This window comes from Tamaricihabitans halophyticus, assembly GCF_004340875.1.
GTDB lineage: Bacteria > Actinomycetota > Actinomycetes > Mycobacteriales > Pseudonocardiaceae > Tamaricihabitans > Tamaricihabitans halophyticus.
Window position 1 is genome coordinate 1 of sequence record NZ_SLXQ01000021.1, and the last position, 57,671, is coordinate 57,671.

Genomic DNA, 57,671 nt, shown 5'->3' on the forward strand with positions numbered 1-57,671 from the left:
CCGGTCCCATCCCGAACCCGGAAGCTAAGCCCTCCAGCGCCGATGGTACTGCACCCCACCGGGTGTGGGAGAGTAGGACACCGCCGAACACACATCACGAAACGGCCAGACCCCACCAGGGGCCTGGCCGTTTCGCATTTCTAGCCACTTATTTGTCGTTGATTTTTATTCGTCGACAAAGACCGCGAATAGCGGTTCTTGAAGGCATCCGACAACGCGATGGTTCGCGCAGGCTACCCTGGTCGCGTGAGTTCGCCGCGATTCCTCGTGCTACAGCCGAAGCCCGATCAGCAGACCCGCTTGCACGACTGGCTCACCGAACCCCGAGACGAGCAGGCAGCAGCGCTGTTGGACACCAGACCGGCCTTCGGCGACGAACTGCCCACCGAACTCGACGGATATCAGGCGCTCATCGTCCTCGGTGCCGAAGGCGAAGTTCCCGCCGACAATCCCGCCGACGGCGCGGCCGCGCTCGCGCCCCTACGCGCGCTGCTGTCCACCGCGGTCAGCACGAGTACACCGACACTCGCGATCAACCTCGGCGCCCAACAACTCGCGGTGGCCACCGGCGGCCGAATCCGTTCCGCCGACCGTGGCCCGGAGCTCGGGCCACGACTGGTTGCCAAGCGAGACTCCGCGACAAGGGACCCGCTGTTCGGGGATCTTCCGCTTACCCCGGATGTGCTCCAGTTCCACGAACAGGAGATCGAACCCCTACCGCCCACGGCGGAACTGCTCGCATCCGCGCCCAGATGCGCGAACCAAGCCTTCCGAGTGGGTCGCTACGCGTACGGGCTGCAATTCCACATCGAGACAACAACCAGCCAGTACCTCGCCTGGTTCGCCGAACGACCAGACCTCGCGGAGCGGATCCGGCCGGCGGCGCTGGACGCGGACCACCTCGACGAGGTCCACGAAGCGATCGCGGAAACCTGGCGCCCGTTCGTGCAGCGCTTCGCTGACCTCGCCACCGGTGGCCTGGAAGGCTCGACCACACCCCGCGAGTTACCGCTTGTATAGCCCACGCGCGAAATGTCGGTTAACGTCTCACCCTATCTGGGGAGGAGTTGGTGATACGTTAACGATGTACCGTCAGGCGAGCGCGTGAAGCAACCAGTTGCCAAGCCACACCGGAGGTAGCGGTGGACGTGTCGCTGCTGGTCGTAGTAGTCGTCACCACGGCACTGGTATTCGATTTCACGAACGGATTCCATGACGCCGCCAACGCGATGGCCACCACGATCGCGACCGGAGCACTGTCACCGCGAATCGCGGTCGCGTTATCCGCCGTACTGAACTTGATCGGCGCCTTCCTGTCGGTCGAAGTGGCCAAAACGATTTCCGGCGGCATGGTCGATGACGCCGCGATCGGCCCCGAGGTGATCTTCGGCGGACTGATCGGGGCCATTATCTGGAACCTGCTGACCTGGTACGTAGGCCTGCCTTCCAGTTCCTCGCATGCGTTGTTCGGCGGACTGATCGGTGCGGCATGGGTTGCCGCCGGCACGGGAGCCATTCACTTCGACAAGATCGTGGAAAAGGTGCTGCTCCCGGCGATCGCCTCACCGGTACTGGCTGGCCTGGTAGCGATGATCGCGACCTACCTGGTTTACCGGCTGGTCCGGCGCCGACGTTCCCGAGGTCGATCCGCTGGTTTCCGTGCCGGCCAGATCCTGTCCGCCTCGCTGGTGTCGCTGGCGCACGGCACCAACGATGCGCAGAAAACCATGGGTGTCATCACGCTCACCCTGGTCACCACCGGCATGCTCCCGACAGGCGCGGCTCCGCCGCTCTGGGTGATCGTGAGCGCCGCGCTGGCCATCGCGCTTGGCACCTACCTCGGCGGCTGGCGAATCATCTACACCATGGGCAAAGGCCTGACCGATCTGGAAGGCCCGCAGGGTTTCGCGGCGCAAACGAGTTCGGCGAGCGTCATCCTGGTCTCCTCGCAGCTCGGTCTGCCGTTGTCCACCACCCATGTCTGCTCCGGCGGAGTGATCGGCTCTGGCCTTGGCCGCAGGGAAGCGCCGGTGCGCTGGCGGGTAGCCGGCCGGATGTGCGTGGCCTGGCTGATCACCTTGCCCAGTGCTGCGGTCGTCGGCGCGATCGCCAGCATGATCACCTCGACGGGCACGGTCGGTACGGTCGCGGTCGCCATCGTTGGCCTGGCTGTTGGTGGCGGCCTGTACCTCGCGTCTCGGCGCCGACCGGTGGGGCCACGGCATGCGGCCGCGTCCTCGGATGGCGAATCGGACAGCGAACCGAGCCGGGTGGCCGCCTGATTCGCCTCCGGGCCGCTACTGTGGTGCGCGTGGTGATGCGCTGTCATGCCTGAGCGGACTCGGAACTCGCCGTCCGTGGCGCGCTACGGGCTCACGGGAGACCAGGCCGAAACGATGCTGGCCGAGGCGGGCTGGTGGGGGCCGGTCGGCCCAACACCCGGCAACGATGTCCTGCTCGCTGCCCTTTCCCGCAGCCCGGACCCGGACCTGGCGCTACGCGGGCTCGATCGGCTCCGCGAGGCACTCACCGACTGGACGGAGCTGCGGACCGAACTCGTCGCGGACAGCCCACTGCGGGCACGGCTATTCGGTGTTCTCGGCTCCTCCACGGCGCTGGCCGACCACCTGGTCGCCAACCCAGCGGAATGGCGGCGCCTCCTCGGGGCCGGCGGCCCTGGCACGGTTGGTAGCCCAAGGGAAGACGGCCCAAGGGAAGACGGCCCCGAACCAGCCGACCCGGAAACGACCGGTGAGGTGGTCGCCGACGGCGCGACGGGCGGGCGGATTCTGCGGCGCGGCACCCGGGTGCTGCTGGACGCGATCGGTGCCGATCCGGACGCGGATCCGGCGACCGCGCGTGCCGAGCTGACCGACGCGGCGGGCATCCAGGCACTCCGCGCGGCCTATCGGGGACTGCTGCTGGATATCGCCGCTGCCGACCTGGCACACCTCATCGAGCCGACCATGCCCGATCCGGGCTATGCCGAGATCGCCGGCGCGCTGACCGAACTCGCCGAGGCAGCCCTGATCGCCTCGCTGGCGGTGAGCCGCGCGACCGTGCTCCCGGATGCGTCAGCGGAGCAGCCCCGGCTTGCGGTGCTGGCCATGGGCAAATGCGGTGGACAGGAGCTCAACTACGTCAGCGATGTGGACGTGGTGTTCGTCGGCGAGGGAGATCTGGTGCTCGCCGCGCGCCTGGCGAGCACGATGATGCAGGTCGCCGGCAAAGCCTGCTTCGAGGTAGACGCGGCCCTGCGGCCCGAGGGCAAGGCGGGCGAGTTGGTTCGGTCGATGGACGGCTACGCCAGTTACTACCGGCGTTGGGCGCGCACGTGGGAGTTTCAAGCGCTGCTCAAGGCTCGGCCCATCGCAGGTGACCGTGAACTCGGCGCCAGGTATCTGACCGAGATCTGGCCACAGGTGTGGACGGCGGCGAACCGGGACAACCTCGTGGGCGATGTGCAACAGATGCGCCGCAAGGTTGAGCGACATCTGCCGAGCGATATCGCCGGCCGCGAGCTCAAACTCGGCCCCGGCGGGCTACGCGATGTCGAGTTCGCGGTACAACTCCTGCAGCTGGTACACGGACGTAATGACCCGCAACTGCGCGTGCGCGCCACCCTCGGCGCGCTGCGTGCGCTGGCCGCCGGTGGTTATGTGGGACGAGCTGATGCGACCGAACTATGCGAGTCGTACCAGTTTTTGCGCACCGTGGAGCACCGGTTACAGCTGCAGCGGCTCCGCCGCACCCATCTGTTGCCAGCCGAGGACGATGCCGCCGAGCTGCGCTGGCTTGCCCGCGCCAGCGGGGTCGTGGCCAGGCGCGGTCGATCGGCGGGCGCCGAACTACAGGCGGAGGTGCGCAGGCACGCGGGGCGGATCCGGCGACTGCACGAGAAGCTGTTCTACCGACCGCTGCTGGAAGCGGTATCCAGGGTGCCGAGCGAAGGGCTCCGGCTCACCACCGAGCAGGCTCTCGAGCGGCTGGCCGCGCTCGGCTACGCGGCGCCAGATGGCGCGCTGCACCACATCAAGGCGCTCACCGAGGGGATGAGCAGGCGCGCCTCGATCCAACGGACCCTGCTGCCGGTGCTGCTTGACCTGCTCGCGGAAACCCCTGATCCGGATCGCGGTCTGCTCGCGTATCGCCGGGTCTCCGAGGAGCTGGCGAACACCCCCTGGTACCTGCGGGTGCTGCGGGACGAAGGCGCCGTAGCGCAGAACCTGGCCACGGTGCTCGGCGCCGCTCGGTTCGTGCCCGATCTGCTGATCCGCGCGCCCGAAGTACTGCGGCTGCTCGGCCAACCAGATGAGCTGGCGCACCGCGATCCCAGCGAGGTGGCGCGGTCGTTGCGGCGCACCGTGGGCCGGCACCACGAACTGCGCGAGGCCGTTGCCTCGGCCCGATCCCTGCGGCGGCACGAACTGGCGAGGGTGTCCTGCGCGGATCTGCTCGGGCTGATGTCGGTACCCGAGGTGTGCCTTGCCCTGTCCAGCGTCTGGATCGCGGTGCTCGATTCGGCGCTGGAGGTGGCGACGAGGGTGACCGCGGCCCAGTGGGGCAGCCAGCCAGCGCGGATCGCGGTGCTCGGCATGGGGCGGCTCGGTGGTGGTGAACTCGGCTACGGCTCGGACGCCGACGTGTTGTTCGTCTGCGAACCAAGCGCTACCACCGGCGCGGACAGTGTGGGCAGTGCGGACAGTACCGAAGCGGTGCGGTTCGCCAGCGCCGTCGCCGAGCAGGTACGCAAGGCTCTTGGCGGGCCGAGTCAGGACCCCGCGTTGCAGGTGGATGCCGATCTTCGCCCGGAAGGTCGCAATGGGCCCCTGGTGCGCACCCTCGACTCGTACCTCAACTACTACCGGAAATGGGGCGATGTCTGGGAGCACCAGGCGCTGTTGCGAGCACGCTACGTTGCCGGCGACGCCGAACTCGCCCAGCGGTTCATCACGGCCATTGAGGAGTTCCGGTATCCGGCCGGTGGCGTGGACGAGGCGCGCGCACGGGAGGTCCGTCGGATCAAGGCGCGGGTCGACACCGAACGCCTGCCGAGGGGCGCGGACCCGAAAACGCACACCAAGCTCGGGCGCGGTGGTTTGGCCGACGTGGAGTGGACCATTCAGCTGCTCCAGCTGCAGCACGCGGATCAGGTGCCCGCACTGCGGACCACGTCGACCATCGACGGTTTGCGCGCCGCGGCCGAGGCCGACCTGCTCGACCGGCAGGACGCCGAAGCGCTCGAAACGGCCTGGCTGCTGGCGACCAGGGTGCGCAACGTGGCGACACTGGTGCGGGGCAAACCCACCGATCAAGTGCCGACCTCCGGGCGCGAGCTGGCCGCGGTCGCGTTGATCGTCGATCCGGACGCGGACGATCCCGGCGAGTTCCTGGACTCTTACCGGCGTACGACACGTCAGGCGCGAACGGTCGTCGAGCGAGTGTTCTACCAGTCATAACGGTCAGCGGACCGCGCGTCGTACAGTGACCGGCGTGACTGCTGCGACGCCTTTCAGCGTGCGGATGACCGTACGCAACTACGAACTCGACACCCTCGGGCACGTGAACCAGGCCGTGTACCACTCGTACGGCGAAGTGGCGCGGACCAGCTTGTTCGACGCGTCCGGTTGCCAGTTCGACAAACTGATGAACATGCGGCTCGGTGCCGTGCTGCTTCAGTCGACCATCAACTACCGCAGGGAGCTCCGCGCGAACGACGAGTTCGACGCCAGCGCGGATGTGCGGTTCGGCACCGGAAAGTCGTTTCACATCGACACCGTTCTGACCAAAGTAGACGGAACGGTATCCGCCGAGATCACCTGCGTTCTCGGCCTGATGGACTTGGACGCGCGCAGGCTCGTGACCGACCCGCGGGCGAGGTTCGCCGATGCGGGTGCGGATATCGCGCTGCTCACCGGCCGCCGGGCCTAGCCTTCGGCGTTGCCAATCTTGAGGCCGCCACCGCGAGCACGGCGCCGAGTGCGGCGCCCAGCGTATTGGCGAGCCAGTCATTGGTGGCGCAGCTTCTGCCAAGCACGGGGAGAAACGCCTGAATCACCTCGATGACCGCGGAAGCGCCACTCGCGACGAGCAGCATGGTGCCGGGACGGCCGGTCAGGATGCCAGCGAGTAGTACTGGCGGCACGAACAGCACCAGGTTCGCCATGAGTTCGACCGCGCCAAGAGTGGGCAGGGACCACGCCACGGTGCAGCCGACCACGAGGTCTCGATCCGCCGGCAGGAGGGTGAACAGCGCTACCGCCAAGATCGACAAAGTCAGCAGCGCACCGGTGATCCGCGATCGCGTGGTTAGCCAGGATCCCGCGAGCGGGCCAAGGATGAGCAGGGCGACGAGGGCGGCGGTGGTGAGCCACGGATACGTGACGACGATCGTGGAGAGCACCGTTGGACTTTAACGATCGTCGGTCGCGCGATCCCAGATCGCCGCGGTGGCCGCCATCGGGTCCGCCCGCACGACGGGTGGCAGTTGCCAGATCCGCGCCAGCCCGTCTCTTGGCTGGTACCGGGGCCAGCCGGGGTCCCCGGTTACGGCGAAGGCAACCCATGCCTCGCGGATCGCGCTGGACAGGGTGTCGAACCCGTCCGGAACCACCGGACCGAACAGGTCCGCGGCCACCGGGCCGTCCGGGACACCGAAGACGAACGGCACGTCGAGGCCGTGGCAGGCACCAAGAACAGGGTCGGCCGACCAGGCGAACTCATAGAGATACGTGTGGCCGCCGATACCGGCGTGCGCCTGCGCGCACCAGTGCGCGGGCAACCGGAACATCCCGTCCGAAGCCAGCACAGTGGACAGTTCCGCATCGCTGATCCCTGGGCGGGCCCGGCGGTAGTCCCGCACCGCCGCAGCGTCCAAACCCATGCTTCGCGCGGACCGTAGCGGATCAACCGCCGCCGGATCCGCGCCCACCGTGAAGACCCGAGCTTCGTCGGCCATCGCGCCGCAGATCAGCTCGATCGACCGGCCCGCCCCGGTGCGCCGCATCTCCGCCCACGGCTGCTCGTCGAGCAGCTCACCGTCCAGTGCCACCGCGTACGGGCTGTGCGGGTGGGTCCAGGCGCCTGGGTCCGCGGACATCACCACGACCGGGTTCCACTGCGCCGCGTGGATGGCCTCCGGCGCTACGCCGGCGAGCGCATCGGCGGTCGGCTCGATCCCCAGCTCGTCGGTGATCATTCTCGACACCGCGCGTGCCTCGTCGGTCGGTAGGAACACATTGCCGGGGCTCTGCGCGATCGCCCGGTGGAACAAGCCGTCCGCGGCTCCACTGGCGACCAGCGCGACGATCGAGGTCGCGCCCGCGGACTGCCCGAATACCGTCACCCTGTCTGGATTCCCGCAGAACTCGGCGATATTGTCCCGCACCCAGCGCAGCGCGGTGAGCTGGTCAAGTACGCCGCGGTTGGCGGGGGCGTCGGCGACCCAGCCGAAGCCTGGATAGCCGACCCGGTAGTTCATCGACACGAGTACGACACCGGCGCGGGCAAGCACAGTTCCGTCGAAATCCGGGCTGGTCGCGGAGCCGCCGACGAAACCACCGCCGTGCAGCCACACCATGACCGGCAAGTCGGCGGCGCCAGGCCGTGGTGTCCAGACATTCACGGTCAGGCATTCCGGATCGGTGCCCGCGCGCGGCGCCTGTGGGCGTTCCGGCTGGGGAACCGAAGCGCCGAACGACCGAGCGTCGCGCACGCCGTCCCATGAAGGCGCCGGCGAGGGTGCCAGATACCGCAGTGGGCCGTGTAGCGGTGCCGCGTAGGGGATCCCGCGAAACGACGTCACCCCGTTCGCCGACACCCCGCGTACCGCGCCGGATCTCGTGTGCACGATCTCGCCCATGCTGTCTCCGCCCCGCGTGTGGCTCTCCTGGGCCCAGCATGGCATGAGTCCGGGATGCCGCGCGCCCCGCTGTTCGGCTAACCCATCGCCATCTTGTCTGCTGGGGTTGACACCGAGTCTGCAGAACACCATTCTGCATAGAAGAAGTCGACGAGGCGAGGTGAGCGATGCCGCTCGGACTGTCGGTGGCAAGCCGCAGCGGCCTACCCGCGCGCCGGTTCGGCGAGCTGGCTGCCTATGCCGAGACCGCGGGGTTCGACAACTTCTTCGTCGCCGAGCGGGTCGCTGACTCGTTGGCGCTTTGCCAGGCGGCGCTCGCCGCCACCAGTACGATTACCGTCGGTACCGCGGTGGCCAATGCGCGACTGCGGCATCCCGCGCTCACCGCGATGACCGCGGCCACTATGGATGAACAGCACGGCGGCCGGTTCCTGTTAGGGCTGGGCGTGGCCAACCCTGCGCTCAATGAGGACTCGCTGGGGATACCGCCCGCCGCGCCGGTGCCGTTCATGCGGGACTACGTGGCTAGCCTGCGCGAGGTGCTTGCCGGTGGCCTTGGGCTGGACCGTCCCGCGCGGCGCGAAGTTCCGGTGTACCTCGCCGGGCTGCGGCCGCGAATGCTGCGGCTTGCCGCCGAGATCGGTGACGGCGTGCTGCTCAACCTCACGACGTCGCGCACGATTCCGGACGCCATTGCCCAGATACGCGCGGCGGGGCGGCAGCCAGCCGTCGGATGCGTGCTGCCGTGCGCGCTCGGCGTGGACCGCGCCGATGCCCGAGATGCTGGCGCTGAGCTGATCCTTGGCTACGCGCGGCATCCCGCGGCCGCGCGGATCTTCGCCGCCAGTGGCCACACGGACGAGCTCGCTCGCCTTGCCCGGCTGCTCGACGACGGCCGTCGCGCCGAAGCGCTCAGACAGGTCAGCGATGCGCTGGTGGACGATTTCCTGCTCTGGGGGGATGAACAGGAGGTCGCCGGTCGGTTGCGTACTTATCTGGCCGCCGGGGTGGATCTGCCGATCCTGTTCCCGATTGGCACGGCGGGTGACCAGCCCGATCGTTCCGGACTGTCCGAATGGGACACCGCAGTGCGCCGGACCGTCGAGGTCGCTGCCCGGATCCGACCACTGATCGACAGGGCCAACCACTGATCGAAAGGACAGCGCGGTATGAAAAGGCCAAGAGGACTCAATCACGTCGCCTACGTCACCACGGACACGGCCGCCACCAAGCGGTTCTACACCGAGATACTTGGTATGAAACTGGTTGGTCACGCCATCGACGACAGTGTCGGCAGCACCGGCGAGCAGACCAGGTTCCTGCACACGTTCTTCGAGATGGGCGACGGCAGCTGCATCGCGTTCTTTGAGATCGAAGGCCAGCTTCTCGACCACCACGACTCGCCATTGCCGCGCTGGGCGCCGCATCTGGCGCTGTCCGTAGGCAGCATGGACGAGCTGAACGCCGCTCATCAGCGGCTGCTCGGCGAGGGCATCAAAGTGCGTGGCGTGATCGACCACGAGGGAACCTGGAAGTCGATCTACTTCTTCGACCCCAACGGGGTGCGGCTCGAACTGACCTATCAGGTGCGTCAGCTCAACGACGACGATGCCGCCGCGGCCACCACGGCGGTAGCGCAGTGGATATCCGAGCACACCACGAGCACCAGCTGACGGCCGCTGGCGGAGCGCATGATCGAGCTGCTGCACATACCGATGGCCGGTGCCGCCGGTCAGATCGATGTCTACTCCGGAGTGTCCCGCATGGCCGGCAAGTTGTGGGGCTCGTTGCACCGCGCCGAAGGGGGGTCGAAGACGGCCGTTGTGGTAGTTCATCCATCGTCCAACTTTCTCGGTCACTACCTGCTGGCACCGTTGGCCGAGCGCGGTGTGGACGCGGTCGGCTTGACCACCCGATATCTCGGTAACGACAGCACGCTGCTGATGGAGAACTGCGTGCTGGACATTGGCGCGGCGGTAGCGTTCCTGCGTGAGCGCGGCTACGAGCGGATCGCGCTGGTCGGCAACTCCGGCGGCGGCGGTTTGGTCGCGCTCTACCAGAGCCAGGCGGAATCGCCGAGCGTCCGGCATACGCCAGCCGGTGACCCGCCGGATCTCACCGCGGCCACCCTGCCCCCGGTCGACGCGCTGATCGAGCTGATGGCCCATCCCGGCCGCGCCATCGTCTACACCGAATGGCTCGATCCAGCCATTGTGGATGAACATGATCCGTGGCGGCGGGATCCGTCGGTTGACCTGTTCGATGAGCGTAACGGTCCGCCGTACACTCCGGAGTTTCTCACCCGCTTCCGTACCGCGCAGCTCGACCGTAACCGCCGGATCACTGCCTGGGTCCGGGAAACGCTTGCTGGGCTGGCGGAGAATCCAGCCGGGGTGCGGGATCTGCCGTTCGTCGTACACGGAACCGGCGCGGAACCTCGGTTTCTCGACCTCACCATGGAACCGACCGGGCGGGCCCCAGGCACTATGTGGGGTCCTGCCGCGCAAGCCAACCTGATGCCGGCTTCGCTCGGTCACCACACCAGTCTGCGCTCTTGGCTGTCCCAGTGGAGCATCGACGAGTCCCACTGCGCCGGTCCGTACCACCTGGCTCGGACCAGCGTGCCCACCTTGGTGCTGTACGGGACCGCTGACCAGGCCTGTTTTCCCAGCCATGCGCGTTCGTTGTTCGACGCCGTGCCGCACGAGAACAAGGAGCTGCGCGCGGTCGAGGGTGGCACGCATTACCTGCAGGGCCAACCTGGGCTGGTGGCTCAGGTGGCCGACGCCGTTGTCGATTGGGTGCGGCCGGCGTAACCGCCGCGCCGGGATTGGGAGGTCTGATGACGGTACTCGACGACGTGCGGCGTGGCATGATCCCGGCGCATATCTACAACGACGAGGACATCTTCCGGCTGGAACGGGACCGCGTGTTCGGCCGCTCCTGGCAGTTCGTCGCGCACGAATCGGAGATTCCCTCGCCAGGTGACTATGTGGTACGCCGTGTGCTGGACGACTCGTTCATCGTGGTCCGCGACGAGCAGGGTGATGTCCGGGTGCTGTTCAACATGTGTCTGCACAGGGGCATGCAGGTGTGCCGGGCCGAGATCGGCAACGCCTCGCACTTTCGCTGCCCGTACCACGGTTGGTCGTATCGCAACGACGGTCGGCTGGTCGGACTGCCGTTCTACCGCGATGCCTACGGCGGCGAGTCAGGCTTCCGGCGTGCGGGCCAGACGCTGCTCCCCGCGCCCTCACTGGATATCTACAACGGACTGATATTCGTCAGTCTGGACGCCGATGCGCCACCACTGCGGGACTACCTCGGTGATTTCGCGTTCTATCTCGATTACTACACCCGGCAAAGCGATGCCGGCATCGAGCTGCGCGGGCCGCAACGCTGGCGGATCAAGGCAAACTGGAAGATCGGCGCGGAGAACTTCGCCGGCGATATGTACCACACCCCACACACCCATACGAGCGTGGTCGAGATCGGCCTGTTCCGGGAGCCCAAGGCGGAGAAACGCAAGGACGGCAGCACCTACTGGGCCGGCAATGGCGGCGGCACCACGTACAAGTTGCCGCCAGGAACCTTTGATGAGCGGCTGCGCTACGTCGGCTACCCGGACGAGATGATCGCGCGGATGAAGGAAACCTGGTCTGCCGCTCAGCAGAAGGTCATCGGGGAGAACGGTTTCATGATCTCCGCGGCCTCGTTGTTTCCCAATCTGAGTTTCGTGCACAACTGGCCCAAGGTGGCCGACAGCGACGACGTGTTGCCGTTCATGTCGCTGCGCCTGTGGCAACCGGTGAGCGCGGACGAAACCGAGGTACTTTCCTGGTTCGCCGTGGACAAGCAGGCACCGGAACAGTTCAAGCTGTTGTCGTACAAGGCATATCTGATGTGCTTCGGCAGCAGTGGGATGTTCGAGCAGGATGACGTGGAGAACTGGGTGTCCATGACAAGCACGGCGGCTGGTCAGATGGCGCGGCGGCTGCGGCTGAACAGCCGGATGGGCCTGCTTGCCGACGACACCACGGTCACCGAGGCGCTCGGCTCGGACGAGTTCGCCGGACCTGGCACCGCTTACGTCGGCTATGCCGAGCACAACCAGCGCGCGCTACTGCACAGGTGGGCCGACTACCTGGAGCAGCCAATCGCGGCTGCCGATCCTGTTGATATTGGCGCGCGGCCATGACGGCGCGCTCCGGGGCCAGCCTACCGTTCGACGACCAGCGTCACCTGCTCGCGCACCGATGGCTGGTGGACGAGACCTATCTGCTCGACGCGCAGAACTACGCCGCATGGCTGGAACTGCTCGCCGAGGACGTTCGCTACCTCATGCCGGTGCGGGCGACCACCGCGCTCGGTGCCGGGTTCGACACCGCCCCGGGGATGGCGCATTTCGACGAGGACAAGTACTCGCTCAGCCGGCGGGTGGCCAGATTCGCCACCGAGCACGCCTGGACGGAGGACCCACCGTCGCGGCTGCGGCACCACCTGAGCAATGTCCGTACCTTCGCGACCGACCGGGCGGACGAGTTGCTTGTGGACTCGGCCGTGCTGCTGTTCCGCAGCAGGGGTGATGTGCGCGAACCGGCGCTGGTTTCCTACGGCAGACAGGACCTGCTCCGATCCACTTCGGACGGATGGCTGCTTGCGCTTCGGTCGATCACGGTTGATGAGTCGGTATTGCGGATCCAGAACTTGGCAGTGTTCCTATAAGTGAGGCTGGTTCCTATGAGTGAGGCTGCTCCTATGCGTGAAGATGGGCCCGAACCATCGGCAGCGACCGAGGACATCGTGGTCGCCAACGAGTTCGCCGAGGTATGGGTGCGTAGGGTGGAGACCCGCAACGGTGCGCGACTGCTGATCGAGTCGCCACGCAGTGGCCAGTGGATCACCTTGTGCCCGCTCGAGTTGGAGGCGCTTACCTGGCAGACCCCGCAGACGTTCTCGGCGATGATCAGCAATCCGATGTCCCCGCTGATCGCGGGGGAATCGTGAACCGGCCGGCGAGGTGACGTCGTGACGGGATGGCTCGCCGGGCGGCGCGCGCTGGTGATCGGGGCTGGGTCTGGTATTGGCCGCGCGGTCGTCGAGGCCTACCTGGCCGAGGGGGCAAGGGTCGCTGTTCTCGAACGCGATCAGGCCAAATGCCAGGCGCTGACCGAGGCGCGACCCGATGTTCCGGTCGTCGCGGGCGATGCGACCACGGCTGCGGCCAACGAGGAAGCCGTGCGCGTCGCCGCCGAGGCGTTCGGTGGGCTGGATGTGCTGGTGCACTGTGCCGGGGTGTTCGACTTCTACCGAAAACTATCTGAATTGGATAGTCAGGCGCTCGATCCGGCGTTCGACGAGATCTTCGCGGTGAACGTGAAAAGCTGCCTGCACGCCGCGCGGGCGGCCGTTTCCGAGCTGTCCAACTCCGGTGGCGCGGTGATCCTCACCGAGTCCACTTCGGCCTACTATCCCGGCAGGGGCGGGGTGCTCTACGTGGCTTCGAAGTTCGCGGTGCGCGGGCTGGTCACCGCACTCGCCGCCGAACTGGCACCGGCGGTCCGGGTCAACGCGGTCGCACCGGGCGGCACGCTGGACACTGACCTGCGCGGTGCCTCCGCGCTGGGGCTGGCTGGGCGCCGGCTGGATTCACCGGATCGACCTGCCGAGCTGGCCGCGCGCACGCCGCTGAATGTGGCGCTTTCCGCCGCAGATCATGCGCGCAGTTACGTGTTCCTTGCTTCCGCGGGAGCCCGTGGGATCACCGGCGACGTACTGCACTCCGACGGTGGCATCGGAAGTCGAACCTGAGTGAGGTGGTGACGTGACACGGGAACTGGTGGCCGCCGCGTGCCGGGTACTGGCCGCCCGTGGGCTGACTGATGGCCTGCTCGGGCATGTCAGCTTGCGGGCGGATGCCGAGCGGTTGCTGGTGCGCTGCCGGGGTCCGCGCGAGCGCGGTCTGGCGGACACCGAGCCGAGCGATATCCGACTGGTCACCCTGGATGGCGCCGAGGGAGCGCCGGGAGAGTTGGACGGGTACGTGCCGCCGAACGAGCTGCCGCTGCACACCGAGGTACTGCGAGCACGGCCGGAGGTGCGGGCCGTGGTGCACGCGCATCCGCCGGCGACCGTGGCCGCGGACCTGGCCGGTCTCGCCATCCGCCCGATTATCGGGGCCTTCGATATTCCCGGCGCGCGGTTGGCGCGCGGCGGTGTGCCCGTCTACCCGCGCGGCGTGCTCATCCGCGACCGGTCGCTGGCTGCCGAGATGGTGTCCGCGATGGCCGAGTGCCCGGTGGTGCTGCTCCGTGGGCACGGGTTGACCAGCGCCGCTGACGGGGTCGAGCGGGCGGTGCTGCAGACCATCAGCGTGGACCGCATCGCCGCGCTCGCCCTCGCCGTGCGCGCGGCCGGTGGGCAGCTAACCGACCTGCCGGACGCCGATCTGGCCGAGCTGCCCGATCTCGGCGCGGGATTCAACGTCGACGTGGCGTGGCGGCATGAGCTCGCCCGACTCGGCGAACGTGGCCATCCGTCCTGGTTAGACTCCTCGCCATGAGCGCGGCTCGACGGGACGCGGACGGTCCCACTCCACCCCAGAATCCGCCGGTGTCCCAGAATCCGCCGGTACCCCAGTATCCGATCGAGTCAGTGGACAACGCGCTCAAGTTGCTGCTGCTGTTCGCGGAGCAGCCACGGATCCGGCTGACCGACGCGAGCAGTTATCTCGGGGTGGCGTCCTCGACCGCGCATCGCTTGTTGGCCATGCTGCAGTACCGGGGTTTTGTCCGGCAGGACACGGCATCCAGGGCCTACGAGCCAGGGGGCGCGCTGGCCACCGTCGCCACCGCCGTGCTCCGCCAGGTGGACGCCCGCGCTCGGGCGCGTCCCGTGCTGGAACGGCTGAACCTCGAGTTCGACGAGACGGTGCACCTCGGCCGGCTGGTCGGCAGCCAGGTCAACTTCCTCGATTCGATCGAGAGTGGTCGGGCGGTGCGGGTGGCTTCGCGGGTGGGCCGGTCGCTGCCGGCCCACTGCACGTCGACCGGCAAGGCGATGTTGTCCACGTTGAGCCAGACCGAGCTGCACCGGCTGTACCCGGAGGAGCAGCTGGCCGCGGTGACGGACAAGACGATCACCTCCCGTGCCGCCCTCGAGCGCGAGCTCGCCACCACCCGCAAACGCGGTTACGCGGCGAGCAAGCAGGAAAGTGAGGAGAGCGTCGCCTCCGTGGCGGTGGCCATCACCAGCCCGAGCGGGAGTCTTTACGCGGTCAACGTCTCCATGCCGACCACCCGCATCTCCGCCGCCGTCCGGAGCAGCGTGGCCGAGGCACTCATCGACGCGGCGAAGGAAATCGCCGAGCTACTGGTCTGACCCGCGAAGTCTCCGATGCGGGGAAGTGGCCACGGTGACATGATCGACGGCCATGGCAGTCGCCAAAGTGAGTGAACAGTCCGTGCGGGCGCTGGCAGACCCCCGTTCGTTCGAGCGAGGGCGCGCCTATTTCACGGCGGGCCGGGTGCGCCGGTTCACGGTCGACGGGACATCGGTGACCGCGACGGTGGCCGGTACGAGCGTCTACCAGGTGCGGCTGGACGTCGCACGGCGTGGGCTGGCGGCCCGGTGCTCCTGTCCGTACGGGAAGGAGGGTGTGTTCTGTAAGCACTGCGTCGCGACCGCACTTGCCTGGCTGGATGCCGGCGGTGAGGTCGACGAAGCCCGCGCGCAGCCGGTGCCGGACGAGCGGCTGCGCGAGTTCCTGCTCGATCAGGACAGGGCATGGCTGGTGGATGAACTCCTGGCCGCGGCACGAGCTGATCGGGCGTTGCGGGCGCGTCTGGATGTGGCGGCCGGGGCCGAGGCGCGGACCGCCTATGACGCCCGAGCGCTGCGGGCACGTCTGGAACGAGCGATCGAGATCGGTGACTTCGTGCACTACGGCTCCGCGCACTCCTATGTCCAGGGAGTCGACGATGCACTGGACGAGGTGGCTGGCCTGGTTGGCGCGGGCTTTCCCGACGCGGCGGTGAAGCTGGTCGAGTACGCGTTGGAATTGTTGGACGGTGCGGCCTGGCAGGTTGACGATTCCGACGGTGGCATCGGGGATGCCATCGGCCGCGCTGAGGAGATTCATCTGGCCGCTTGCGCGGCTGGCGAGCCCGATCCGGTCGCCTTGGCTGAGTCACTGGTCGCACGGGCGCTGGCCAGTGACTACGAGGTATTTCTGAATGTGCTGCCGGACTATGAGCCTATTCTGGGACCGACCGGCATGGCTCGCTACCGAGAGCTGATCGAGAGTACATGGCGGGACCTGCCGCCCGCGGAACCGCACGACTACAGCGGCCGCCGGTTCGTCGTCAACTATCTGATGGAACAGTTGGCCGAATCCACGGGTGGCGCCGATGCGCTCATCGAGGTGCTGTCCCGCAACGTGACCAGCGGCGCCGACGTGCTGCGCATCGCCGAACGGCTATGTGCGGACGGTCGTGACGGGGAGGCGCTGGACTGGCTGGAACGCGGTTTGGCGGAGTTCCCTCCCGATCAGCGGCTGCGGTCGCTCGCCGCAGACTGCCACCTCCGAGCAGGACGCCAGGCGGAGGCCGGCGAACTGCTGTGGGCGAACTTCGCTGAGCGGCCAACCCTGGATTGTTACGTCGCGCTGCGCGAGGCCACTGGGCAGCGGTTTCCGGCCTGGCGAGAGCGTGCTATCGAACTGTTGCGGGCACAACCGTCAGCATCAGCCCGGTTTAACCCGCTGCCCTACCCTCGCGGAGCAGGGCATTCCACCCTGGTGGAAGTGTTGCTGTGGGAAGGCGACAGTGACGCGGCCTGGCAAGCGGCCAAGGACGGCGGCTGCCGAGACGACCTGTGGCTACGCCTGGCGCGAGATCGCGCCAGCGCCCAGCCGGAGGATGCGATCCCGATCCTGCTCGCCGCTGCGGACCAGGCGATCGGCCACAAGAACCGCGACTTCTACCGCATCGCCGCGCGGCTGCTCTCGGAAGCTCGCCCGCTGTTCATTCGCTGTGATCGCGCGGCGGACTTTGAATCGCGTCTTGCCGAACTGCGTGCCGAGCATCGCGCCAAACGGGCGCTGCGCGAGGAGCTCGACAAGGCTGGGTTGTGAAACAGCACGGCCGGTCCCGCGGGATTCGCGGAACCGGCCGGCCAGATCAGGGCAAGCTGTCTGCTACACGTCGTAGTAGAGCGAGAACTCGTACGGGTGCGGGCGCAGCCGCAGCGGGTCGATCTCGTGCTCCCGCTTGAACTCGATCCAGGTCTCGATCACGTCCGGCGTGAACACGCCACCTTCGAGCAGGAACTCGTGGTCGGACTCCAGGGTGTCCAGCACCGTGCCCAGATCGGCGGGGACCTGCGCGACGTCCTTGAACTCCTCCGGCGGCAGTTCGTAAAGATCCTTGTCGATCGGCGCCGCCGGCTCGATCTTGTTCTTCACTCCGTCGATCCCGGCCATCAGCATCGCGGCGAATGCCAGGTAGGGGTTACCGGACGAGTCGGGGCAGCGGAACTCGATGCGCTTGGCCTTCGGGTTGTTGCCGGTGATCGGAATCCGTACACAGGCAGACCGGTTGCGCTGCGAGTACACCAGGCTGACCGGTGCCTCATAACCGGGCACCAACCGGTGGTAGGAGTTCACCGTGGGGTTGGTGAAGGCGAGCAAGCTCGGCGCGTGCGCCAGGATCCCACCGATGTAGTGCCGTGCGGTGTCCGAGAGGCCGGCATAGCCCGACTCGTCGTGGAACAGCGGGGCGCCGTCCTTCCACAGCGACTGGTGGCAGTGCATCCCCGAGCCGTTGTCTCCGAACAGCGGCTTCGGCATGAAGGTCGCCGTCTTGTCATCGGCCCACGCGGTGTTCTTGATGATGTACTTGAACAACTGCAGGTCATCGGCAGCGTGCAGCAGCGTGTTGAACTTGTAGTTGATCTCCGCCTGGCCCGCGGTGCCGACCTCGTGGTGCGCGCGCTCCACGGTGAAACCGGAGGATTCCAGGTTCAACACCATCTTGTCGCGCAGGTCGGCGAAGTGGTCGACCGGCGGAACCGGGAAGTAACCACCCTTGAACCGGGTCTTGTAACCCTTGTTGCCGCCCGGCTCGTCGGCGCCGGTGTTCCACCAGCCCTCCACCGAGTCGATCTCGTGGAAGGATGCGTTCTCCGAGTTGGCGAAGCGGATCGAATCGAAGGTGTAGAACTCGGCCTCCGGGCCAAAGTAGGCGAGGTCCGCGACACCCGATTCGGTGATGTACTGCTCGGCCTTGCGGGCGATGTTACGCGGGTCACGGCTGTACGGCTCGTGCGTGAACGGGTCATGCACGAAGAAGTTGATCATTAGGGTCTTTTCGATCCGGAACGGATCGAGCCGCGCCGTGTACGGGTCGGGCAACAGCAGCATGTCCGATTCGTGGATCGATTGGAAACCGCGTACCGAAGACCCGTCGAAGGCTAGTCCGCTGCGGAAGGCGTCCTCGTCGAAGGCGCTCGCCGGGACGGTGAAGTGCTGCATGACGCCCGGCAGGTCGCAGAACCGGATGTCGACGAACCGCACGTCCTCGTCCGCGATATACCGGAGGACTTCGTCGGGGGAGGAAAACACGCTCGTAGACTCCTTATCGTCGTGGCTGCGGCCAGGGGCAGTCGTGCCTTGACCGCAGACGCTATGCGTACGGTGTTGCCCGGTCATCACCCGAATGTTTCGCAGGCGTTAACTAGCCGCCCAAACCGCACGGCACGTTACCGACACTGGCCGGTGCCGGCCGGTTCTGCGGGAACGCATACCCTGGACGGGTGGCGATGAGTGGCTCCCTACGGGAAGGCGCCGTGAGCGAAACCGAAGGTACCGACGTACAGCGATCACCGAATTGGCCTGGCGAGGACCTCGGGCTGCCAAAAACGGGCGCGGGCTCCGTAGCGGGCGCTGGTCGTCGCTTGGGCGCCCTGCTGATCGATCTCGTGCTCGCCTCGCTGATCACCGCCCTGTTCGTGCGGCCAGAGGTGGCCGAAGCCGCGGTGATGCAGCAGTACAACTACCTGGCGCTGGCACTCTGGGTTGGCCACACCGTGCTCTCCGCCAGCTTGTTCGGCATGACGCCGGGGATGGCCGCGCTGGGCATCCGGGTGGCCAGGATGGATGGGGCCCGGATGGTCGGCCCGGTGCGCGCACTGATCCGGTGCGTGCTCACCTTCCTGATCATTCCCGTACTGATCCGTAATCACGACGGCCGTGGTTGGCACGACCGCGCCACCGGCACCATCGTCGTCCGGCTGCGCTAGACGTTCGCAATAACCTCGCTAACCTTAAAGAACGCGGTCACCGGGCGTGCGGGGACGCTAGCGGCGGCGGATGGTGCGCTGCACGTTGCGCATCTTCGCGCCCTGCGGGGTCGGGCCCTTCGGCATCGCCGAACCCCTGCTGGCGAGCGCGGACAGCTTTGCCTCCAGCGCGCCAACCTGTCCCTTGGCCAGGTTGCGGGGCAGCTTGGTCAGGCTGCTCTGCAGTTTGCGCAACGGCACCTGGCCCTCGTCGTGGCCGATGATGATGTCGTAGATCGGCGTATCGCCAATCAGCCGCGCGATCCGCTTCTTCTCCTGTGCGAGCAGACCCTTGACCCGGTGCGGCGCGCCCTCGGCGACCAGAATCACACCCGGTCGACCGAGCACCCGGTGAATCGCGTCCAACTGTGTCGTGCCGGCGACGGTCGGCGTGACCCGCCAGTTGCCGCGCAGGTTGTCCAGCGCCCATGCGGCCGCACCCGGCTGGCCGTCGGCCTTGCTGTACACGTTGCGCTGCACACGGCGACCGAACACGATCACCGCGCCAAGTAGGCCGAGCGCGATACCGACCGGCAGTAGCATCCATTGAATACCGAGCAGCCAGCCGATCCCGAACACGACGCCGGTGACCAGCAGGAACGTGGCGAGTAGCCACGGGATCAGGCCTTTGTCTTCCTTGCGCTGCATCTTGAACGCCTGGAAGATCTGCCCGCGCCTGGCCTTGCTCGCCGCCTTTTTCGCCTTCTTGGCAGCCTTGCGCTCTTCCTTGGTCATGGTCTGCTTGCCCGCCATGTCCCCAGGATACGGGCGGCAGGGGGGAGCGAGACAGCCGGATTGCAGGATGGGCGGATATGGGTACATCCAGGTCGCCTGTCGGCGGCTGCTGGCAGGATGCGGGACATGGTGGCCAGCACCCCGCACGAAACTGTTACGCGCCAGGACCAGCTCCTCGCCGGTCTTGATCCGGAACAGCTCGCGGCGGTGCGTGCCCCGCGCGGCCCAGTGTGCGTACTGGCCGGCGCCGGTACCGGCAAGACCCGAACGATCACCCACCGGATCGCCAACCTGGTGCGGACCGGGCACGTCGCCGCGGGCCAGGTACTCGCGGTCACCTTCACCGCCAGGGCCGCAGGGGAACTGCGCACCCGGCTGCGCGGGCTCGGCGTGGAGGGCGCCCAGGCGCGCACCTTTCACGCCGCCGCGCTGCGCCAGCTGCGCTACTTCTGGCCGCGTGTCGTCGGTGATCAGCAGTGGGAGCTGTTGGACGGCAAGATGCGGCTGGTCAGTCAGGCGGCACATCGCGCGGGAATGGACGTGGAGTCCGATGGGCTGCGCGATCTGGCCAGCGAGATCGAGTGGGCCAAGGCGGCACTCATCGGGCCGGACGACTACCCGTCCGCCGCGGCCAGGGCGCACCGGCAGATCGCCGAACCCGGGGTGCGGGTGGCCAGCGTCTACCGGCACTACGAGCGGCTGAAGACCGAGGCTCGCCAGCTCGACTTCGATGATCTGTTACTGCACACCGCGGCGGCGCTCGAGGAGCATGGCGCGGTCGCCGAAGAGTTCCGGGACCGGTACCGCTGCTTCGTGGTGGACGAGTACCAGGACATCACCCCGTTGCAGCAGCGCGTGTTGGATGCCTGGCTGGGGGAGCGCGACGACCTTACGGTGGTTGGCGACGCCAACCAGACGATCTATTCGTTCGCCGGCGCGTCGACTCGCCCGCTGCTCGAGTTCTCCCGGCGGTTTCCCTCGGCGACCGTGGTCCGGCTGGAACGCGACTACCGGTCCACGCCACAGGTTGTCGGCTTGGCGAACAAGGTGATCGCCGGGTCGCGGGATCGGCCGGCTGGTTCGCGGCTGAACCTGGTAGGCCAGCGACCGGATGGCCCACAGCCGAGGTTCGCGGAGTTCGACGACGAGAGCGCGGAGGCCGTGGCGGTCGCCGGCCGGATCAGGGAACTGCTCGACGGTGGAACCCCGGTCAGTGAGATCGCCGTGCTGTTCCGGGTGAACGCCCAATCCGAGGTGTACGAGCAGGCACTGTCCGAAATGGACATTCCGTATCTGGTGCGCGGTGGTGAGCGCTTCTTCACCCGTCCCGAAGTGCGCCAGGCGATGATGGCGCTGCGTGCCGCGGAGCCGGCAGACGGCGAGCTGGTCGAGCGAGTTCGCGCGCTCCTCGAGCCAATCGGCTATATACCGGAGCCGCCGCAGGGCGGGGCCGCACGGCAACGCTGGGAGTCGTTGCGCGCGCTGGTCGAACTGGCCGAGGAATTCGCCGCGAGCACCGAAGGCGGGGCCGCGACCGAGCTGCCCAGATTCGCCGGTGAACTGGAGCAGCGCGCGCAGGCCCAGCATCCACCTCAGCTGGACGGGGTCACGCTCGCCTCGTTGCACGCCGCCAAGGGTCTCGAATGGGACGCGGTGTTCTGTGTCGGGCTGGTGGAAGGCACGCTGCCGATCCAGTACGCGCTCGGCGACGGCGCCCCTGCTGGTTCACTCGATGAGGAACGCCGGCTGCTCTATGTCGGGGTGACCCGCGCCAGGGAACATCTGTGGTTGTCCTGGGCGCTGTCCCGCGCGCCCGGTGGCCGGCCGCGTCGCTGTAGCAGGTTCGTGTACCCGTTGCTCCCCGAACAGCACCCGGCCTCCCGCGCCGCGGCGGGAACCCGGCCGCAGCGCACTGGCGGCAGTGCGGCGCGGCCGCGCTGCCGGGTATGCGATTCGGCGCTGACCGGCACGCTGGCGATCAAGCTCGGCAGGTGCGCGGACTGCCCAGCTCAGCTGGACGAGGAACTGCTTGCGCGGCTGAAGGAATGGCGGATGGCACGTGCCACGGAACTTCGAGTGCCGTCCTTTGTGGTGTTCACCGACGCGACGCTGATCGCGATCGCCGAGCAGCGTCCAACGGATTCGCGGGCATTGGTGTCGATTTCCGGTATTGGCGCGACGAAGCTCGAGCGCTTCGGCGCCGAGGTCCTTTCGCTCATCCGGGGCGAACGGTAAGCGACACCCCAGCGCACCCGCCTCGACCAGCGTTGACGTAGTTCATACCCCCAGCGGGCGAATCTTCCGAAAAACCTGTTGCATGGTGCCGTTGATCCCCCATAGTCTGCTCGTACTGGGTGGAAGCGCGCTCGGTACAACTGGTAACTGGACAAACGCGACAGCGTCGGACAGTGTCGAACGCCGTCGCCGCGAGACCGAGAAGGAGGTGGCCGCTGTGAAGATCAAGATGAATCTTGACACCCGTGGCTACCCCTGCGCTGGGGTCGTTCGCATGTCTGAGGCGAAATTCGCTCGTACGCACACCTTCCTCTCCCAGGGGAATGTCGTTGGCGTGCGCGTTTTCGAGCCAGTTATTGCCGGACCGATCCCGGCCGGCCGCGATGGTGTCGCGCCGACCGTTGGTCAGCCGAATGCAGTTCCGTCGTCTCGCGTTGTGCGAGGAGGGTCAGATCCTTAGATCAAGACCCGTCGAGGCAGCCAAAAGGCCGCGGAACCGCAACTCGGTTCCGCGGCCTTTTTGTTTGTCAAATTCGATCCGAGTGACACCGCAATCACTAACGGAGATGAACAGGAGCACTGGAATGTCATTACCGACCGTTCCGCGACCTCGAGAGGCATGGACCGACCCGCAGCCGGCGGGTGTTGACCTCCTGACTGAACTCGCGAACGGACTGCCGGACGTCGATCTTGAGGTGCCATGCCGCACTGGCGACCCCGACCTGTGGTTCGCCGAGGCACCCAAAGATCTCGAGCGGGCAAAGGCACTGTGTGCCGACTGTCCGTTCCGGACTGAATGTCTCGCTGGTGCCATCGAGCGCCAGGAGCCCTGGGGTGTATGGGGCGGCGAGATCTTCGAGCGCGGGCGCATCGTCGCCCGCAAGCGTCCGAGGGGTCGGCCCCGCAAGGCGGACGTCGCCGCATCCGGCGCCGCTACCAAAGGAACCGGTAGCGGAAACCGGAAGGAAGCGGCATGACCCAGCACACGCGAGTCACGACGCGGTACCCGCGAGCACTGAACTCCATCGACCCGGACCGCATGGCTTACCGGCCAACGCGCGGTTCGCGGCAGGGAAAGGATCGGAACAAAATGTTGATCAATGAAGCTCTGGCACGAGCCCGAATACGGGAATCAGAGCATTTCGCCTCGACACGGCGCGAGGCGCACCGGCTGGCCAGCGGCCGCCGGTGGCGCCGGGTGGAACGGTGGGCCAACAGGCGCGCCCGCCGCTACGCCTAACCACGAGCGCGTCGAGGCTTACCGCGATCGGCAGCGGCACCGTTGGCCGGCTGACCGGGGGTCAGACCTATGGCCAGTGGAGCGCGCCGGCGCTGGTGTGTGGGGCGCGGGTTGCTACCGCCCGCGCTCCACACACCCCAACGTTGGCCAGAGCTGGCGGCGCTCGGCCCGCTCGGCGGGCGCCATACTGTGCCAAGCTGTGCTGATGGGCGCACACACGCATGACGACGTGGACTGGGCGGCGAAGCTGCCGATCTTCCAGCGGTCCGATCGCCTGCATATGCGGGCACATCGGGAGATCGCTGATCGTTTGCTGGAGAGTTTGGCGAGCGCGGCCCCGCGGGCACGACCGACCGTGCTCGATATCGGCTGCGGAGCGGGCGGGATGGCGGCCGCGCTCACCGCCCGCCTTGCCGACAGCGGTGGTGGCACGGTGGTGGTCGTCGATGCCGTGCCCGAGTTGCTTATCGAAGCGGAAAACGCGGTACGGGCAGCTGCCAAGGGGCACGTCGAGGTGCGCGCGGTGCGCGCGGACGTCGCCGACGACGCGCTCGCCGAGCTGGTCCCGGCTGCCGATCTGGTCTGGGCCTCGCGGGTAGTGCACCATCTGCCCGATCAGCAGGCCGGGCTGCGCCGGCTCGCTGGCCTGCTGCGCGAGGGTGGTCTGCTGGCGATCGGCGAAGGTGGACTGCCGCCGAGTTATCTGCCATGGGACGTCGGTGTGGGTGAACCCGGATTCCAGCAGCGCCTGGACGCGGCACGAGACCAGTGGTTTGGCCGGTTGCGCGCGGGTATCAGCGAGGTAGTGCGGATGCCCTACGGCTGGTCGGCGGCGCTCGGCAAAGCCGATCTGCGCGAGGTTTCCGCGTTCAGCGTGCTCACCGACCACCCGGCTCCCGCTGCGGCCGAAGTGCGCGACTGGGTGGTGGACCGGGTGTCCTGGCTCGCCGAATCCGGCCATGACTGGTTGACCGAGCAGGACAGGGCAACCGCCGCGCGGCTGACTGATCCCGCTGATTCGGCTTATCTCGGCGATCGGGACGACGTGTTCCTGCTCGTCGCCGACAGTGTCCATTACGGATGGAAATGACCGCCGTGCACTGCGTCCAGTGCGGGCGCGCCAAGGCAACCGATGACCAGCTGGTCGCGCTCGCCTGGGTACAGGAGCGGGATGGTGAACTCGTGCGTTGGCGGTGTCCGGGCTGCGCGCGTGCGCACGTCCGTGACATCGAGGGAAAGCTCCCCGACGAGTACTGGTGACGTGCCGGGAATGGTCCACGGTCAGCCCGTCGGCCGCTGGCGCACCGACTGCTCCGCATGGACCGCGGGTCGTCGGCGTTTGCTCGCCAGCAGGAAGGCGCGACTGAGCTTGCGAACCACGCCTTCCGGGTCCGCGTGCAGCTCGAATGGCGTGCTGTGTACCAGGAGTACCCCGGTGTTCCGAAGGGCTTGGAGCGCAGGATCCTCCCACACGCGGTGTTTGCTGATCGTCCACGCCATCGCGACCTCATCCCACCAGGAGTCCACTGTGGCTACCGGTTGCACTAGCCGGTCGTACACGGTGATGTTCCAGCGTGGTGCGGGAATCGGCGTTCGCGCGGCCAGCCGCATGGCGAAGGCATGCACGGCCGCGCGGTTTCCCTGGCCGAGGTTGGCCAACGCCGCGCGGGGCGCCGCGGAACCACGCTGGCTGCCATTGTCCAGCTCGGCCCGTAGTTCGGCGACGCTACACATGCCCTGCCGCACCGGGACGGACAGCAGCGCGTCCAGCTCGTCCTCGGGTGTATTGCAGCGGGCGGCGTCCAGCGTGGCGCGCGCCGGTGGCGCGTAGCGAAGCTCGTCCGGAAGTATCGAGCTGAACAACCGGGTAGTTCGTTCGATATGGACGGTCGCCAGATCGCGTAACCGCCTGCTCGCGGGGATCAGCAGGTGGATCGGGCCGGTCGGCTGCACCGGCGCGCCATGTGCGCGCAGCGCGTCAAGTCCGGTGATGACGGCGTCCTCGCCGGCGTAGGCCGCCGCCGCGCGTACCAGCTGTCTTCGGCTCGGTTCGGTATTGCCAAGTTGGACCACTCCCGGCATGAGCCGTTGCCACGGCCCGTTCGGCTGGCATCGCCTGGCGATCAGCGAACGGGAAAGGCCGGCTCGCTCGAGGTCTCGGCGGTGAATCACGTCGTCGGTGGCAGCGCGACGAATGGCGGTGAGATCGATCTGTGTTTCGGTCATGACTCGATGGTCGGGTACCGAGCAGTAGTCGCGCGATCACTTCGAGCAAAATGTGGACAACTTTGAGTGATCAATGGCACATTCGCAAGTTACCCGTGGGTAACACTACTTAGTCGCGTACGTACAACCGCTCAGTCGCCGCGTGACTAGTACGTATCTGGCGCTATTCCGCGAATCCCGGCTGCCAGCGGGTCACGATAGCCCGCACGTCGAACTCCGCGTCCAACTGGCACTGGATCCCGACCGTGCCCGCGGTAACCCGATGGATCATCAGCCATTGCGGTGGCAGGTTCAGCGAACGCCCGGTCTGGAAATCGGCCCGCCGTGTATCGGTCAACCGGCCAGCCTGGCGCTGGGCCCACCGCCGGGTGAAGTGGAATCGTGAGGTGCGCAAGGGCTCGACGAGCGGCGCAAGGTAGGAGTACACGTCCTCGGCGTCGATCTCGGTGCTTGGCTGGACGAACCCCTCTGCCCGCAGTACTCGCAGCAGCTCGTCGTGGTCGGCGTCCAGTGCCAGCCGCATGATCGTGCCGAGCGCGGGCGGCGCGCCGTTCGGCAGCTTTGTGGCCGCGCCGAAGTCGATCACGCAGAGCCGGCCGTCCGGGCAGATCATGAAGTTGCCCGGATGTGGGTCCGAGTGCAGCAGTTTTGCCCGCTCCGGCGAGGAGTAGTGGAACTCCGCGAGCAGTCGACCAGCCGAGTTACGCTGATCCACCGTCCCGCCTTCGATGATTTTCGCCAGCGGGGTACCGGTGATCCATTCGGTCACCACCACCTTCGGTGCGCTGGCCACCACCTTGGGCACCAGGACGTGCGGGTCCCCGTCGAAGGCCGCGGCGAAGGCGCGCTGGTTATCCGCCTCGGTCCGGTAATCCAGCTCCTCGTCCATCCGCTCGGACAGCTCCGCGAGCAGCGGCTTGACGTCGGCGCCCGGCACGATCGCCTGGAACAACCGGCTGAACCGGCGCAGCTGTCGCAGATCTCCGCGTAGCGCTTCGTCCGCACCGGGGTACTGCACTTTCACCGCGACCTCGCGGCCGTCGTGCCATTCGGCGCGATGCACCTGGCCGATGCTCGCTGCGGCCACCGGCTCGTCATCGAACCGGGCAAACCGGCGACGCCATCCTTTGCCGAGCTGCTCATCCAGAACTCGATGGGTGAGCTTGGCGCGCATCGGCGGTGCTGCGGACTGGAGCTTGGTCAGCGCTTCTCGATAGGGCGCGGCGTAGGCATCCGGTACCGCCGCCTCGAAGACGCTCAGCGCCTGCCCGAACTTCATCGCGCCGCCCTTGAGCTGGCCGAGTACGGCGAACAGCTGCTCGGCGGTTTTCTCCGAGACGGCCGCGCTGACCTCCTCCTGACTTTGTCCGGTCAGCCGTTTACCCCAGCCGCCGACGACCCGACCGGCAACGCCGATCGGCAGACTCGCAAGTTTCGCCGTACGGGCGGCCGAACGGCGGGGCAGTTCCGCGGATTCCTCGCTCACGCGACCATTCTCGCGATAGTGGTCAACAAGCGCACCCAATCCGGCCGCCTTTTCGGGCGTAGGTTCGCTCACCGGTGCAAGCGCAGTCCGGATGTCGCGGCGATTCGATCCGCCAAACGGAGCAGTCGTAGGGGTCGATCGTGAGTCGCCCCTGCCAGGTTGCTGGTGGCGGTTCGGCGTGGTCCAAGGCGGCGAGCAGTTGTCCAACGGCCGCGGCCGCGACGGCGTTGACGCAGGTCGCATCGGTATGCGCGACTTTTCCGGCCAGTTGCGCGGCGAGCATCGGCCATGCCGGATCATGCTCGGCCCGATACAGCTCGACACAACGTAGGCAACTCGATCGGCCGGGCAGGACGAAGGGGCCGATGACCCCGAGGGCGTCCAAGGCGTATGCGGACAGGTGGGGTACCCCGTCGATGGCCAGTTCCTGGACGAGCTCCGGCAGTGGCACCACGGAATCGGTGAGCACGGCCAGCGAGCGCCACCGCTGACCGGCCTTGCGCTGTCGCCTGGCCCCGGCCGCTTCGCCGAAGCTGGCACGCGGTGTGCCAAGGTCCGCGGTGGTGTAGCCGCAACCGAGGTCGGCGTGCGGGACGGCGCCGCTAGCCTGGACCGTCACCCGACCCACCCCGGAGGTGCCGAGCATGCCGGCGATGGCGCTGGCCAGGCGCCCGCTCCCGATGACCCGAACGGCACTGTTCGCGCGATCCGCGAGCACGGAGCGGGTGGTACGGACGGTGTCGACCGGGCGGGTCCTGGCGCGCAGCGCTACGGTGCCGGCCTCGTGTCGCAGCGGGCCAGTGAGCGGTACCGGGTTGGCGTCGGCCGCCGCGTCCTCGAGCAGGCCGTGCTCGGTCAGCATGCCAAGTAGTTGATCAAGCTCGGCGCCGTGCTCGGTGGCTGCCTCGTGTAACGCGGTACGGGATCGGGTGCCGTCCAGCAGGTGAAGCGTCTCGATCATCGCCGGTACCAGCCCGCTCAGCACCACCGCGTGCCGTGGGTCGAGGCCGAGCTGTACCTCGCCGGGGCCGCGGTCGAGTATCGCCATCCCACTGGGCAACCGGGGACGGTGGGGGAGCGCGGTGTGGGGTGTTTGCTCGGCACGCGACTCGGTGTCCGCGGGCTCGGTTGTGGTCGGTAATCTCGTCATGCCTGTCGGTGTACAACAGGTCCGGGCAAGCGGCCAAATGAGTTATCCACAGGTATTCCCTGGCGGCGCGATCCGCTAAGTCACATCATTCACACCTGTTGGGACGCACCGAATGTCGGTCGCCCGTCGTACCGTAAGAGCGTGGCCGAATCACGTGTCGAGGTGCGCAGGAGTAAGCGCCGCAAGCGCACGGTCACCGCCTATCTGGACGGTGATGCCCTGGTCGTGCTCATCCCGGCGCGGATGAGCAGGGCCGAGGAAGAACATTGGGTTGCCGAGATGCAGCGCAAGCTGCTGCGTAGCGAAACCAAACGCCGATCCCCTGCTCGGGAGTCAGATGCGGCCTTGCTCGCCCGGTGCGCCCAGCTGAACGAGAAGTACCTGGACGGCAAGGCGGTGCCGGCGAGTGTGCGCTGGGTACGGCCGATGCGCACGCGGTGGGCATCCTGTACTCCGGTCGACCAGACGATTCGGGTTTCCGAGCGGCTCAGGGACACCCCGTCGTGGGTGCTCGACTACGTGCTTGTGCACGAGCTCGCGCATCTGCGGGTGGCCGGTCACAACGCCGAGTTCTGGGCTCTGGTGGAGAATTATCCGAAGGCCGAACGTGCCATTGGCTACCTGGAAGGGCTCTCCGCCGCGGCCGGGCTGGACCTCTCGCTGGACGACGACTGACCGCGGGCGCCCAGCTCGCCGGTCAGTCGAGGCCAGCTCCGCGGTCAGGCGCGGCCGGACCCGCTATCGTCGTCCGGCTGGTCCGAGTTGGGCTCTTCCGCCTCGGCCGCTGACTCGCCTTCGGTCTCGCGCCGCGCGCGTTCGGCACGTTCCAGCGCGGCGATCGGGTCGTCGAGATCGGCGGAAAAGTCCGCCGAGCCGAGTTCGCCGCTGAGCCGCTCGGCGAAGGCGAGGGGATCGTCCAGGTCTGCCGCGGTCGGGAGCAGATCCGGATGGGCCCAGATGCCGTCCCGCGTCTCGATACCGTGCTGGTCGCCGACCAGCTGCCAGAGAGACGAAGCCGCTCGCAACCGTCGTGGCCGCAACTCGAGGCCGACCAGGGTGGCGAAGGTCTGCTCGGCGGGTCCGCCAGAAGCGCGCCGCCGGCGCAACGTCTCGCGCAACGCGTCGGCGCCCGGCAACCGCTCGCGCACCGCGTCGGCGACGACCACATCCACCCAGCCCTCGACGAGCGCCAGCAGCGTTTCCAGCCGGCTCAGCGCGGCCTTCTGCTCCTCGGTGGTCTGTGGCTCGAGGATGCCCGACTGCATTGCCTGCTCGAACGTGGCCGGATTCGCCGGGTCGATCTGGCTGGCCAGTTGCTCGAGCGCGCTGGTGTCCACCGTGATGCCGCTGGCGAACTCCTCGACCGTGGCCAGCAGCCGCTGCCGGAGCCAGGGCACATGCGCGAACAGGCGCTGATGCGCGGCCTCGCGTGCGGCGAGGAAAACCAACACTTCGCTGCCTGGCCGCTCAAGGCCATCGGTGAACTTCTCGATGTTCGCCGGCAGCAGTGCTCCGGTCGCGTCCGGGCCGAGCGGCAGCCCCACGTCGCTGGAGGTCAGTACTTCGTCGGCGAGCTGTGCCAGCGCGTTGCCCAGCTGGGAGCCGTAGGCCATTCCGCCAACCTGGCCGAGCATCGACAGCAGCGGGCCAGCCTGCTGTTTGGCCTCCTCTGGCAGCGCGGACATCCAGGAGTTGGACACCTGCCGCGCGACGGGGTCACACAGCCGTTGCCAGGTGGGCAGGGTCTTGTCTACCCAGTCCTTGGCGCTCCACAGCTTGGTGCTGGTCGCGCCAGCTGGCAGGATCGTGGCGGGATCCAGCCACATCTCGGCCAGATGCGCCGCGTCGCGTACCGCCGCCTCGTCCATATTCGATGAGGCGTTGCTGAGCCGCTGCAGCGCGATCTGTTTTGCCAGGTCATAGTTCACCGGCCCGCTGGAGGAGCCAGCCTGGCTGAGCATCTGGCCGAGCTGGCTGAGCATCTGGCCGAGCTGGTTGAACGCGTCCGCGGGATTTCCACCTCCCGAGCCCGACTGTCCGGACCCGCCGCGGGCCGGGTCGTTGTCGCCGCCTTTGTCGGGATCGGGCACGCCGAATCCGAACGGGAGATTGCTCATACCCCAACGGTACGCGGCGTACCTCCAGCCGTCCGTGGCCCGGTCGGCTCGATTTTGCCGCGTTCGCGCGTAGCGGAGCGGTCAGCTATTGCGTGACGGTCGACTACCGACGGTAGTAAATGACGACGAGCCGTTCCTGGCCGTGATCAACATATAGCGCGTGGCAGGGCTTGCGGCAAGACCCCGGTCGTGCCGCAAGATCTTCGGCCGGAGTCAGAACCGACCGAAAGCAGGTGTCGCGAAGTGCGCGTGTTGTTGTCGACGTATGGGTCACGCGGTGATGTCGAACCGCTGGTGGGACTCGCGGTGCGGTTGCGGGAACTCGATGTGCGGGTTCGGGTCTGCGCGCCGCCGGACGAGGATTTCGCGCGACGGTTGGGCGATGTGGATGTGCCCTTGGTGCCCGTCAGCCAGTCGGCGCGGGTGCGGGCCAAGGACGCCCCGTCGGTGTCGAGCCTGCCGCGACACGCGGCAGAGGTCATCGCCAGGCAGTTCGAGGTGATCGCCCCGGCGGCGGAGGGGTGCGATGTGCTGCTGGTGACCGGCATGATGCCGGCGGCGGCCGGCGCGCTGTCCGTTGCCGAAATGCTCGGTATCCGGTCCGTGTCGGTCACCTTCCAGCAACTCACCCTGCCGGCTTCGCATCGCCGGCCGCTGGCCTATCCGGGACGCGCGTTCCCGCCGGGGGTAACCGACAATCGGGCACTGTGGGAGCTGGACGCGCAGAGTACCGACGCGCTGTTCGGCGAGGCGCTCAACGCGAATCGTGCGGCTGCCGGCCTGCCCGCCGTGCGCAACGTCCGCGATTTCGTGATCGGCAAGCAGCCATGGCTGGCGACCGACCCGGTGCTGGATCCATGGCAGGCGAGCCCGGAGCTGGACCCGGATCTGGGCGTGGTGCAGACCGGCGCGTGGATCTCGCCGGACGAGCGGCCGCTCCCAGCCGAGCTGATGGAATTCTTGGCAGCCGGTGCGCCACCGGTGTACGTGTGCTTCGGCAGCATGCCGATGCGGGATTCGGCGGACGTCGCCAAGGTGGCTATCGACGCGGTCCGGGGACAGGGCCGTCGCATCGTCATCGGGCGCGGCTGGGCGGACCTCACCTTGATCGACGGCCTGCCCGACTGCCTTTCCGTTGGCGAGGTCAACCATCAGGCGCTGTTCGGTCGAGTGGCCGCCGTCGTGCACCACGGTGGCGCGGGCACCACGGCCACTGCCACCAGGGCCGGTGTGCCTCAGGTCGTGGTTCCCCAACTGGCGGATCAGCCCTACTGGGCGGGCCGCGTGGCCGAACTCGGCATCGGCGCGGCACATGACGGACCGACGCCGACCTTCGAGTCCCTTTCGGCCGCGCTCGACACGGCTCTGACCTCGGAAACCCTGGTACGGGCGGGCACCGTGGCTGGCGCGATCCGCACGGACGGGGCGACGGTCGCCGCGAAGCTGCTTGTCGAGACGGCCGCCGCCGACCAACCAGCCGCGTCGGCGTGATCATTTGCCGGTGGCGCTGCCGGGCCGCGAAATCGTAGGTCCAGCGACGGCAGTGTGGATGTCGCTGCGGCTGAGCCGGCCGAAGGTCGTACGCTGTTCCCCCGTGACCGCACGTAGCAAGGACCAACCGCAGGACGATCCGCAGCGAGCCGCGCCGCGCCGGGAGCGCCGGCTTACCCGGCGCGGGTGGACGGTGCTGCTCAGCTTCGTGTTGCTACTCGCGTTCGGCCTGCTCGGCGCCTTCGTGCGGGTCCCGTATGTCGGGCTGGGGCCAGGGCCGACCTTCGACACCCTCGGCGAGTCCGAAGGTGTCCCGGTGGTCACCGTGCAAGGGCCGGTGCGGACCTACGAAACCAGTGGCGAGCTCCGGATGACCACCGTGTCACTTTCCGACGAGGTCACGTTGTTCGGCGCGCTCGGGATGTGGGCAAGCGGCCGGTACGCCCTTGATCCGCGGGAACAGTACTTCAAGCCTGGGCAAACCCAGGAAGAGGTCGAGCAGGAGAACACCGAACAGTTCCAGAGTTCGCAGGGCCAGGCGGAGACCGCCGCGCTGCGTGAGCTCGGTAAACCAGTCAAGGTGTACGCCGACCAGGTGGTCCGGGACGGCCCCGCGGCCGACGCGATCGAAGCGGGCGACGAGTTGGTTGAGGTGCACGGCAGCCAGATCGATGAGGCGGCCGATGTGGTCAAGGCCCTCGAGGACACGAAGCCCGGTGATCGGGTATCGCTCACCGTACGTACCGACGGTCAGCAGGAACGCACGATCTCGGTGCGGCTGGCTGAGCGACCCGAGGATATCGGCGGTGACTTCGGCTACCTCGGTCTGACCCCGGTCGACCGCGCTGACGTGAATTTCGACATCTCGATCAAACTCGAGGACATCGGTGGCCCCTCCGCCGGGTTGATGTTCGCGCTGGCGATCATGGATCGCCTCCAGCCGGAGGACCTCGTCGATGGTAAGCATGTCGCGGGTACCGGTGAGATCAACAGTGCCGGCAAGGTCGGCGAGATCGGCGGGATCAGCTTCAAACTGGTCGCCGCGCGCGAGGCTGGCGCCGAGGCGTTCCTGGTTCCCGCCGGCAACTGTGCTGAGGCCAAGGGGAACGCGCCGGACGGCCTCGAGCTGATCAAGGTCGGCAACCTCGGCGAAGCGGTGGACGCGTTGGCCGCACTGCGCGCGGGAGACCCGATCCCCAAGTGCTGACGCCGTGTGAGCGCGTTCTTTAAGGTTAGCGAGTCTGGCGTGGTCGCCGGCGCCAGCTTAGGGGGCCGTCAGCGTCGCGCGCAGCGCGTCGGTGAGGTTGGGCGCCAGCTCGGGATGCACGATGACCTCTTCGGTATCGGTCGAGTCACTGCCGGTCTCGGTGCTGGAACCGGTATCGCGCAGCCGAAGCACGCAGGCCACGGGGCCGTCCCGCAGAACCGCGGCCACCAGCCGTGCTTCGGTGCGGTCCGGATGGTCCGCGGCCGCCGCCCGCAACCGCTCGGCATCCACCGCTGCGCCGTCGTCGGCGTCTTCACCACCAGGTAGATCCTGTTCGGCCCCTGGTGGCAGTACCACGATCTCCTGGACAAGCGCACAGCCGTGCACCGTCTCCGGCCACATGATGCCGGCAAGCGCCTCGCCGAGGTCGCCCTCCGGCAGTGCCTCCTGCGCGACGGGAGTCAGTGGCGCGCCCGCGTCTACCTGGCCGGCCAGGTCGGGTTGCAACTCGAGCAGGCTGGTGGTCGGCACCAGCGCGAACAGCTGTGTCGGCTGGTCCCAGCCGCCAGTGGCGACGAACTCCTCGACTTCGCGCGCGAGCGCGGTGACGGTCGGCTGGTCAACGCCAAGCTGGCTGGGGGAGTTATCCCCGGGGGAGCTTTCCCAGGAAGGGTTCGTGGCAGGCACGCCGTTCATGGTGGCATCCGAGCCCCTGCCAAGTGCCGCAGCCCCACCTGCCATGATTGGCATAGTGACCCGCATCGCGTCCGATTTGCCGGATGCCTGCGGGAACTCTAAGCACCATCCGTAGAGTTAAGCAGAGTAACCAGTAGTGGCGGTTACGTCCGGTTAGCGGAGCGTGGTCGCCTCCTGCACTTGAACGTCACGAACCTGGAGCGTGCCCAGTGGCGACACGGCCCCCCGTGCAAATGCCGAAGCTCACCCGGCGCAGCCGAATATTGCTGGTCCTTGCCGGCTTTATCGTGCTGTTGGTGCTGCTCGGCGCACGAATGTTGGATACCTACGTCGACTGGCTATGGTTCGGCGAGGTCGGCTATCGAGGGGTGTTCACCACCGAGATCCTGACTCGGGCGGCGTTGTTCGTCGGCGCCGGCATCCTGGTTGGTGGTGTGCTGGCGATCGCATTGCTGATCGCTTACCGGACCCGCCCGGTGTTCGTCCCGGTTGGCAACACCGATGATCCGCTCGCGCGGTACCGCGCGACGATCGTGCAGCGCGCCCGGCTGATCGGGATTGGTGTCCCGGTGCTCGCCGGCATCATCGCCGGCGTCAGCGCGCAGGGAAACTGGCAGGTCGCGCAGCTGTTCCTGAACGGGACAAACTTCGGCAAGCAGGACCCCGAGTTCGGTTTGGACATTGGGTTCTACGCCTTTGACCTGCCGTTCTACACCTGGTTGCTCGGCTGGCTGTTCGTTGCCGTGGTGGTCGCGTTCATCGGTGCGGCGATCACGCACTACCTGTTCGGTGGAATCCGGCTGGCTGGCCGTGGCAGCAGCGTGAGCAGGGCGGCGCGGATCCAGCTGGCGATCACCGCGGGCCTGTTCGTCTTGCTCAAGGCGGTCGAGTACTTCTTCGACCGGTACGAACTGCTCTTCTCGGACCGCAACGAACTGTTCACCGGGGCGACCTATACGGACCTGAACGCGGTACTGCCGGCCAAGTTGATCCTCATCTTCATCGCGATCTTCTGCGCCCTCGCCTTCTTCGCGGCCGCGTTCACGCGGAACCTGCAGCTGCCGGCGATCGCGACCGCGCTGATGGTGCTTTCCGGGGTGCTGATCGGCGCCGCCTGGCCCGCCATCCTCGAGCAGTTCTCGGTGCGTCCGAACGCGATCGAGAAGGAAGCGATGCCAATCGAGCGGCATCTGGAGGCCACGCGGGAGGCCTACGGGATCACCGAGGAGAACGTCGAGTACCAGGATTACCCCGGTACCTCGGACGCCGAACCCGAAGAGGTGCGGAACAACCCGACGATCCCGAACATCCGCGTGCTGGACCCGACGCTGCTCGCGCCGACCTACACCAACCGGGAAGGTCGGCAGAACTTCTACGGGTTCCCTGATCAGTTGGATATCGACCGGTATCCCACCAAGCAGGACGACGGCTCGACGAAGATGCAGGACTACATCGTCGGACTCCGTGAGATCAACACGGACGGGCTGGCGGAAAACCAGCAGTCCTGGATCAACCGGCATCTCGTGTACACGCACGGAAACGGTTTCGTCGCGGCGCCGGCGAACCAGGTGGACCGCACCCCGAGCATCGGTGGCGATGACGCCGGCAGTGGTGAGGGTGGTTACCCGGTCTTCAAGGTCAGCGACCTGAACGGGAACGACGACACCTTCCCGATCGAGGGCGAGAACGCGCGGATCTACTACGGGGAACTGGTCACCGACTACGCGATCGTTGGCGGTACAGGCGAGGACACCCCGCCGGAGTACGACCCTCGGGAGAACGAGACCTTCAACTACAACGGTGAAGGTGGCGTGCCGATCGACAACTGGTTCAACCGCGCGGTGTTCGCCGCGACCGAGGGCGAGTACCGCATCCTCTTCTCCGGCGCGATCAGCGACGGTTCGAAGATCATGTACAACCGGGATCCCAAGAACAGGGTGGAGAAGGTCGCGCCGTGGTTGAAGGTGGACGGCGATCCGTATCCTGCCGTGATCGACGGCGAGGTGAAGTGGATCGTCGACGGGTACACCACATTGGAGAACTACCCGTACGCCCAGCGGACCTCGCTCGGCGAGACGACTGTGGACAGTCGGACCGGGCAGCCGACCCAGCCGGACGAGAACATCAGCTACGCGCGGAACTCGGTGAAGGCCACCGTCGACGCCTTCGACGGCAAGGTCGATCTGTACTCCGTGGATGACCAGGACCCGGTGCTCAAGGCATGGCAGGGCGTCTTCCCCGGTGTGGTCAAGCCGGAGAGCGAGGTCACCGACGACCTGCGGCAGCATTTCCGGTACCCGGAGGACCTGTTCAAGATTCAGCGTGAGCTGATTTCCCGGTACCACGTGGACCGGCCGCAGGACTTCTACGCGACCCGGACGTTCTGGGACGTGCCGCCGGACCCGACGGTGGAGACCGGGGGCGGTGACGGTAACGCCGAAGGTGCCCCGCAACCGCCGTACTACTTGATGGCACAGGTTCCCGGCAGGGAGGAGCCGTCATTCCAGATCACCAGTGCATTGCGAGTGCTGGAACGGCAGGCACTTGGTGCCTGGGTCAGCGCGGAGTCGGATCCGGAGAACTACGGTCAGATCACCGTGCTGAAGTTGCCTACCGAGGAGAACCAGACGGAGGGCCCGGTACAGGCCCAGAACCGGTTCCAATCGAATGACCAGGTCGCGCAGGAGCGAACCCTGCTCTCGAACGCGAACGTGGACGCGGTTTATGGGAACCTGCTGACCCTGCCGATCAACGGCGGGATCATGTACGTCGAGCCGATCTACATCCGGCGAAACGACGAGAACGCGTTCCCGCAGTTGGGCAGGGTGCTGGTGTCCTATGGCGAGAAGGTTGGGTTCTCCTCGACGATCGGTGGGGCACTCGACCAGGTCTTCGGTCAGGGCGCCGGCGATGCCGCGCAACAGCAAGGCGAAGGCGGCGGTACCCCGACCGATGACGACGGCGACTCCGATGGTCAACAGCAGGAGCAGCAACAAGGTCAGGGACAGGGCCAAGGACAGGGCGAGGGCCAGACTCCGGAGATGGCCAGCGCGGTTGAGGACATGCAGTCCGCGCTAGCCAAGCTGCGTGAGGCTCAGCGGGACGGTGACTTCACCGCCCAGGGCGAGGCTCTGCAGGAGCTGGACGAGGCGAGCCAGCGCTTCGAGCAGGCGCAGAACGGCGGCTCCTGATCGTCGGGTTTCGCTAACCGACCCCGGTTTGCTCCACCCCGAGATCGACACGTACAGTGGTACAGGTCGACGCGGGGTGGAGCAGTTCGGTAGCTCGCTGGGCTCATAACCCAGAGGTCGCAGGTTCGAATCCTGTCCCCGCTACCAGTTGAAGGCCCGGACCCAAGGGGTCCGGGCCTTCTGCCGTTTGTGGACGCCGTTTGTGGACTGCGCCGGCACGGGCGAACAAAGGGGACCCCCGTTGTCAGGCTGCGACTGGCATGAGGTAGCCTTGTACTCACACGACGCGGGGTGGAGCAGTTCGGTAGCTCGCTGGGCTCATAACCCAGAGGTCGCAGGTTCGAATCCTGTCCCCGCTACCAGTTTTCGAAAGGCCCGCCTGATAGTTCAGGCGGGCCTTTCGCGTAGCGAGGATTCGGCCGGTTGGCCGTATCAACGAGCTGGCCACACATGATTAGCTCAAGCAACTTGATCGTCTCCGTCCCATGCCATACTCGACCCGAACCCCGTATTGCCTGGTCAGCGTGGCCATTGTGGACGGATCGGGCCAGGTTGTAACCTGCCTGCCTGCCCGTGCAAGACATGCCACAATGGACAGATTTCAGGGCCACAGTGGACACCGAGCCGGACACATGGCACGGTATAGGGCGTGTCTGATTTGAACGCGACAGCCGCAGCATTGCTTGGTCTACTACACGATGGCCCGAAGACGGGTGGACAATTGGTTAGCGACGCCGGTGAGCGCTTCGGTGCGTTCTTCAGCGTCACGCGTAGCCAGGTCTACCGTGAGCTTCCGGCGCTCGCTTCGGCAGGACACGTTCGGCTCGGCAAGCAGGGGCCTCGCTCCAGCCAGCAGTACGTGATCACCGCCTCTGGTAAGCGGGCATTTAAGAGTTGGCTTGCCGCCGACTCTGGCCCTGATCACCTCCGCAGCCCACTGATCCTGCGCCTGGTACACGCGAACACGTTGCCAGCCAAACAGCGGGCAAGTCTCCTGGAGACCGCCAAGGAGACCTACACAGCCGATTTGGACGCCGCCAAGGCGGCGGTCAAGGCCGCGGACGAACCGATCGCGAAGGCGGTCGCCGATTTCGGTGTGGCTCGTGCCCGTGCCGCATTGAAACTGCTGGATTCCATCTGATCCAGCTGATTACCGCGGCCCCTCAGCGGGGCCGTACCGGGGCAACTGCCGGACCAGGGCAGCGGTCGCTGTCCGGTCCGGCGTACCCTGGCCCGTCGTGAGCACGGATGCCAGTACTGACCTCAGGGACCTCGACAACACGCTGAGTCGCGTGGAGTCGGTCATGGATCTCGACACTCTGCGTGCGGAGATCGCCTCGCTCGAGGAGCAGGCCGTCGCACCCAATCTGTGGGACGACCCGGAGGTCGCCCAGAAGATCAACAGTCAGCTCGCGCATAAGCAGGGCGAACTGCGCAAGGTCAATGAGCTGCGCCAGCGGTTGGACGATCTCACGGTGCTCTATGAGCTCGCCGAGGACGAAGAGGACAAGTCCAGTCTTGCCGAAGCCGACACCGAGCGCGCCCAGCTGCAGACCGATATCGCCTCGCTCGAGGTGCGCACCTTGCTCTCCGGCGAGTACGACGAACGAGACGCGCTGGTGACGGTGCGCTCCGAAGCCGGTGGGGTAGACGCCGCCGATTTCGCCGAGATGCTGCTGCGGATGTATCTGCGCTGGGCGGAGCGCCATGGCTACCCGACCGAGGTTTACGACACGTCCTACGCCGAAGAGGCGGGCATCAAATCTGCGACGTTCAAGGTGACCGCGCCCTACGCCTACGGGACGCTTTCCGTGGAGCAGGGCACGCACCGACTGGTCCGGATTTCCCCGTTCGACAACCAGAGCAGGCGCCAGACGTCCTTCGCCGGCGTCGAGGTGCTTCCGGTGGTCGAGGAGAATGACCGGGTCGAGGTGCCGCCGGAGAAGGACCTACGGATCGATGTGTACCGTTCGTCAGGGCCGGGCGGACAGAGCGTGAACACGACCGACTCCGCGGTCCGCATTACCCACCTGCCCACCGGCATCGTGGTTTCCTGCCAGAACGAGAAGTCGCAGCTGCAGAACAAGGCCGCCGCGCTGCGTGTGCTGCAGGCTAAACTGCTCGAGCGCAAACGTCAGGAACAGCGCGCCGAAATGGACGCGCTCAAGGGCGACGGCGGCTCCAGCTGGGGTAACCAGATGCGCTCCTACGTGCTGCACCCGTACCAGATGGTCAAGGATCTGCGCACTGACCACGAGGTGGGCAACCCGACGGCCGTACTGGACGGCGATATCGACGCCTTTCTGGAGGCGGGTATTCGCTGGCGCCGGACCCAGGACGACGACTAGCTAGATGTCCGATTCCTTCTAGCTGGCGGCCACTTACCGCACGGACACACGGAGAGTCCAGGGTAAGACCGAGTTTTCACACCAGCGTAGGTACACTCGCCCCTCGTGATCCGACTTGAAGGCGTAACCAAGTCCTACAAGACCTCGACGCGCCCCGCGCTCGACGAGGTCGAGGTGGACGTGGACAAGGGTGAGTTCATCTTCTTGATCGGGCCGTCCGGCTCCGGCAAGTCGACGTTCCTGCGCCTGCTGCTCAGGGAAGAAGTGCCGAGCAAGGGGCGGGTCTACGTATCGAATTTCGACGTCGCCAAGATGGCGAGGCGCAGGATCCCCCGACTGCGTCAGTCCATCGGCTGCGTATTCCAGGATTTCCGGTTGCTCACGAACAAGACGGTGTTCGAGAACGTCGCGTTCGCCCTCGAGGTCATCGGCAAGCCGCGTTCGACCGTGCGCAAGGTGGTGCCGGAAGTTCTCGAGCTGGTCGGCCTCGATGGCAAGGCCGACCGCATGCCGAACGAGCTCTCCGGTGGTGAACAGCAGCGTGTGGCCATTGCCCGCGCCTTTGTGAACCGGCCGCTGGTGTTGCTCGCCGACGAGCCGACCGGAAACCTCGACCCGGATACCAGCCAGGACATCATGCTGCTGCTTGAGCGGATCAACCGAACCGGCACGACGGTGGTGATGGCCACGCACGACCACTCCATTGTCGACTCGATGCGCCGCAGGGTGGTCGAGCTGCAGCTCGGCAAGATAGTCAGGGACGACAAACGCGGCGTCTACGGCGTCGGTCGCTGATCCCCGAACTGTCCGCACCGTCCAGCACAACCCCGTCCACAACCCCGACCGCAAGGACCAGCCACTCCGATGCGCGCCAGTTTCGTGTTCAGCGAGGTCGCTACCGGCCTTCGCCGGAACATCACGATGACCATCGCGATGATCCTGACCACCGCGATCTCACTCGGCCTGCTCGGCGGTGGCCTGTTGATCGTCCGTGTCATCGACAAGATGCAAGACATGTACTACGACCAGATCGAAGTCACGGTCAATCTGACGAATGACATCAGTGCGAACGATCCGAACTGTAGTCAGCAGATGTGCTCGACGATCCGAGCGTCCCTGTCGGACAACCCCGCCGTCGAATCGGTGATCTTCGAGAACCAGGAACAGGCCTACGAGCGGTTCAAGAAGATTTTCGAGGCCGAGCCGGAGTTGGTGCGGTTGGCGCGTAAGGAAGCGCTGCCCGCCTCGTTCCAGGTGAAACTGAAGGATCCGTCCAGAGCTGATGTGATCGTGGACGCCTATTCCGGTCAACCTGGCGTGAAGCAGGTCAATGACCAGGGGGTGTTCCTCGAACGATTCTTCGGCGTGCTGAACGGCGTACGGGACGCGACGTTCGCGGTGGCGCTGGTGCAGGCCGTCGCCGCATTGTTGTTGATCTCAAATACGATTCAGATGTCGGCGTATACGAGACGGACGGAAGTCGGCATTATGCGCCTGGTCGGCGCGACACGGTGGTATACCCAGTTACCGTTCCTACTCGAAGCGGTCTTCGCCGGCCTGATCGGTGCGGTCCTTGCCATCGGTGGGTTGATGTTGGCGAAGGTGACCTTCTTGGATCGGGTGTTGGAAGCACCCATAGCTTCGGGCATCGTGCCGAGAATCGAGATGCTGGACATCGTCTTGGTCAGTCCATGGCTACTGGCGAGTTCGGTGGTGATCTCAGCCGTAACCGGCTATATCACACTCCGGCTCTACGTCCGGCACTGACGAAATGCGCGCGCGTTGGCGTGGGTGCGACACGTAAAGTAAGTGGTATGCCGAAAGAACGTGGCCGTCAGGTAATCGCGTCGAACCGCAGGGCTCGACACGATTACACGATCCTGGACACCTACGAGGCGGGTGTCGTGCTGGTGGGAACCGAAGTCAAGAGCCTGCGCGCCGGTCGTGCCTCGCTGGTGGATGCCTTCGCGACGGTTGACGACGGTGAGGTCTGGCTGCGCGGATTACATATCGCCGAGTACGAACGGGGCACCTGGACCAACCATGAGCCCCGACGGCACCGCAAACTGTTGTTGCACCGCGGCGAGATCCTTCGGCTGATCGGTAAGACGAAGGAAAGCGGGCTGTCCCTGGTTCCGCTGTCCATGTATTTCAAGGACGGCAAGGTGAAGGTGGAGCTCGCGCTCGCGAAGGGCAAGCGCGAGTACGACAAGCGGCAGTCCATCGCCAAGCGGGATGCCGACCGGGAGATAGCGAAGGCCATCGGTCGGGCGGCCAAGGGGCGCCAGTGAGTTTGCCTGCGCCACCGACCGCGGATGTGGAGGTGCCGGACTGGGTGCGGGCACTCGGGTTGCCCGGACTTGTCGATATGCACGTGCACTTCCTGCCCGATTCGGTGCTGCGCAAGGTGTGGGCGTACTTCGACAACGCGTCCGAGAACTACGGGATGCCATGGCCGGTGCATTACCGCACGTCGGAACCGGAGCGGGTGGACACGCTGCGGGAACTTGGCGTGCGCCGGTTCGCGCCGCTGGTGTACGCGCATAAGCCAGGGATGGCCGCGTGGCTGACCGACTGGGCGTTCGAGTTCGCGAGTAGGACACCCGATGCGGTGCCCACCGCCACGATCTACCCGGAGCCGAACGTTGCCGATTATCTCGGTGAAGCGATTTCCGCTGGCGCGCGGTGCGTCAAGATGCATGTTCAGGTCGGCGGATACGACCCGAGAGCTGAGGAGCTGACCAAGCCCTGGGGGATGCTCGCCGAAGCTGGTGTACCGGTAGTGATCCACTGTGGACACGGTCCGCTGCCGGGGAAGTTCACCGGTCTCGACGTGTTCGAGGAGGTCCTGCGGCAACATCCGCGGCTGGTCGCGGTCCTCGCGCACGCCGGTTTGCCGGACTACGCGACCGCGCTTGGCATGGTCGAGCGCTACGAGCGCGTGTATGTGGACACCACGATGGTCGGGGTGGACTTCACCGAGCAGACCTGGCCGCTGCCGGCTGACTGGGCCGCCCGGCTGGCGGAGGTCGGCGATCGGGTGGTGCTCGGCACCGATTTTCCGAATATTCCGTACGACTACGCGAGTCAGTTGCGGGCGATCGCCGGCTGGGCGGCAGCCGACGATCGCCTCGGGCCTGATTTCCTCCGCGCGGTCCTGCATGACACTCCCGCTCGGCTGCTTGGTCTCGATGAGCAGCTGAGCGAGCAGTCCTAGGCCGGCAGCCGGGCGGGTAGCCGGTCCGCTTCAGACAACCTGCCGGCGGGTTTGCGCTGTCCACTGAATCGCTGGCCGGAATCGCTGGCTGACCAGGACGAATCCAAGTAGGACGGCAGCGGACGGCAGCAGCGGGCTGGCTTCGAGCAGGGCGAGCACGCCGGGTTGGGTGGGGGCGCCAAACCCGCCCGCGGCCAAACCGAGCAACCCCGCCGCGGCCAGTAGACCGCCGATGACCAGTTGGGTACGGGGCGGCACCGACCGAGGCGCCTTGGCGACGGCTTCCAAACCGCCGAACAGTCGCACCAGGCCGGCAAGGGTCAGGCCGAGTACGCCCAGCCACAGTGGAGCGACCGCGAACCACGGTGCACTGCCTGGTTCGGGCGTCGCGTAGCCGAATCCGAGTACCGCTAGTCCGGCAACGGCGATCAGTGCGGGCATATGCCACAGGTAGACCGTCATACTGCGGGAACCGATCCAGCTCAGCGCGGTACCAAGGGCGGGGCGCCGCACCAGCCGCAGCAGGAGGGGGCGCAGCAGCAACATGAGGCCGATCTGCCCACAGGTAACCGCGAGCAGGCAGGCGGTCGGCGGGCTCATATTGGACACTGGCGCGTCCGGCATACCGACCATGCTTGCCGGATACGGCCCCACCGCGACGAGTGCGGCGGTCATCGCGTAGCCGCCAACCAGCAGCCCGGCGGCCCGTGCCCGGCTGGCCGTACGGAGGAAGCCGTCGACGTAATGGAATCCCAGCTGGTGTACCGCGAACCAGACAAAGACCGCGTTGGCGTAGCCGACCAACGGAACACCGTCGAACCGCGCCACGTCGACAAGGACCGAGGCGAGCGCGAGCACGCCGGGAACCGCGAGGCCGAACCGCTCGTGGGCGCGCACCGCGAGCGGGGTGATCAGTACCGTGCCGAGATAGACGACCAGGAACCAGAGAAGCTGGGCGGCGATACCGCCGGCGATGTCGAGTGGCTGTACCGGTACACCAAGTGCCGCGAGGAGCGGGGGCAGCGGTACCCAGACCGCGATCAGCGCCAGCACCGGCAGCAACAGCCGGTGTAGCCGGTTCGCCAGCCATTCGGCGGTGGTGCCGTTTCGAGAGTGCTGCGCGCGCAGCGAGATGAAGTTCGCCGCCCCGCCGGCGAAAAAGACCAGCGGCATCACCTGGCTGACCCAGGTGAACAGCCACCAGCCTGGTGTGCTCAGCGCGTTGCCGGTGGCTAGTTGTCCATTGTGGAAGTCAAGTACCGGCATGAGCCAGTGCTGGCCTACGACGAGCAGAATCGCGCCAGCGCGAACCAGGTCGAGGAACGGGTCTCGCTTTCGAGTGGCCGGTGGCGGCTTGGCTTCGATCGTGCGCGGCATCGTGGCGTTCCCATCGTGCGTGGCTGGCCGTTACGGACACTCAGAAGTCTTGTCCGCCAAGGGAATTCACACACGCCGGCTGGCATCCGAACTCGCGGTGCCGCTAGCCGTCCTCGCTGGGTAGGGAATACCCCACCTACGCCGCCGGGCTCGTCGCCCCGAAAACCGCAATCCTTACGGATATTGCGGTACTGGGTTAGCCGTGGTCGAGGTAGGTGAGTACCGCGCGCACGCGGCGGTGTTCCTCGCTGCTTGGTTCCAGCGTGAGCTTCGCGAAAATATTGCCGATGTGCTTTTCCACCGCGCCGTCCGAGATCACCAGGGAGCGGGATATCGCCGTGTTCGTGAGCCCCTGTGCCATCAGGCCAAGCACCTCCCGCTCGCGTTCGGTGAGCGAGTCGAGCGGATCCTTGCGTCCGCGCGCCATCAGCTGGGCGATCACGTCCTGGTCGATGCAGGTGCCGCCGCGCGCGACGCGCCGCACCCCGTCGACGAATTCCGCCACGTCGGCGACGCGTTCCTTGAGTAGATAGCCGACCCCGCCGGCGCCGCCGGAGAGCAACTCCACGGCGTAGCGCTCCTCGACGTACTGGGAAAGCACGAGTACCGGTAGCTCGGGAATCTGGCGGCGGGCCTCGAGTGCCGCGCGCAGTCCTTCATCGGTGAACGTGGGCGGCATGCGCACGTCCACGATCGCCAGGTCGGGCCGGTGTTCGAGCACCGAGGCGAGCAGCGAATCACCGTCCGGCACGGCCGCGACGGTTTCGATGCCCTCGTCAGCGAGTAGACGCTGCACTCCGGCACGGAGCAGCACCGCGTCCTCGGCGATAACTACGCGCATGCCTGAACTCTAGCCGCGCGAGCCCGCGCCGGTTTACCAGGTGCATGGCAGGTCGGCCCGCACCACGGTGGGGCCAGCGGTCGGGCTCACCACGGTGACGACACCATCGATCGTCGCGGCGCGGTCGGCCAGCCCGGCCAGCCCGCCGCCGGGGCGAACCTCGGCGCCACCCTTACCGTTGTCGGAGACCTCCGCGACCACCTTGTCGTCCTCGCGCCACACCCGGATCTGCGCGACCGTGGCGCCGGAGTGCTTGGCGACGTTGGTGAGGGTTTCGCCGACGATGAAGTAGGCGGTGCTCTCCACGGCGGCTGGCGGGCGGGGCTCGACGTCCACGGTGACTTCCACCGGCACCGGTGATTTCGCGGCGAGAGAGGACAGTGCGGCGTCGAGCCCGCGGTCGCCGAGTACGGCAGGGTAGATGCCGCGGGCGAGGTCACGGAGTTCGGCGACGGCGAGTTTGGCGTCCGTGTGTGCCTCGTCGATCAACTCCCGAACCGCGTTCGGATCGCCCTCCAGCTTCGCCTTGGCGCGGCCAAGGGAGATCGCGAGCGAAACCAGCCGTTGCTGTGCGCCGTCGTGCAGGTCGCGTTCGATCCGGCGGCGTTCGGCCTCGGCCGCGTCCACGCCGCGGGCTCGGGAGGCTTGCAGCCTGTCTGCCTTGGCGGCGAGCTGGGCGGCGGCCGGTGGGCCGAGCATTGCCTTGGCGAGTTGGCCGTGCAGCCAGCCGAGCCGTGGGATTACCCAGATCGCCAACGGCAGGAGGATGGCGCCGACGAGTCCGAGCGCGAACTCGATGATGGATAGCGGCAACATCAGCGCGTGGTAGCCGATGTCGCGCCAGGTGCGGCTGTCGGTGGTGAGCGTGCGCCACTGGCGGAGCAGACCGTCGTCGGCGCGTAGCCGAGGTGGCAGCGGGATGTTGGTGCCCAGCGCGAAGTTCGCCCAGTTGCGCTGCACATTGCCGAGCCAGCGGGCAACCGAGATGCCGAAGACGAAGATCGGGATACCGACCCAGACGACCGTCGTCGCGACGCCGACGATGATCAGCACGACCACGAGGATGAAGCTCACCAGGCTGAGCGGGAAGCCGAGCAGGAAGTAGGCGAGCGTGCGGAAGGAGGATGGATAGTCCTTGCCGCCGTTCCGAGGCTGCGCGGGGCTGTTCTGTTCGGCAGGCCGCGTGTTCACTCCGGATGCCTTTCACTCGGGATCGTGCCCGCGGGCGCGTAGCCAGGTGCGGGTAGCGGACCGGGCTCATGTGCTTGCTCAGCCAGGCGTTGGGTGCCGGCGCCCGGTCCGAGCAGTGCTCTGGCCAGGCCGAGCTGCAGCCTACTGAACGCCCTGGTCAGGACGATGGCGACGGCGGTGATCAGCAGTCCCAGCCCGGCCCATGGCAGGGCTTCCATCGTCGAGTCCACGATGACCCATGGCTGGTCCCAGTCAGGAAAGCGCCACGAGCCGGTGGGCAGGAACCGGAAATAGATCGGCAGGAAGAGCCACCCGAGGCCAATCGCCCAGGGCACCAGGGTCAGGGCGAAGCCGATCACGCCGACGGGTAGTAGCAGCAGGAAGTAGCTCAGATCGCGCCAGCTGGCCGGATCCGCCGTGCGGGCCTTCCAGTAGGCACGCATTCCGCTGGGTAGCGGGCGGTAGGGATCGGCGATGTAGCCGCCGAGGAGGAGGTTCACCCTGCGGCGTTCGAGCATCGCGGCGGCCTTGAGCAGTACCGCGGCCAGCATCAGGATCGGCACGCCGACCCAGATGATCGATGTGGTGAGGCCGACCAGGAAGAGGGTGACGAAAAGGACGAACCAGAAGATCCCGAGCGGGAGGCCGAGTAGGAGATACGCGACGGCGCCCGGTATGGATGGGGTACGGCGAACACCGTCGTATTCGCTGGTCGCGGGTTGCGAGATCATCATCTGTCCCTGTCGAGGTCACCTGGCTGTGGCGGGCTTACCAATACAGCATGCGACACCGGTGGGTTCGGTTCCATGGGGCGCGCTGGCTGGATCGGGGTAGGGATAGCCCCACCGTGGTAGCGGCTTGGGATATGGGAATGATCTATCGGGCGAGACGCGTTATGCTTAACGGGTACGACCCGACCAAGGGGGTGAACGGTTTCGACTCTGGACGTTGAGTCAGGAGAAGCGTGCAGGTGCAGGCGAGAGACCACCTAAAGCGTCGCCGCAAAAATATAAGCGCCAATAAACAAGAAGCGCCTAAGAGCCAGTCCCAGTTCGCGCTCGCCGCGTGAGCTAGTTCTGACTCATTGTCGACCCGGGCTTGCCTCCGTCCCGGACTCGGCATCATCAAGGAGGCTTACCGTCGCGGTTGGCCGCGGGCTTCGGCGGGACACTTACAGCGGCTGGGCCCGTCACACCGGCTAGTTCGCGTGACCGGAGGGGCCAAGTAGAGACACAGCGAACTGCGCACGGAGAAGGCCTGGTAAGGCGACAGAGGACCCGGGTTCGATTCCCGGCACCTCCACCGATTTAGTCATTGTGCGAACCACTCCGTTCGGGGCCGTTTCCGCTGGTAGGGCGGGGGCGGCCCCGTCGTTGTTGCGGGGTTGGGGGATGCGGAAGACCGGGATGAGCCGGTCCGGGCCGGTGATGGTGACCTTGGCGACCAGGGCTTCCACGAGGCCCTTGATCTGGTTGTGGGTGCCGCTGGTGATGATCTCGGCGATGTGGTCGGCTACCGCCACCAGGGTAGCGGGCTCGGGCGCGGTGGGTGCGTCGTTGAGGGCGAGGGTGAGTTCGTCGCGGCGGACGCGGAGTTGTTTGGTCTTGGCGCGGAGTTCGGTGAGCCGGTCGGCGACGAGTTCTTCGTCCATGGTGCCGCGCTCGAATGCGGTCAGGTAGCGGTCGATGGCTTGGCCGGTCTTGGTGATCTCGTTGTCGACGGTGGAGAGTTCGGCGTGCCGGTCGGCGTTGGCTGCCTGGTGCTGTTTCTGTTCGTGGGCGATGGCGTCGGCGATGAGGTCATGCCGGGTGCGGTAGAAGCCGGCCAGCGCGTCCAGGACGGCCGCGTCCACGGCGTCGGCGTTCAAGCGCTTGAAGTCGCATTTGCTGGCGTCGTAGCGGGCCAGGTTCCAGCAGGTGTAGTAGCGGTAGGTGCGGTTGCGGCCGGTGGCGCGGGTGCCGATCATGGCCTTGCCGCACTTGGGGCAGCGCAGGCGGCCGGTGAGTACGTAGTCGGAGCCGGACGCGGCGCGGTGGGCGTGGGATTCGCCGCGTGCGTCGAGGATGGCTTGGGCCTGTTCCCAGGCGGTGAGGTCGATGATGGGTGCGTGGGTGTTGGTCACGGTGGTCTCCCGGAACGTGAGTTCGCCGAGGTAGACGCGGTTGTTCAGGGCGCGGATGACTTGGTAGCCGGACCACTTGCCGCCGCTGCTGGTGCGGTGGCCCCGGTCGTTGAGGACTTTGGCGATGGCGCGGGAGCCGAGCCGGTCCTTGGTGTACAGGTCGAAGATCAGCCGCACGATCACCGCTTCGTGCTCGTCCACGACGAGGGTGTGCGTGGTCTTGTCGACCTGGTAGCCGAAGGGGCGTTTGCCGCCCTTCCACTTTCCCTTGGCGTGCTTGCGTTCCATCCCAGCGATGACGCGGTCGATGATGGTGTCGCGCTCGAACTGGGCGAACATTCCCAGCATCTGCACCAGCATCCGGCCCATCGGCGTGGAGGTGTCGAAGGGCTCGGTGGCGCTGCGGAACACCACCCCGGCGGAGTCGAGTTCGTCGAGCAGCATGACCATGTCCCGCAGGTTGCGGGAGAACCGGTCGACCCGGTAGACGAGCAGCACGTCGATCAGCCCGGCGCGGGCGGCGGCGAGCGCGCGGTGCAGGCCGGGACGTTCGGTGGTGGCGCCGGAGGCGTCGTCGGGGAACCGCGCCACGAGCCGCCAGCCGGGCTGGGAGCCGATGTAGGACTCCAGGCGGGTGTCCTGGGCTTCGATGGAGTAGGGCTGGTGCTCGTCGTCGGTGGAGCGCCGCACGTAGATCCCCACCCGGACGTCGTCGCCGAGTGTGGTCATCGCGGCTTTCTTGGTGCGTTGCGCGGTCGTGGATCGCGCCATTATTCCGACCCCCTTGGTTCGGTATTTCCGCGTGCCCTGTAGTAGCCGTTGCGGGGCTACTACAGGGCGACTACGCGGCTACTAGATCACTACTAGTGGGGACTTAAAACCGCAGCTCACAGGCGGTGCGTCGTGCTTCCATTATCGCTCATCAAGCATGGCAAGGGAAGCGGAAGGGCGTCGTTCTACGCGGCTTTTTCGTTACCCCCCTTGGGGTTTTCCTGATTGGCGCTCCATTCGGCAATGAGCGTGGCCAGGGTGGCGACGGCGAGGTCGTACTGTTGGGTCGTCATCGGTTCGGTGTCGATCCGCTCCACGCGCCACGTGTCCTGTGTGGAGGATCGTGTGCGGCGGAACGGGAGCACGGTGGCGTCATCGCCACCGTTGTCCTGCTCGTGGTCGTGTTCGGCGTGGTCGGGTGTGTGCTGGGGCATGGTGCACCTCGATTGCCCGCGAGCCCGCACGGGGCGGGAGGTCGCGGGCGGCTGTCGGGCGGTCACTGGGCAACCGTCGATCAGCAGGACCCGCCGGCCCTCTGGTCACCAGCACCCCGGGAAGCCTCCACACAGGAGGTTCGTGACATGGGTGATGGCCGCGCCGTTACGCGCGATTCAAGAACCGGCTGGGGTCTGAACTGCTCCAACCATTGTGCCGCTTCGACTCCCCGACTTTGCCGTAGCGCTCGTCGGGGCCAGCGATCACCGGTTGACTGAACCCTCCCACTGTCCACCCGAGACATTCGCCGAGACCAATGTCGGGACCGCGAGACTGGGTGCGGGACTGCGTGTCTCGCCGGTCTCGCCTGCGGTCTCGGTGTCTCGTCTCGACCTGTCTCGACGTCTCGGTGTGGTCTCGCCACTGTCGGGACCACGATTGGACAGCTCGACGTACAACGGGTCCAGATTTCCCTGCTGTGCAAAGACGACGGGCCAAGGCCAGCGGACCGGCGCGGCCGTCTTCGCTGTCGTTCTCACGACGTCACGTCATCGTCGGTCACCTCCTCCGAGGTAGGCGAAAGCGTGCGGGAACCCTTGCGGGGAGAGGGATTCAGGCGGCCCAGCGTGATCGCCGTGGCCGTTGGGTGTCCGGTCGAGCCGGGGCTACCGGCGCGCGGTACACGTCGTCATCGTCCGCGTCGTCGTAGAGCGTCACGTCGTCGAGGTCGTCATCGTCGTCCGCATAGCCCGCCGGTTCGGCTGGTTCGGGCTGAGCTGTGTGGATGCGGCGCGACATCTCCCGGTCGTCCGGGTCGAACGCCGCCTCGTTCAACGGCTGGTCGGTGTTCGAGGCGCTGTGCTCGACGGAGGGGCCACGTTGGGGCAGCTCGGCCAATCTGTACCGGCGCGACGCGCTGTCGCCGCTACGCGGCGTGCACAGGCCCCAGATCGGCCCTGCCGGGCCGTCGGCGTGACCATAGGCACCGTGCGGGTCGCGGGCCGCGGTGGCGATCACGAAACCGGGATCGTGCCCGACGAGAGCGCGATGCAGCGCCGTGCGCAGGGCGATCTCCCGCCGGGGCGCGTGCACCGAGAACAGCAGGACACCGAAGGCGTCGGTCGGGAAATCGCTGTAGTCGTCGAGCTTGCCGGTGACCTTCGCCAGGGACTCGGTGCCGGTGTCGTGTTCGAGGAAGAATCGCACCGCGCGGCCCGCCTCCTCCCAGCAGCCGTAGCCGTCCGGGCGCAGCCGGGTCTCCCGACCGGCACCCAGGTACCGCCAGAAGAACTCGGTGCACCGCTTCTCCGACCACCACTGGGTCAGCCCGCCCACCTCGCCCTCGCGGCCCTCCTCGCGCAGCCGGGCAGGGTTGCGGTGCGCGGCTAGGGCGCAGAAGAAGTCGTTCACGCCGAGCTGGTGTTCCAGCTTCGGCCACAGCGCCAGCCGTTCCAGGCTCTCGGTGTACGCCTTCGGCGCGGGCGGGCGCTGTGCGCGCTGCGCGGCGATCAGCCGCGCGCCGAGGTAGCCCAGCGCGTAGCGGGTCTGGCTGGTTCCGCCGCGCAGGTAGGACTCGCGGAACGCGAACACCACGCCCAGCTCCCGCAGGTGCCGCAGCCGGTCCTGCGCGCGGCGCACCGACAGGAACTCGATCGCGGCGATCTGGTTCGTGGTGAGCACCTTGTGCTCGGCCAGCAGGGCCAGCATGCGCCGGTCCCGGTCGACCAGGCGGAACCACAGGCCCGCGTCGGGTTCTCCGGCCCGCCGGCCGCCGCGCCCCGCGCGCCCCCGATGTGTGGATGGGTGAGGATCACTCCTCAGTCGGTCTTCCGCCAGTTCCCGCCGATACCACCGCTGACCAGCAGACTTAGTAGCAGCGGCCTCGGCGCTTGGGGCGGCGGATTCAGAACGCCGAGGCTGCGCTGACCCACACGCGGAGCCAGACGCCAACCCATCCGCACCCACGACGCCACGGCCACCAGCACGGTAAGTACCGTCCACCATGATCACCACCACCTTCCGGCCGGAGCAGCCGAGAGATCCCCGGCACCCCTGAACTCCGGATTTCGGCCCCAAAATCCTGGCCCGTTACCCAAACGTGACCAAAGACCGGTGGATTGTGACCATGGAGTGATACCGCCGTGACCGGCGCGTTGCGATCGGCGATCTCGCCGCCTTCGGCGGGTGGTGACCATGATCGACCGTCCCTTCCAGTGTGCCAGGAAACCCCTGCACTACTGAAGGCCGATTCTTCGGCCGATTTTGGACACCAGCGCGGCCGACTGAGACCAGGCTGGAACCCACAGCCCGCCCGTCACCGCACGAGCCGCAGCGGGCATCGGCACCGCCGTGCGCGGTCATCGCGCTCCTGGTCTCTACGGTCGGATCTACAGATGTCGGGTGAGGCGCTTGACTAGTCCGTAGAGCTATTGATCTGCGGAAACAGCGAACCACACCGAGTCAATCAGCGTGCCAGCCATAGGTGGCCCGCTCACTGGCCGGTCGGTGGCCTGCTGAGTGGCCCACCGACTGCCCAGTGCTTGCGGACTTAGCCGAACAGGACCTTGCGATTCATCCAGGCAAGGTGCAACGCCGCCGCCGCACCGGGAGAGAGGCGCTTGGACTCGCTGAGCCATGTCAGGGTGTTCTCCTCGAACGGAAAGGCCCGCGCGGGCATGGAGCCCTCCGAGTTGGTCTCAACGGCGTTGGCGAACAGCGCGTCGTAGGTGTCCGGGGCGATGACCGCGACGGTGAGGATGTCGCCGGCAAGTGTGAGGGCGTCGAGCGTGACGCCGAGGCAGAACACGCGGATGTGACCGTCGCGCAGTGCCTCGTCCATGGTGGTGAACGGTTCCAGCTTGTCGTATCGGATCGGCTTACCGGAGCCGTCGTACTCGTCATGGCCCAGCAACTCCTCGGCGTACTCGCGCTGGATGTTGCGCCAGATCGAGAAGTCGGCCGCGACGGCGGCCGGGATGACGGAGGAGGGCTGGAAGATGCCCGCGGGCAGCAGGTGCGCCATCCCGCCGCCGCCTGCGACGCTGGCGGAGTCACGCTGGTGAAGGACGACGCTCGGGCTGTCGCCGCCCCTGATGGTCAGGGTGCCGATCGCTCCCATGAGCGGTCGGCGGCCGAGGTCGAACGGGTCCGCGATCAGCTTGCGGAAGGTCAGCCGTCGCATGGAGGCGCGCGGCATGACGGATTCCCGGTCGCCGTCGATGGCGAGGTGGTGGGCGGCGAATTCGTGGGCGAGCGCCTCGTTGGTGTCGACCGCGTCGAAGAAACCCATCTGCCCGAAGTGCATGCTCGGCTGGGTCCAGTCGAGTCCGAGCAAGCGGAAGCACAGCCGGTTCTCGAACAGGCGGGGCGCGGCGAGGTCGCGGATGGCGTCGTGGTAGCTGCGGTATCGGGCGTCGATGGTGGCCAGCGGGCGAACCGGGCCGCTTTCAGGTTCTTCTCCGGTGATCGTGGGCTCGGTGACCACGGAGTCCAGTGTCAGCGTGATCTCGTCCAGCGGGACGGGCTCGGCAGGAATCCAGGTGGGCGCGCTGATGACACCTGTGTTCTTCAGTCCTGGCACGCGATGGTCGCGGTACAGCGCCTCGGCGAGCACAGCGAGGTCGCGGCGATGCTTGCCCAGGGCCGAACGGACCTGGCGCCACTCGTCGTGGTCGCGCTCGACATGCGGTTCGGTCGTTGCGGGCACGGAGGCAAACGTGAGCGGCGCGGGAAGGGGCTCGGTCTGGTCCTGCTCGGGTCGGATAGAGCGCGGCCTGCGGAAACCGAGTTCGTCGCCCGCACAACCGAAGAACTCGGCGAGCAGTCGGCGATAGAAGGGCTGTGGCCACACGACTTCACCGCGCTCCCATCGACCGATGGTCTTGCGCGTGATTTGCGGGTGCTTGCCGTACCTGGTGGCGAGGTTGGTCAACTCGTCGGCCAGGTCCTGCTGGGACAGCCCGCCCCGCTCGCGCAGGGCGATCAGTACGGTGTTCGGTATGCGGGGCTCGTCGGGTGACACAGGATCAACGGTAGGGCGTGCCACACCCGCAGATCAGGAATGTCCCCCCAATGTCCCCGATCTGGCCCAACTGTGGGCGCTCGCTGTGGTCGTGTTCGTCCCTGCTGCCTGGTGAACTCGTAGACGTAGTTACACCACGTCAGCCGGAGGCGACTACCAGTGAGTGATCGTATCGACGCCGCTCGGCGACCGACGAGCGCACCTCTGGTGCCGGGGATTCCGGGACTGGCCTGGGCCGAAACGCGTGCCGCCGCCGTCGACCTGGCGCGGCACGGCTGGCCCGTGCTGCCGGGAACCTACCAGCTTGCCGAGCACGGGGCCTGGCTGGGCAGGTCCGGCGCGGCAGGGCTGGAACCGGTCGCCGCGCTGTGGCAACTGGCCACGACGACCAACCCGGACGTGGCGATGGAGTGGTGGACACGGCGGCCGTATTCGGTGCTGCTGGCGTGCGGAGCCGGGGTCGACGGGGTGGAGGTACCCGCCGTCCACGGGCAACGCGCGCTGGGGCAGCTCTCGCCAGCCTGGCGCGGTCCGGTCGCCGTCACGCCCTTCGGTTCGTGGTTGTTCTTCGTGCGCAGCGACGATGAAGGGCTGCGTCCTGAGCTGGCCGCGAACGCACATGCGCAGTTGTACGCGAGCGGGGCGTGGTTGCCCATCCCGCCCACGGCGCGTGATGGCCTGCCGTATCGCTGGCAGGTGCCCCCGGACACCGTCGGCTGGGCGCTGCCCGCCTCGGCCGAGGTTCAGCGAGTGCTGATCGCGTCGCTGAGCCGTCGAGCCAGTGGCACACGACCCAGCCTCGCCTGAGTAAGCCGCGCCTGCGCCGAGGATGCCCCGACCGCCCTCGGCGCAGGCGCACCCACGCCCAAATCGACCGAAGGGGAGGTGCCGATCATGGCCGACAGCGGTGAACAGGTCACACAGCACGTGACGCGTGTGCGGGAGATCCTGCCGCGATCTGCCTCGATCATCGAGGCGTTCCGCGACGCCAGCAGCAGAGACCATCCAGGCCAACTCGTCCTCGACACGGCGAACGAGCTGGCGGCCCAACACGGGCAGCAGTGGCAGGCCGAGGATGTCAGCCGCGCTTCCGGTGCGTCCGCTGACGCCATCGCCGAAAGCAAGCGACTCATCGACGACCTCAACTCCAAACGCGTGGCTCTGGTGGAACGGATCGACGAGTGGGTGACGGCCCAGGTCCACAGCCGCGCGGACGCCTCCCTGCACACCGAGACCCTCGGCTCGGTCGTTGACCGGCTGGCGATCGCGTGGGTCCGTGCGAACAGCCTGATCAACACCAATGACGCACGCGATCGAGCCCGCTTGGCTCTGCGGCAGCTCGCCGAGCTGGCCGACGCCTACGACGACCTGATCCGCGACGTCGCCACCGGCCACCGACGGCTCCCAGCGTGGCGGCCCCTGAAGACCTACCGGAGCGCATCGTGACCGCAGAGGCACATCAACACCTGTCGGTGTCGCTCAACGGCGTCGACAACGTCGGCAAGACCACGCAACTCGCGTGGCTCCAGCGTGGGATGCCCGACGCCCACCTCGTAGGCACGGTGGACGCCTGGGACTCCCGATGGCGCGAGGTCGCTGCCGGCGACTTCGCCCACTGGTGGTTCATCGGCTCCACCACGGCCGAGCACGTCGGACTGATGTTGGGCAGCCACGTCGCCCGCCGCGACGCGAGCGGACCGCTGGCCCTGGAAGACCGCGGCTTACCCATGCTCCGGGCGACCTGCGCCGCCACCGCCGCGCTCAAGGACGGACTGACCCCGACAAAGGCACTCCGGCTGGTGGACCGCCTCGCGGCCGATCTCCCGGCCGCCGCACCTCGGCGCGAAGTCCACGTGCTGTTACGCCGGTCCGGTGACCCCGCGCGGGAAGCGGCCGAGGCGCTACGGCGCGAGCCAAGACCAGCCAACGAACGGTACGCCGCCTATCAGCGCACGCTCGCGGAGGTCCTGTCCATCCAGGTCGAACGCGGCGACTACCACGCCGTGCTCGACCTCGGCGACGCCCCGATCCTGGACGTCCAGCGAACGCTCCGGAGCCACCTGGCTGACGCGGGTGTCAACGTGGAACCGCTGCCGAAGGACGAGTTGGAACGGCTGTGGGTGCTGGGCGGCATGTCAGAGAGCGGCAAGAGCACGGTCGGCGAACTGTTGCGCGACGAGCACGGCGTGACCAGGTTGAAGATCGGCTACCTGGTGGAAGTCGCCGCCATGCGGGCTGGAGTCACCGACCCATACGAGCACTGGTCGGAGCGGGAGCAGGCAGAGCGGCTTACCGAGGAAATTCTGCGGTTCGCCGAGACGACCAAAGCACGCACGATCAGCCTGGAAAGCGCCCACCGCTTCGAGGCGACCGCGCACCTGAAACGGGTCTGGGGTGACCGCTGCCAGGTCGTGTACGTCGATGCGGACACGACCGTCCGGGCGAGTCGCGCAGTGGAGAGCGAGTCCCGGTTGCGTGGCCGCGACGCGACCAAGCGCGAACGCGGCGCAGACCGGATCGCCGAGATCGCCGATCACCGCATCGACAACTCCGGGTCGCTGGGTGCACTCAAGCTCGCCGTCAGCCGAATCACGTCGACCGTGGACCTGCCCAGGGTGACGCTCTACGCGAGTGGGCCGGTAACCCAGAGCGGATGGTTGGGACAGGCCACCGACCACGTGTGCGACGAGCAGGTCGCGCTCGTGCTCGCAACCGGCAGCACGGGGACCACGAGCTGGCGGGACGGATGGAGCGATCTTGACCTGCTCGTGGTTCGTGACACCGCCCCCGCCGCATGGTTGCGGGACGTGACGGGCACCCTTCCCGCTCCCGACGGGATCAAGGTCGGCCTCAGCGTCTTCACCACCGCCGACATCGACGCGCTGCGGGTGCCACCGCGCGTCGTGCAGTCGCTGCGTCGCGCCGCCCAGGGGATCGGCGTGCTCTACCGGCGAGCGGGCCAGCTGCTGCCGGTGCCGGCCGCCGCACACGGCGATCGCACCAGCCGTGGCGAGCTGGGACTCGTGCTGATGACCACCCGCCGCCTCCTCGCCGCCGATCAGCCGGACGTGCGCGCCGTGCACAAGCACCTGGTGCTGCTCGCCAAGATCGTGCTGCGCGCTGACGGCCACGACCTCCACGACGCCGATGACGTGCTCACCGCGTTCCGCGAGTGTCACCCCGCCGCCGAATGCGCACCGCCTGAGCTATCTGACCTTATCCGTCGCCCCAGCGATCCGGTCCTGCGCGGACAACTCGTTGACGCGACGGACCGACTGTTGACCTACCTCGACCGACTCGACCACACCGTGAGGACCAGCGAATGACCACCGTTCCCGAAGACCTCGCCTACCAGGCCCGGCGCATTCGCCGTCTCGGCGTGCCCCCGCAGACTCGGGATGTCCGGATCGTCCACGAGCTGGACGGCATCCTCGACCAGGTCCACCCCGCGACATTGCTGCGGACCGGTAGCGCGCTGTGGGAGGCGTGGTCGCGCCACCCGGAGTTCACGGCCCCGGACGTGCTGCTCGGATTGGACGCGGGCGGCATCCTGCCCACCGTCGCCGTCGCACTGGCCAGCGACCTGCCGTACCGCCTGGCCTGGAAGCTCGACCTCGACCTGCCCGCCAAGCGGCGCTTCACCGAACCCCATGCCCGCCGCACCGAGGTCTTCACCTACGGCGACCTCGCGGGAACCCGCGTGCTCATCGTCGATGACGAGATCACCACCGGGAACACGCTGGCCAACCTGGTCTCGGTGCTCCGCGACTCGGCCGTGGAGGTGACCGGCATCGCGTGCTTGATCGAGGACACCACCGGCAACGCCCGTCCGCTGCTGGAATCGCTGGGAGTACCGCTGTGCACCCTCACACGACTGTGAGTCCGTGGACGATCGAGCCGGTAACGCTGCAACGCGGTGGACCGGTCGTCGTCCCCCGCCAGCACGCACCCCTGGCCCGCGCGCTGCCCTTCCGGCGCGCGGGCGGGGAGCTCCCGTCCTACACCAGTGGGGCGGACGTGATCGGCGAGCGCGGCTGGTCGGTGGTCCTCGGTGACCGTGGCCTCGGTGATGTCCTGCTCGCGTTCGGACTCGTTCAGGCCCTCGCCGACGGGACGGATCGTGACGCCGAACTTCACTACGAGGGACCACGTCCACGGCTGATGCAACGCTGCCGGCTGCCTCTGCGCACGAGCCTCACCGAAGGCCCGCACGCCGTTAGCACCAGGCACGGCAAGGGATTCACCTTCCACGCGATCCCCGAACGCCCCCAGGCGTGGCTGGACATCCTGGACGACGAACTCGTGGAGGTCCACGCCGCTCTGCCGATGCGGTACTACCTCGCCGCGGAACAGGCCCTCGGCGTCCGGCTCCCTGC

At 67.1% G+C, this 57,671-nt stretch carries 50 protein-coding genes, 2 tRNA genes, 1 rRNA gene, 1 other RNA gene and 1 pseudogene (1 of these 55 running past the window's edge); 38 read left to right on the forward strand and 17 right to left on the reverse strand.

Features of this window, described 5'->3' with window-relative positions; genetic code table 11:
• The 5 genes from rrf to EV191_RS27075 form a co-directional block, all read left to right on the forward strand.
• A 5S ribosomal RNA gene (gene rrf / locus EV191_RS27055) occupies positions 1–89 on the forward strand; the annotation flags it as partial.
• Between the two features lie 157 nt (positions 90–246).
• A complete protein-coding gene (locus EV191_RS27060) occupies positions 247–1,020 on the forward strand; it encodes a type 1 glutamine amidotransferase (RefSeq protein ID WP_243659264.1) in 774 nt (257 codons plus the stop codon).
• A gap of 122 nt (positions 1,021–1,142) precedes the next feature.
• Positions 1,143–2,282 (forward strand): inorganic phosphate transporter, encoded by a 1,140-nt coding sequence (locus EV191_RS27065; RefSeq protein WP_207894773.1) that lies wholly within the window; start codon positions 1,143–1,145, stop codon positions 2,280–2,282.
• A gap of 45 nt (positions 2,283–2,327) precedes the next feature.
• Complete coding sequence (locus EV191_RS27070; protein WP_132880578.1) at positions 2,328–5,459, forward strand: bifunctional [glutamine synthetase] adenylyltransferase/[glutamine synthetase]-adenylyl-L-tyrosine phosphorylase; 3,132 nt, start codon at positions 2,328–2,330, stop codon at positions 5,457–5,459.
• Positions 5,460–5,493: 34 nt separating this feature from the next.
• Positions 5,494–5,931, forward strand: a complete 438-nt coding sequence (locus tag EV191_RS27075; protein ID WP_132880580.1) for an acyl-CoA thioesterase — start codon at positions 5,494–5,496, stop codon at positions 5,929–5,931.
• Here EV191_RS27075 and EV191_RS27080 read toward each other — a convergent pair.
• Together EV191_RS27080 and EV191_RS27085 are read right to left on the reverse strand one after the other, a co-directional pair.
• Positions 5,912–6,403 (reverse strand): VanZ family protein, encoded by a 492-nt coding sequence (locus tag EV191_RS27080; protein ID WP_132880582.1) that lies wholly within the window; start codon positions 6,401–6,403, stop codon positions 5,912–5,914. The two genes, EV191_RS27075 and EV191_RS27080, sit on opposite strands and share 20 nt — an antisense overlap.
• Before the next feature lie 9 nt (positions 6,404–6,412).
• A complete protein-coding gene (locus EV191_RS27085; RefSeq protein ID WP_132880584.1) occupies positions 6,413–7,861 on the reverse strand; it encodes a carboxylesterase/lipase family protein in 1,449 nt (482 codons plus the stop codon).
• Positions 7,862–8,028: 167 nt separating this feature from the next.
• Between EV191_RS27085 and EV191_RS27090 the strand changes: the two genes are divergently transcribed.
• Genes EV191_RS27090 through EV191_RS27135 form a run of 10 tightly spaced genes read left to right on the forward strand, consistent with a single transcriptional unit; the run spans position 8,029 to position 16,994 of the window.
• Positions 8,029–9,012: an LLM class flavin-dependent oxidoreductase gene (locus EV191_RS27090; protein WP_132880585.1), complete on the forward strand. Its 984-nt coding sequence runs from the start codon at positions 8,029–8,031 to the stop codon at positions 9,010–9,012.
• 18 nt (positions 9,013–9,030) lie between these two features.
• On the forward strand, positions 9,031–9,534 hold the full coding sequence (locus EV191_RS27095) for a VOC family protein (protein ID WP_132880587.1): 504 nt from the start codon (positions 9,031–9,033) through the stop codon (positions 9,532–9,534).
• Positions 9,535–9,552: 18 nt separating this feature from the next.
• The gene (locus EV191_RS27100; protein ID WP_132880588.1) at positions 9,553–10,677 is read left to right on the forward strand and encodes a serine aminopeptidase domain-containing protein; all 1,125 of its coding nucleotides are present in this window, start codon (positions 9,553–9,555) and stop codon (positions 10,675–10,677) included.
• A 26-nt stretch (positions 10,678–10,703) separates the two neighbouring features.
• Positions 10,704–12,059 carry an aromatic ring-hydroxylating dioxygenase subunit alpha gene (locus EV191_RS27105; protein ID WP_132880590.1) on the forward strand — a complete coding sequence of 452 codons (1,356 nt, stop codon included), beginning with the start codon at positions 10,704–10,706 and terminating at the stop codon, positions 12,057–12,059.
• Positions 12,056–12,586: a 3-phenylpropionate/cinnamic acid dioxygenase subunit beta gene (locus EV191_RS27110; protein WP_132880592.1), complete on the forward strand. Its 531-nt coding sequence runs from the start codon at positions 12,056–12,058 to the stop codon at positions 12,584–12,586. Before EV191_RS27105 ends, EV191_RS27110 begins: the two co-directional genes overlap by 4 nt.
• A 33-nt stretch (positions 12,587–12,619) precedes the next feature.
• A complete protein-coding gene (locus EV191_RS27115) occupies positions 12,620–12,868 on the forward strand; it encodes a dihydrodiol dehydrogenase (protein WP_132880593.1) in 249 nt (82 codons plus the stop codon).
• A 21-nt stretch (positions 12,869–12,889) separates the two neighbouring features.
• Positions 12,890–13,672, forward strand: a complete 783-nt coding sequence (hcaB, locus tag EV191_RS27120; protein ID WP_132880595.1) for a 3-(cis-5,6-dihydroxycyclohexa-1,3-dien-1-yl)propanoate dehydrogenase — start codon at positions 12,890–12,892, stop codon at positions 13,670–13,672.
• A gap of 13 nt (positions 13,673–13,685) precedes the next feature.
• Entirely contained in the window at positions 13,686–14,423 is a 738-nt protein-coding gene (gene phtC, locus EV191_RS27125) for a 3,4-dihydroxyphthalate decarboxylase (RefSeq protein ID WP_132880596.1), read from the forward strand.
• Complete coding sequence (locus EV191_RS27130) at positions 14,420–15,241, forward strand: IclR family transcriptional regulator (protein WP_132880598.1); 822 nt, start codon at positions 14,420–14,422, stop codon at positions 15,239–15,241. Before phtC ends, EV191_RS27130 begins: the two co-directional genes overlap by 4 nt.
• Positions 15,242–15,293: 52 nt before the next feature.
• Entirely contained in the window at positions 15,294–16,994 is a 1,701-nt protein-coding gene (locus EV191_RS27135; protein WP_132880600.1) for an SWIM zinc finger family protein, read from the forward strand.
• 63 nt (positions 16,995–17,057) lie between these two features.
• Here the strand turns inward: EV191_RS27135 and glnA are convergent, their stop codons facing one another.
• Positions 17,058–18,482 carry a type I glutamate--ammonia ligase gene (gene glnA, locus EV191_RS27140; protein WP_132880601.1) on the reverse strand — a complete coding sequence of 475 codons (1,425 nt, stop codon included), beginning with the start codon at positions 18,480–18,482 and terminating at the stop codon, positions 17,058–17,060.
• A gap of 224 nt (positions 18,483–18,706) precedes the next feature.
• Here glnA and EV191_RS27145 point away from each other — a divergent pair, with 224 nt between their 5' ends.
• A complete protein-coding gene (locus EV191_RS27145) occupies positions 18,707–19,159 on the forward strand; it encodes an RDD family protein (protein WP_243659265.1) in 453 nt (150 codons plus the stop codon).
• Between the two features lie 57 nt (positions 19,160–19,216).
• Here EV191_RS27145 and EV191_RS27150 read toward each other — a convergent pair whose 3' ends face one another.
• Positions 19,217–19,951, reverse strand: coding sequence for a DUF4191 domain-containing protein (locus EV191_RS27150; protein ID WP_132880603.1), 735 nt, complete (start codon positions 19,949–19,951; stop codon positions 19,217–19,219).
• 108 nt (positions 19,952–20,059) lie between these two features.
• Here EV191_RS27150 and EV191_RS27155 point away from each other — a divergent pair, with 108 nt between their 5' ends.
• The 4 genes from EV191_RS27155 to EV191_RS30240 all read left to right on the forward strand — a co-directional run bounded on the left by EV191_RS27155 (position 20,060) and on the right by EV191_RS30240 (position 24,668).
• Positions 20,060–22,168 carry an ATP-dependent DNA helicase UvrD2 gene (locus tag EV191_RS27155; protein WP_132880604.1) on the forward strand — a complete coding sequence of 703 codons (2,109 nt, stop codon included), beginning with the start codon at positions 20,060–20,062 and terminating at the stop codon, positions 22,166–22,168.
• A 584-nt stretch (positions 22,169–22,752) separates the two neighbouring features.
• Positions 22,753–23,145 carry a WhiB family transcriptional regulator gene (locus EV191_RS27160; RefSeq protein ID WP_132880606.1) on the forward strand — a complete coding sequence of 131 codons (393 nt, stop codon included), beginning with the start codon at positions 22,753–22,755 and terminating at the stop codon, positions 23,143–23,145.
• Between the two features lie 468 nt (positions 23,146–23,613).
• On the forward strand, positions 23,614–24,498 hold the full coding sequence (locus EV191_RS27165; protein ID WP_132880607.1) for a class I SAM-dependent methyltransferase: 885 nt from the start codon (positions 23,614–23,616) through the stop codon (positions 24,496–24,498).
• Positions 24,495–24,668 carry a hypothetical protein gene (locus tag EV191_RS30240; RefSeq protein ID WP_165913122.1) on the forward strand — a complete coding sequence of 58 codons (174 nt, stop codon included), beginning with the start codon at positions 24,495–24,497 and terminating at the stop codon, positions 24,666–24,668. Before EV191_RS27165 ends, EV191_RS30240 begins: the two co-directional genes overlap by 4 nt.
• 21 nt (positions 24,669–24,689) lie before the next feature.
• On the opposite strand, the gene EV191_RS27170 is transcribed toward EV191_RS30240, so the two are convergent.
• The 3 genes from EV191_RS27170 to EV191_RS30725 all read right to left on the reverse strand — a co-directional run bounded on the left by EV191_RS27170 (position 24,690) and on the right by EV191_RS30725 (position 28,270).
• Complete coding sequence (locus tag EV191_RS27170; RefSeq protein ID WP_132880609.1) at positions 24,690–25,634, reverse strand: hypothetical protein; 945 nt, start codon at positions 25,632–25,634, stop codon at positions 24,690–24,692.
• Positions 25,635–25,797: 163 nt separating this feature from the next.
• The gene (locus tag EV191_RS27175) at positions 25,798–27,120 is read right to left on the reverse strand and encodes an ABC1 kinase family protein (RefSeq protein ID WP_243659266.1); all 1,323 of its coding nucleotides are present in this window, start codon (positions 27,118–27,120) and stop codon (positions 25,798–25,800) included.
• A gap of 22 nt (positions 27,121–27,142) precedes the next feature.
• The gene (locus EV191_RS30725) at positions 27,143–28,270 is read right to left on the reverse strand and encodes a ThiF family adenylyltransferase (protein WP_243659267.1); all 1,128 of its coding nucleotides are present in this window, start codon (positions 28,268–28,270) and stop codon (positions 27,143–27,145) included.
• Between the two features lie 141 nt (positions 28,271–28,411).
• Here EV191_RS30725 and EV191_RS27180 point away from each other — a divergent pair, with 141 nt between their 5' ends.
• Positions 28,412–28,945: a M48 metallopeptidase family protein gene (locus tag EV191_RS27180; RefSeq protein ID WP_132880612.1), complete on the forward strand. Its 534-nt coding sequence runs from the start codon at positions 28,412–28,414 to the stop codon at positions 28,943–28,945.
• A gap of 44 nt (positions 28,946–28,989) precedes the next feature.
• Here the strand turns inward: EV191_RS27180 and EV191_RS27185 are convergent, their stop codons facing one another.
• Positions 28,990–30,387, reverse strand: coding sequence for a zinc-dependent metalloprotease (locus EV191_RS27185; RefSeq protein WP_132880613.1), 1,398 nt, complete (start codon positions 30,385–30,387; stop codon positions 28,990–28,992).
• Between the two features lie 243 nt (positions 30,388–30,630).
• Between EV191_RS27185 and EV191_RS27190 the strand changes: the two genes are divergently transcribed.
• Together EV191_RS27190 and EV191_RS27195 are read left to right on the forward strand one after the other, a co-directional pair.
• Positions 30,631–31,878 carry a glycosyltransferase gene (locus EV191_RS27190; protein WP_132880615.1) on the forward strand — a complete coding sequence of 416 codons (1,248 nt, stop codon included), beginning with the start codon at positions 30,631–30,633 and terminating at the stop codon, positions 31,876–31,878.
• Positions 31,879–31,981: 103 nt separating this feature from the next.
• Entirely contained in the window at positions 31,982–33,085 is a 1,104-nt protein-coding gene (locus EV191_RS27195) for a YlbL family protein (RefSeq protein WP_243659268.1), read from the forward strand.
• Between the two features lie 57 nt (positions 33,086–33,142).
• Here EV191_RS27195 and EV191_RS27200 read toward each other — a convergent pair whose 3' ends face one another.
• Complete coding sequence (locus EV191_RS27200) at positions 33,143–33,826, reverse strand: PPA1309 family protein (RefSeq protein ID WP_243659269.1); 684 nt, start codon at positions 33,824–33,826, stop codon at positions 33,143–33,145.
• A gap of 164 nt (positions 33,827–33,990) precedes the next feature.
• On the opposite strand from EV191_RS27200, the gene EV191_RS27205 reads away from it, so the two are divergent.
• The 9 genes from EV191_RS27205 to EV191_RS27245 all read left to right on the forward strand — a co-directional run bounded on the left by EV191_RS27205 (position 33,991) and on the right by EV191_RS27245 (position 42,537).
• Positions 33,991–36,972, forward strand: a complete 2,982-nt coding sequence (locus EV191_RS27205) for a UPF0182 family protein (protein ID WP_132880620.1) — start codon at positions 33,991–33,993, stop codon at positions 36,970–36,972.
• A 70-nt stretch (positions 36,973–37,042) separates the two neighbouring features.
• Positions 37,043–37,119: transfer RNA gene (locus EV191_RS27210), tRNA-Met, on the forward strand.
• A 138-nt stretch (positions 37,120–37,257) separates the two neighbouring features.
• Positions 37,258–37,334 (forward strand) — tRNA-Met (locus tag EV191_RS27215).
• Positions 37,335–37,621: 287 nt separating this feature from the next.
• Positions 37,622–38,113 (forward strand): PadR family transcriptional regulator, encoded by a 492-nt coding sequence (locus tag EV191_RS27220; RefSeq protein ID WP_132880621.1) that lies wholly within the window; start codon positions 37,622–37,624, stop codon positions 38,111–38,113.
• 97 nt (positions 38,114–38,210) lie between these two features.
• The gene (prfB, locus tag EV191_RS27225; RefSeq protein ID WP_132880623.1) at positions 38,211–39,320 is read left to right on the forward strand and encodes a peptide chain release factor 2; all 1,110 of its coding nucleotides are present in this window, start codon (positions 38,211–38,213) and stop codon (positions 39,318–39,320) included.
• 105 nt (positions 39,321–39,425) lie between these two features.
• Positions 39,426–40,115, forward strand: a complete 690-nt coding sequence (gene ftsE / locus EV191_RS27230) for a cell division ATP-binding protein FtsE (protein WP_132880624.1) — start codon at positions 39,426–39,428, stop codon at positions 40,113–40,115.
• A 69-nt stretch (positions 40,116–40,184) separates the two neighbouring features.
• On the forward strand, positions 40,185–41,087 hold the full coding sequence (gene ftsX, locus EV191_RS27235) for a permease-like cell division protein FtsX (protein ID WP_132880626.1): 903 nt from the start codon (positions 40,185–40,187) through the stop codon (positions 41,085–41,087).
• Between the two features lie 47 nt (positions 41,088–41,134).
• On the forward strand, positions 41,135–41,611 hold the full coding sequence (smpB, locus tag EV191_RS27240) for an SsrA-binding protein SmpB (RefSeq protein WP_132880628.1): 477 nt from the start codon (positions 41,135–41,137) through the stop codon (positions 41,609–41,611).
• Positions 41,612–41,613: 2 nt separating this feature from the next.
• Positions 41,614–42,537 (forward strand): amidohydrolase family protein, encoded by a 924-nt coding sequence (locus tag EV191_RS27245; RefSeq protein ID WP_243659278.1) that lies wholly within the window; start codon positions 41,614–41,616, stop codon positions 42,535–42,537.
• Positions 42,538–42,567: 30 nt separating this feature from the next.
• Here the strand turns inward: EV191_RS27245 and EV191_RS27250 are convergent, their stop codons facing one another.
• The 4 genes from EV191_RS27250 to EV191_RS27265 form a co-directional block, all read right to left on the reverse strand.
• The gene (locus tag EV191_RS27250; RefSeq protein ID WP_132880629.1) at positions 42,568–43,914 is read right to left on the reverse strand and encodes an acyltransferase family protein; all 1,347 of its coding nucleotides are present in this window, start codon (positions 43,912–43,914) and stop codon (positions 42,568–42,570) included.
• A 196-nt stretch (positions 43,915–44,110) separates the two neighbouring features.
• Positions 44,111–44,755 carry a response regulator transcription factor gene (locus EV191_RS27255; RefSeq protein WP_132880631.1) on the reverse strand — a complete coding sequence of 215 codons (645 nt, stop codon included), beginning with the start codon at positions 44,753–44,755 and terminating at the stop codon, positions 44,111–44,113.
• 33 nt (positions 44,756–44,788) lie between these two features.
• Entirely contained in the window at positions 44,789–45,946 is a 1,158-nt protein-coding gene (locus tag EV191_RS27260) for a sensor histidine kinase (protein WP_132880632.1), read from the reverse strand.
• Positions 45,943–46,677 (reverse strand): sensor domain-containing protein, encoded by a 735-nt coding sequence (locus EV191_RS27265; protein ID WP_165913123.1) that lies wholly within the window; start codon positions 46,675–46,677, stop codon positions 45,943–45,945. Before EV191_RS27265 ends, EV191_RS27260 begins: the two co-directional genes overlap by 4 nt.
• A 190-nt stretch (positions 46,678–46,867) precedes the next feature.
• On the opposite strand from EV191_RS27265, the gene ssrA reads away from it, so the two are divergent.
• Positions 46,868–47,251, forward strand: a transfer-messenger RNA (tmRNA) gene (gene ssrA, locus EV191_RS27270).
• Positions 47,252–47,831: 580 nt separating this feature from the next.
• Here the strand turns inward: ssrA and EV191_RS30730 are convergent.
• The 4 genes and pseudogenes from EV191_RS30730 to EV191_RS27290 form a co-directional block, all read right to left on the reverse strand.
• Positions 47,832–48,839, reverse strand: a pseudogene (locus tag EV191_RS30730) (recombinase family protein); the annotation flags it as partial.
• Between the two features lie 185 nt (positions 48,840–49,024).
• Positions 49,025–49,273: a hypothetical protein gene (locus EV191_RS27280; protein WP_132880636.1), complete on the reverse strand. Its 249-nt coding sequence runs from the start codon at positions 49,271–49,273 to the stop codon at positions 49,025–49,027.
• 613 nt (positions 49,274–49,886) lie between these two features.
• Positions 49,887–50,981, reverse strand: a complete 1,095-nt coding sequence (locus EV191_RS27285) for a replication-relaxation family protein (RefSeq protein WP_243659270.1) — start codon at positions 50,979–50,981, stop codon at positions 49,887–49,889.
• An 841-nt stretch (positions 50,982–51,822) separates the two neighbouring features.
• Positions 51,823–53,295 carry a helix-turn-helix transcriptional regulator gene (locus EV191_RS27290; RefSeq protein WP_243659271.1) on the reverse strand — a complete coding sequence of 491 codons (1,473 nt, stop codon included), beginning with the start codon at positions 53,293–53,295 and terminating at the stop codon, positions 51,823–51,825.
• 159 nt (positions 53,296–53,454) lie between these two features.
• Between EV191_RS27290 and EV191_RS27295 the strand changes: the two genes are divergently transcribed.
• The 5 genes from EV191_RS27295 to EV191_RS27315 all read left to right on the forward strand — a co-directional run.
• On the forward strand, positions 53,455–54,102 hold the full coding sequence (locus EV191_RS27295; RefSeq protein WP_243659272.1) for a bifunctional DNA primase/polymerase: 648 nt from the start codon (positions 53,455–53,457) through the stop codon (positions 54,100–54,102).
• 87 nt (positions 54,103–54,189) lie between these two features.
• Positions 54,190–54,741 carry a DUF4254 domain-containing protein gene (locus EV191_RS27300; protein ID WP_132880637.1) on the forward strand — a complete coding sequence of 184 codons (552 nt, stop codon included), beginning with the start codon at positions 54,190–54,192 and terminating at the stop codon, positions 54,739–54,741.
• Entirely contained in the window at positions 54,738–56,621 is a 1,884-nt protein-coding gene (locus EV191_RS27305; RefSeq protein ID WP_243659273.1) for an AAA family ATPase, read from the forward strand. The genes EV191_RS27300 and EV191_RS27305 overlap by 4 nt, the downstream gene beginning before the upstream one ends.
• Positions 56,618–57,175: a phosphoribosyltransferase gene (locus EV191_RS27310; RefSeq protein WP_132880639.1), complete on the forward strand. Its 558-nt coding sequence runs from the start codon at positions 56,618–56,620 to the stop codon at positions 57,173–57,175. The genes EV191_RS27305 and EV191_RS27310 overlap by 4 nt, the downstream gene beginning before the upstream one ends.
• On the forward strand, positions 57,172–57,671 hold the beginning of the coding sequence (locus tag EV191_RS27315) for a glycosyltransferase family 9 protein (RefSeq protein WP_243659274.1). Its footprint extends 568 nt past the window's final position; the window shows 500 of its 1,068 coding nt (coding positions 1–500); its start codon is at positions 57,172–57,174; the stop codon falls past the right edge of the window. The genes EV191_RS27310 and EV191_RS27315 overlap by 4 nt, the downstream gene beginning before the upstream one ends.

What these genes read in the sequence shown, in the direction of transcription:
- EV191_RS27185 (WP_132880613.1), bottom strand. Translation starts at nt 30,387, where the DNA reads ATGAGCAATCTCCCGTTCGGATTCGGCGTGCCCGATCCCGACAAAGGC.
- EV191_RS27170 (WP_132880609.1), bottom strand. Translation starts at nt 25,634, where the DNA reads ATGACCGAAACACAGATCGATCTCACCGCCATTCGTCGCGCTGCCACC.
- ftsX (WP_132880626.1), top strand. Translation starts at nt 40,185, where the DNA reads ATGCGCGCCAGTTTCGTGTTCAGCGAGGTCGCTACCGGCCTTCGCCGG.
- EV191_RS27085 (WP_132880584.1), bottom strand. Translation starts at nt 7,861, where the DNA reads ATGGGCGAGATCGTGCACACGAGATCCGGCGCGGTACGCGGGGTGTCG.
- EV191_RS27100 (WP_132880588.1), top strand. Translation starts at nt 9,553, where the DNA reads ATGATCGAGCTGCTGCACATACCGATGGCCGGTGCCGCCGGTCAGATC.
- EV191_RS30240 (WP_165913122.1), top strand. Translation starts at nt 24,495, where the DNA reads ATGACCGCCGTGCACTGCGTCCAGTGCGGGCGCGCCAAGGCAACCGAT.
- EV191_RS27310 (WP_132880639.1), top strand. Translation starts at nt 56,618, where the DNA reads ATGACCACCGTTCCCGAAGACCTCGCCTACCAGGCCCGGCGCATTCGC.
- EV191_RS27070 (WP_132880578.1), top strand. Translation starts at nt 2,328, where the DNA reads ATGCCTGAGCGGACTCGGAACTCGCCGTCCGTGGCGCGCTACGGGCTC.
- EV191_RS27265 (WP_165913123.1), bottom strand. Translation starts at nt 46,677, where the DNA reads ATGATCTCGCAACCCGCGACCAGCGAATACGACGGTGTTCGCCGTACC.
- EV191_RS30725 (WP_243659267.1), bottom strand. Translation starts at nt 28,270, where the DNA reads ATGACGAGATTACCGACCACAACCGAGCCCGCGGACACCGAGTCGCGT.
- EV191_RS27155 (WP_132880604.1), top strand. Translation starts at nt 20,060, where the DNA reads ATGGTGGCCAGCACCCCGCACGAAACTGTTACGCGCCAGGACCAGCTC.
- EV191_RS27300 (WP_132880637.1), top strand. Translation starts at nt 54,190, where the DNA reads ATGGCCGACAGCGGTGAACAGGTCACACAGCACGTGACGCGTGTGCGG.
- EV191_RS27110 (WP_132880592.1), top strand. Translation starts at nt 12,056, where the DNA reads ATGACGGCGCGCTCCGGGGCCAGCCTACCGTTCGACGACCAGCGTCAC.
- EV191_RS27250 (WP_132880629.1), bottom strand. Translation starts at nt 43,914, where the DNA reads ATGCCGCGCACGATCGAAGCCAAGCCGCCACCGGCCACTCGAAAGCGA.
- EV191_RS27285 (WP_243659270.1), bottom strand. Translation starts at nt 50,981, where the DNA reads ATGCTGGCCCTGCTGGCCGAGCACAAGGTGCTCACCACGAACCAGATC.
- EV191_RS27160 (WP_132880606.1), top strand. Translation starts at nt 22,753, where the DNA reads ATGTCATTACCGACCGTTCCGCGACCTCGAGAGGCATGGACCGACCCG.
- EV191_RS27095 (WP_132880587.1), top strand. Translation starts at nt 9,031, where the DNA reads ATGAAAAGGCCAAGAGGACTCAATCACGTCGCCTACGTCACCACGGAC.
- EV191_RS27090 (WP_132880585.1), top strand. Translation starts at nt 8,029, where the DNA reads ATGCCGCTCGGACTGTCGGTGGCAAGCCGCAGCGGCCTACCCGCGCGC.
- EV191_RS27280 (WP_132880636.1), bottom strand. Translation starts at nt 49,273, where the DNA reads ATGCCCCAGCACACACCCGACCACGCCGAACACGACCACGAGCAGGAC.
- EV191_RS27105 (WP_132880590.1), top strand. Translation starts at nt 10,704, where the DNA reads ATGACGGTACTCGACGACGTGCGGCGTGGCATGATCCCGGCGCATATC.
- smpB (WP_132880628.1), top strand. Translation starts at nt 41,135, where the DNA reads ATGCCGAAAGAACGTGGCCGTCAGGTAATCGCGTCGAACCGCAGGGCT.
- EV191_RS27165 (WP_132880607.1), top strand. Translation starts at nt 23,614, where the DNA reads ATGGGCGCACACACGCATGACGACGTGGACTGGGCGGCGAAGCTGCCG.
- EV191_RS27255 (WP_132880631.1), bottom strand. Translation starts at nt 44,755, where the DNA reads ATGCGCGTAGTTATCGCCGAGGACGCGGTGCTGCTCCGTGCCGGAGTG.
- EV191_RS27115 (WP_132880593.1), top strand. Translation starts at nt 12,620, where the DNA reads ATGCGTGAAGATGGGCCCGAACCATCGGCAGCGACCGAGGACATCGTG.
- EV191_RS27130 (WP_132880598.1), top strand. Translation starts at nt 14,420, where the DNA reads ATGAGCGCGGCTCGACGGGACGCGGACGGTCCCACTCCACCCCAGAAT.
- EV191_RS27150 (WP_132880603.1), bottom strand. Translation starts at nt 19,951, where the DNA reads ATGGCGGGCAAGCAGACCATGACCAAGGAAGAGCGCAAGGCTGCCAAG.
- EV191_RS27135 (WP_132880600.1), top strand. Translation starts at nt 15,294, where the DNA reads ATGGCAGTCGCCAAAGTGAGTGAACAGTCCGTGCGGGCGCTGGCAGAC.
- EV191_RS27200 (WP_243659269.1), bottom strand. Translation starts at nt 33,826, where the DNA reads ATGGCAGGTGGGGCTGCGGCACTTGGCAGGGGCTCGGATGCCACCATG.